This is a genomic window from Brucella sp. TWI559 (assembly GCF_039674265.1).
In the GTDB taxonomy this organism is placed as follows: Bacteria; Pseudomonadota; Alphaproteobacteria; order Rhizobiales; family Rhizobiaceae; genus Brucella; species Brucella chromiisoli.
Genome location: NZ_JBDJNE010000014.1, coordinates 1 through 57,671, shown reverse-complemented (window position 1 = coordinate 57,671; position 57,671 = coordinate 1). Strand labels below are relative to the sequence as shown.

Here is a 57,671-nt window from a genome sequence, read left to right as displayed (position 1 = left end):
GAATAAGTGCGGTAAAGCGTGGCCACCAGACCGCTTCGATCTCAATGGGCAGATCCATATCTGCAAAGAAATGCCGGCCAAAGTCTTCAAGCTGTTCGCTCGCATCAGCTGCCAGCGGATCGATGCCTTCTTCTGTAAAATGTCCGAGAATATCGTGAAACAGCGTTCCACGTTCTGCGGCTGCCGGATCACGGATCAATGGTTCCAACGGACGCAGCTTCAGAATTTTCTTGGCGAAGATCGCATAGGGATCACGGCGCAGGGTTTCAATTTCGGTCACCGAAAAATGCTTGGGCCGCGCGCTCACAGGCGGCTTTGGTTCCGGGCGTTTGACGAACGGCACATCGGGTGCCTGATCAATCTCCCGCGCCCAATGGATGAAGCGCTGACCACGCGAGCGCATATCCTTTGTCACGTCAGCACCCAACACCGTTTCAAGCCGCTGCAACCAGCGCGACGGAATGGTCGGTGCATTGTCTGAGCGCTGCGAGCGTGACAGCACCACATGATCCATGCCGAGCGCCATCTGAAAATCGTGTGCGGCAAGGCCGGTACGGCGCTCAGGCGGATCAAGCGCGATCATCGCCTTCATCGGGCGCGACATGAATGGATCATTGCGCGTCTTGGCAGGCCATGTGCCTTCGTTCAAACCACCGATCACCAGCGTATCCATGGTCTGCAAACGCGCTTCCAGCGCACCCCAGATGAAGACACGCGGATGGCCACCCGGATGTGGCTTGACCGTTTCGCCCGACATCAGGGCTTCAAGAATTGCCGGCCATTCAATGGCCTCAAAATCAAGTCCCGCTTCGCTCGATACGAGCTGACGCAAAAACGAAGCCAGCTTCTCGCCATGCTCGCCGGAATAATAGCGTGTGACACTGCCACTTTCGTCACGCGCCAGATTTTCAAGCGCTTCCACAGTTGCATGGCTGATCTCGCCGATATCTGTTCGCCGGTTAATGGTGGCAAATGGTGCCAGTGGCGCAACAGCCTCTGACAGGCTCACGCAAAGCGCGCGCGCCGCTTCAATCATGTCGGGCGTGACGGTTGCGTGCCATGCCGGTCGCCATGACTGGCTGGCACTCTCTTCCATGCGGCGGTCGAAAAATGAAGGCAGATCGATGATCGATGCCCTGCCCGTGCCGCCGCGAAATGCCACCAGTTCGAGCGTTTCCGCAGCCAGTCGCCGCTCGATACGCTTGCCACCAAGCCGTAACATCGGGTGCTTGACCAGTGCCAAGAGTGCCACCGGATCACCGGGATTGAACACGGTTTCGACCATGAGACGCATCAGCGTTGCGGTTTCAATATCCCGCAAATGCCGACCGCCGGAATCATCGGCATCAATGCCAAAGCGCGCGAGTTCGCCCACCACGCGGCGCGCAAGATTTCGATCCGCGGTGACGAGCGCCGCCGTCTTGTTTTCATCGCTGATCGCATCACGCAACGCCAGAGCCACGGCCAGCGCTTCCTCACGCTCATTGGCGGTTTCAATCAGATCGATCTTCTGTGCTGATTGCAGCAATGCTTGCGGGCGCATATCCGCATCGCGGTTAAGCAGGCTCCATGCATCGGTGGTCTCCGCCGGGCGCAATGCTTCGCTGACCACACGCTCCAGCACGCGCTTCTCTTTCGGCATATCTTCGATATGCTCGACATCGTCGCGTGAAATTCCGATGGCTTGCAACAGCTTGTGCAGACCATATTGCGGGTGGCCAAAGGTGGAGGGATTATCATCCGATGCCCCCAGCAACTTCCACGCGCCTTCATCAAGATCACGGTCCAGCCCCGGCAGAACCACAGCCCCTTGCGGCAGTCGGGCGATGACTGAAACAAGCTCGGCGGTCGCAGGAATGGAACCCGTGGAACCGGCCGCGATCACAGGACCTTGAGGCGGATGATCCTGCAAACGCCGCACCTCGCCCCAGATCAGCGCGTTGCGGTGCGCTGCCGGATTGGACAGCTTGCGCTCGTCCAGAATTTCCGGCCAGAGTTTCGTGACAATATCGAGAAAGCCAAGCGTGACCTGCCACCAGTCGGCCAGATCATCGGGTGCAATGCTTGCAAGCTCACTCCATGTGGCGTTGTCGGTTTCGACCTGATCCATCAGACCTGCGAGATCACGCGCCAGCCAGATCGCGTCGGAAGTGGTGGCTGGAACCGACACATCCTCAACACCAAAAAGCGCCCGCACATGTTCAGGCAGCGATTCACGCCATGGACGAATGAGCCGTGCCAGCAGCAACAGCCGCTCGGCCTTGCCGATTGGTGGATTGAGATCGAAGGCGCCGCTTGTGGCTGCGTTGAAAAAAGCCGCATCCTCGTCCACGTCACCCAACGGGCGGATGGTGGGCAGGATCGCTGATTTAGCCGGATTCATATCGACCAGAATGGAACGGAGCGCACGCGCTGCACGCCGCGTCGGCACATAGATGGTCGCGTTGGCAAGCGCCAGCGGATCAGCGGCATCACCCGGAAAACCTTCCACCAGACGGCCTTCCAGAAGCGCTTTGGCAAAGGCTGGCAGAAATGCGGTGCCGGATGGAATGGAAAACAGTTTTGGTGCTCTCAAATCAGTTCTCCATTCAGAGCGCATCCCGAAAAATGTGAGACTGTTTTCGGACAAAGATGCGCGTCAAGAAATACGTAAAGCGGAAAGTGCTGCCTCCGCCTCGCCGATGGCTTCCGGTGTTCCCACCGTGAGCCAGTGCCCAGTCATGGGCATACCATATAAGCGCCCGGCTGCAATGGCGTCATCAAAATAGCGATTGAGCGATGAAACACCCGGCTCAGCATTTGCAAAAATACGCGGATGCAGGATTGCAGCACCGGCATAGATGACGGGATCACCCGCGACATCCCGCAGACGGCGCAAGCGGCCCTCATCATCGGCAACGAAATCGCCCTTGCCTTCAAAGCCGGTTGCCTGATCAAGCCGCGCGGTCATGAGAAGAATGTCCATGCGCGCATCGTCCCAGACATGCGCCAGCGCCGAAATATTCGGCTGTGCTTCATCACCCACCCAGAACGTATCGGCATTGAGCACGTAGAACGGCTTACCCCCAAGCTGTGGCAGCACATTGATGATGCCGCCAGCAGAATCAAGCAGCAAATCGCGCTCGTCGGAGATCGCGATTTTCGGCTTTGTGCGGTTGCCAAGATAGGCAATCAGTTGCTCGGCTAAATAATGAACATTGACGATTGTATTCTCAACGCCTGCTATTGCCAGCGCATCTAGACCCCAGTCGATCAGCGGCTTGCCCGAAACCTTAACCAAGGGCTTGGGCATGGTTTCGGTGATCGGGCGCATGCGCTTGCCAAGACCGGCTGCAAGCATAATTGCTGTGTCAGGACGTGTCATTGTTTCTCCAGCAATGCGAGATCATCAAACCATTTGGCGACCGGCGCCATGACCGGATGCTGTAACACGCGGCCAAGATAATCGTGAATGCGCGGCAGATGCGCGAGATAATGTGGTTTACCATCGCGCTCATCGAGCCGCACGAAGAGACCCAGAAGCTTCGAATTGCGCTGTGCGCCCATAACGGCATAGGCCTTGCGGAAAGCCGTTTCGTCGAGCACATGGCCAAGCTTGCGGCGTTCATCCAAATAGGCTTCCACCACTGCCTTTTCGAGCTCCGGTGTAACCGTCACACGGGCATCAAGCGCCAGTGAAGCCACGTCATAGGCGGCAGGGCCGATCATCGCGTCCTGAAAATCGATTGTGCCGATTTTGTTTGCGCCTTGCGCAGTCTCAAACCAGAACAGGTTTGGCGAATGATAATCGCGCAGCAGCAGACTTTTCTCGCAATCGGCAATAGCGTCGAGAACTGTGTTCCATGCCGCTTCATAAGCCTGCGCTTCTGCATCAGTCAGCTTGCGGCCCACCATGCGTGGTGCATACCACTGCCCGACAAGGCTCACTTCCATGAGCATCGCGTCGCGATCAAAAGGTGCAATGATGTGATCTGGATAGCCTGCAACCGGCGCATGATCAGGCCACTTGACCCCATGAAGATGTGCGAGAAACCGTCCCGCCGCTTCATAGCGTTCAGCCACGGGCTCACCCGATGAAGCGCGAATGCCTTCAAGCCCAAGATTTTCGAGGATCAGCAGTCCCGCATCAATATCAACGGCGCGCATTTGCGGCACGCGCAGGCCATGACTGGCAAGAAGACCGTCAATCGCAACAAAGGCCTGAATATTCTCTGCAATATGCGCAAGCTGTCGATAGGATTTTCCATCACGCAATGGCGGATCATAGGGCATCGCGGGCGCGTTCATCAGAATTTCCACACCGTGCTTGCTTGTGATGATCTCATATTTGCGTGGTGAAGCATCGCCCTGCAAATAGCGGCGTATGGCCCCCACCCGGTCATTCTTTTCAAGAAAGTCGCGGATTTTCAGCGTGCGCTCTAGACGCGCAATCGCAGCTTCCGGTCCGCTGATTGCAAGGCGCCGCCCTGCCCCTTCATGGGTGAGTGTCACGGCAAAGCTTGGCTCCGGCAAAAAGCCTTCTGCCTGCTCCGGCCATTCCGACAGCACAACACCATCGTCGAGAAATTCGACAAGCCCCAGCTCATCCAGCTCTTCGCCATGCGAAATCCGGTAAAGATCGGCGTGGGCGACAGGCAAGCGCAGCCCCTCATAGCTTTGAACAAGGGTAAATGTCGGGCTTGGAACTTCAAGCCCCTCATCATCAGCAATCGCGCGAATGATCGCGCGTGCGAGCGAAGATTTACCCGCGCCCAGATCGCCCGATAAAGTCACAAGATCGCCCTTGACCAGCGCCAAAGCGAAATCTTCGCCAAAGCGCCTGGTGGCGGCCTCATCGGGCAGGAAACATTCAAAGTTAAAGACGGGGGTGCTCATAAAGCCCCATTTACCCTATTCGGCAGCAACACGGAAGCTGCGTGCTTCTGATGGGAAGCGGCAAATCACAGTCGTGCCAATATCTGCGCCGGTTTCGATTTCCACGCGACCGCCATGCAGTTCGACAAAACTTTTCACAATCGAAAGGCCAAGCCCTACGCCGCGTCTGCGACCACCATTCTGATACGCCTGGAAACGCTTGAAAACCGTATCCAGCACATCATTTGGCATGCCGGGGCCATCATCATGCACGGCAAACAGGATCTCCGTGCCATCACGTCTGACCTCAAGTGAAACGGTCGAACCTTCCGGTGCATAATTGGAGGCGTTGGACAGGAGATTAAACAGCACCTGACGCACGCGGTTGGCATCAGCACGGAACGTTTCGACATCATCGGCAATATCGATGCTCAGCCCGATGTCATGCTCCTGCAGGCGCTCGCTGACCCGCTTCGCGGCAGCTGAAATCTCGGTCATAACGGCGACATCATCAATATCGAGCTGCATGATACCGGCATCCACCGTTGCAAGATCAAGAATGTCGTTGACGATGGTCAGAAGCACTGCGGATGATGTGCTGATGTGATCCAGATATTCAAGCTGGCGCTCATTGAGCGAGCCGAAGGCAGGCGTTTGCAGCAGTTCGGTAAAGCCGATAATATTGGTCAGCGGTGAGCGAAGCTCATAGGATACATGCTGCACGAAATCATTCTTGATCTGATGGGCAAGTGAGAGCGCTTCGTTCTTTTCCTTAAGCGCGCGCTCAACGCGCACGGTATCGCTGACATCGATAAAGGTCAGCATGGTCTGGCCTTTCGGCAGCGGCACCACAGCATAGGACAGGATAATGCCATCATCCAGCTCCACCTGCCCCATGCGTCCGTTGCGCTCGTCCAGAAAGCCGGTGACAGAAGAAACAAAATCGTCCCAGATGCCGTCGCCGCCGCGCTGGCCGCAAAGCTTGGAAATGGTCGAGATATGTGTGCCTTCAACGGCAATGGCCGCTGGCAGCGCCCAGAGGTCGGCAAAAGACGGATTGGAAAGGCGCAGACGGCCATCGGAACCGAACACCGCAACCGCTTCCGCCAGATGATCGAGCGTTTCGCCCTGCACTTTAATGAGCGTGTTGTAACGACCTTCAAGCTCGAACTTCTCAGTCATGTTCTCGAAGAACCACGTCACACCGCCTTGCGGATGCGGATTGGCAACCACACGCAGGATACGGGTGTCTGGCAAATGCCACATATGTTCTTCCGGCTCGACAGCACGATAGGCTGCGAGCAGAGAATCCTTCCATTTGCGCCATTCCGGCTGCTCGGGAAGCTTGCCTTCGGAACGGAGCCGATCAAGAAACAGCGTGTTGCTTGGGTGGGTTTCGAGCCAGGCCGTATCAAGCGACCACAGCGAAACGAAAGCCTGATTGAAGAATTGCAGCTTCATATCAGGATCAAAAATGGCAACTGCCGTTGAAAGCTGATCGAGCGTCTCAGCGTGGCTTTTCAGCGTGCGGCTCAATTCTTCGCGAACCTGCTCGATTTCGCTCAGATCAAAGCCAAGACCGGCGGAGCCTGCATCCGTGCTCACATCCGTCACATCGTAGATGCGGCGGTCGCCCCGCACCACGGCAGGCAGTTTTTCATAAAGATCCGGCTCGGCAAAACGATCACGCTCCAGACGCTGGCGCGCCTGAACGCCAAACAATTCGCGCCCTTCCGAACTTGCCTGCGTGCCATCTGCTGCATCGACCGCGCGCGCATAGGCTCCATTGACCCATTCGATATGCCCGTCCGAGCCACGCACCCAGACCGGCTGTTCAATGCGATCAAGCAGATGACGCAGAAGTGCAAGCTTCTCGGAGAATTCGCGATTTTGCGACTGAAGGGCGGCACGTTCGGCCTGTACTCCCTCAAGGCTCAGAAAACGCACCACAGCAAAGCTGCCCGACGTGCGTCCATAAACATCAAGCAGCGTGCCATTAACAGTTTCGACCGTCAGATCGAAGGCATGGGCCTGCTCGCGCAAGGCTGAAACCGCACGTTCAAGCTCGGTGACGGCCTGCGGGCGCAACCAGCGTCCAAAAGCCAGAAAGGTTGAACGATCCTGCGGTGCGCCGCAATCAAAGGGCAGTTGGCCGACAACATCGGCCCGCGTGCCCTGGGCGTCCCAGACAACAATACGCTGATCTTTGAGGTTGAGCAGGGCGTCATTGCGCTGCGCAATCAACCCCATATCAGAGAGACGCGAGCGCAAATCATTGTTTTCTTGGGCAATTTTTGCCCGATCGCGAATGAGCCAGCCAGCCGACAAAAGGGCTGCACCCATTGCGCCCAGAAAGATGGAAAACTGGATGACTTCGAAAGCGCCGACGCTGCCGCCAAAGGGCAGCGCGATACGGGCGGAATGCTCCGCATCCTGCGCAAAAGCCGGCGCTGCCGCAACCAGTGCGGCAAAGGAAACCGTTGCCTTGAGGATGACCCGTTTGAGAGGGCGAAATCCAAGCGAAGGCGAGCCTTTCAGATCTCTGCCTGCGCTGAATGCGGATTTGCTCCGCAAGCTCCCCGTTGAGCCGACTTCTGGCATGTTTCCCTTGTCTCCGCCGCCCGGAAGCACCCTCAAAAAGAGGGCCCCCGTATTTCAAAATTCTTTATTCCGGCTCTCTCACATCGCCACAATGCTGAAAGCCAGAGCCGTTTTGAGGATAAATAAGTCGACCGTCTTTCGTCTTTGCAGACAAAACACGCCCAACGCAAACACCCGTCAAAACACATTGATTCGTCTTCACAATACCCTCCCCGTGAATCCACGTGAAGCGTGTTCGGTGTAAAAATAAAGGCCGGGCAACTTTATGATGCCCGGCCTACAAGATGTAGCAGTATGGTTAACAGATACTTAATACCTGTAGTGTTCTGACTTGAATGGGCCCTGTGGAGTGACGCCAATATAAGCAGCCTGTTCCTCGGAAAGAACCGTCAGCTTGGCACCAAGCTTGTCGAGATGCAGACGCGCGACCTTCTCATCAAGATGTTTCGGCAGAACATAGACTTCGTTCTTATACGCATCGGTGCGCGTGAAGAGTTCGATCTGACCCAGCACCTGATTGGTGAAAGAGGCTGACATAACAAAGCTCGGATGACCGGTTGCATTGCCAAGGTTCAGCAGACGACCTTCCGACAGAAGAATGATGCGCTTGCCGTCCGGGAATTCAACCAGATCAACCTGTGGCTTCACATTGGTCCATTTGAGATTGCGCAGGCCTGCAACCTGAATCTCATTGTCAAAGTGACCGATATTGCCAACAATCGCCATATCTTTGAGCTTGCGCATATGATCAAGCGTGATGACATCCTTGTTGCCGGTCGTCGAAATCACGATATCGGCAGTCGAAGCCGCATCATCAAGCGTTACGACTTCAAAGCCGTCCATAGCAGCCTGTAGTGCGCAGATCGGATCAACTTCCGTGACCTTCACGCGTGCACCGGCACCGGCGAGCGATGCTGCCGAGCCTTTGCCAACATCGCCATAACCGCAGACAACAGCAACCTTGCCAGCCATCATGACGTCTGTGCCGCGACGAATGCCGTCAACCAGCGATTCCTTACAGCCATATTTGTTATCGAATTTCGACTTGGTCACGCTGTCATTGACGTTGATTGCCGGGAAGGGCAGGAGGCCCTTTTTCTGCAACTGGTAAAGACGGTTGACGCCGGTGGTGGTTTCTTCGGTCACACCCTTGATCGCATCACGCTGGCGCGTGAAGAAGCCCGGTGTTTCAGCCATACGCTTCTTGATCTGCGCGAAGAGAACTTCTTCTTCTTCGCTTTCCGGCTTGGAAAGAACGTCTTCACCAGCCTCAGCGCGCGCACCGATCAGGATATACATGGTGGCATCGCCACCATCATCGAGGATCATGTTGGATGGTTCGCCATCCGGCCATTGGAAGATCTTGTCGGTATAGGTCCAGTATTCTTCAAGCGTTTCGCCCTTGATGGCGAAAACCGGCGTGCCGGTGGCCGCAATTGCTGCGGCTGCATGGTCCTGTGTCGAGAAAATGTTGCACGAAGCCCAGCGGACATCCGCGCCCAACGCCTTCAGCGTTTCGATCAGCACGGCGGTCTGGATCGTCATGTGCAGCGAGCCGGAAATACGCGCGCCCTTGAGCGGCTGTGTCGGACCGAATTCTTCACGCGCAGCCATCAGGCCCGGCATTTCGGTTTCAGCAATATCAAGTTCCTTGCGGCCCCAATCGGCGAGGCTGAGATCCTTGACGACAAAATCCTGACTTGCGGTCATCATCTGCTCCAATCAAATTTGCTTAGAGCGTGTCGCGCATAATCGTAGCCGATACGCTCGCTCTATCTTCTTGCTTTTGCGCATGTCGTTCTCGGAAAACCGGTTGCCCCTGTTCCCAAACATGCTTGAGAAGCCCGGATCCGGAAAAGGGAACGGGCCTCGGCTGGCGACCTGATTAGCAGATCAGCATGCGCAGCACAATGCCACATAAAGAGTTCTTTATGTGTGCATATCAACTTATCGCGGAGATTGGTCTTTCAGGCCTCTTCGCCGAACTTATCGGCAATCAGGCCGCCAAGCGCATCAAGCACGGCCTCAGCCTGTTCACCCGATGCGCTGACATCGATGCAGCAACCGGGCGAGGCTGCAAGCATCATCAGGCCCATGATGGAGGTTCCCCCCACAGTCATGCCGTCCTTGCTGACGCGTACATGTGCATTAAAACTATCGACAAGCTGCACAAATTTTGCAGATGCGCGCGCATGAAGTCCGCGCTTGTTGACGATCTCAAAAGACCGGAACACAGCGCTTTCCGCATCATATTCGCCAGTCACGGCCACAGTGGGATGCATGAATTATTTTCCTGTCAGCACCTGGCTTGCAACATTGATATATTTGCGCCCCGCATCCTGCGCTTCGCGCAAGGCCGCTTTAATATCGCCACCAATGCGCACACTGGAAAGCTTGATCAGCATCGGCAGATTCACACCTGCGATCACTTCGATCTTGCCTTCTTCCATCACTGAAATTGCCAGATTGGACGGTGTACCGCCAAACATATCGGTGAGAACGATAACACCACTGCCCGTATCGGCACGTTCCACCGCATCAACAATGTCACGGCGACGCTGTTCCATGTCATCTTCGGCACCGATACATACGGTCTCGAAATTGTCTTGCGGGCCGACCACATGCTCAACAGCATGGAGAAACTCTTCGGCCAGCCTTCCGTGCGTAACAAGCACGAGTCCGATCATACTTTCAAAGCTCCTGTCGTGTGCCCGCCGCTTCACCCCGCTGCCGGGTGCAAATGACACAAAAACCCTACCGGACATCGCCGGTGAGTTGTGCATCTTGGCAGGGCAAATCCTGATAGCAAGTGAAAAATCTCAGCGATGCCTTGAAAAAAGCAAAATGCCGCAGCGTTAGGCAGATTTTTTAGCAAGAGCGTTAAAAATCAGTGCCGAATATTCTCACGGCCATGGTTTGGAGAACAAAGTGGCCTCTATTGCGCGCGAAAGCGCGTTAGAATCACCATTCGACGACAGGGCGGGCAGCAACAGGCGCTTGAGCCCGATCCCCTCAAAATGCCATTTTTTATCGCCCGGATAGCGTTCTGCCTCGTCCGGGCCGACAAGCATCACCACCAGATCAAGAGATGTGTGTTTCACATAAGCAACCGTGAAAAGCCCCGCACCGCGAATCTCGACACCACCGGCAAGCGCTTCGGGAACGCTGGCGATCAGTCTGCCGTCTTCAACATGCAGCAAGGTTCGGTCATCGGCAACAAGCGCGGCCTGCTCACCACGCAGCGTGGCGCGTTCGATAAGCGTGAGGGCCAGTTCCGTCTTGCCTGCACCAGACTTTCCCATCAGCATGACACCGCGGCCACGCAACTGAACCGTTGTTGCATGAAGGCCGCTTTTTTCCTGTTCGGGCGTCATGTCGGCATCACGAAATCGCTGGCAGATCGATGATGAAGCGCGCACCCTTCATTTCAGATCGATCATCCAAATCCATGATGTTTTCTGCGCTCAGCGTACCGCCATGGGCTTCAATAATCTGGCGACTGATCGACAGCCCCAGGCCGGAATTCTGGCCGAACGCTTCTGAAGCCGGGCGATCAGTATAGAAACGCTCAAAAATACGTTCAATGTTTTCAATCGGAATGCCGGGACCGTTATCTTCGACCAAGACTTGCAAGCGATTGCCTTCCCTCCTCAGGGTGACGACAATACGTCCGGTATCTTCCGGCACGAAAGACCGTGCATTTTCAATAAGATTGCTGACCACCTGCCCCAGACGCAAATCATGCCCGGCCACGAAAAAGCCTTTCTTGCCAGCGGGTAATTTGCCGGTATTGAGCACGATCTCTGTGCCAACCTTGTTGCGGCGGACTTCACGCGCAGCGGTCACGATGTTGTTGAGCAGTGATTGCATATCAACACGGTCGGAATGTTCGCGCGCCAGCTCCGCATCCAGACGCGATGCGTCCGAAATATCGGTGATCAGGCGGTCAAGGCGGCGCACGTCATGCTGAATGACGTCGAGCAGGCGTTTGCGCGAATCATCATTCTTGGCCAGTGGCAGCGTTTCAACCGCACTACGAAGCGAGGTGAGGGGGTTTTTCAGCTCATGGCTGACGTCGGCTGCAAAACTCTCAATCGCTTCAATGCGCGTATAAAGCGCATCGGTCATCGCGCGAATGGAGGTCGACAAATGACCGACTTCATCCTGACGTTCGGAGAAATCGGGAATTTCCTCACGGCTTTTCACGCCAAGGCGCACGCGGTCAGCCGCCGCGGCGAGCTTTCTCAACGGGCTTGCAATGGTTGAGGCCAGAAACAGCGACAGAATCACCATGACAGCTGCGACAACGCCGAACACACGGAACACGGCCATGCGCTCGCCCTGCACGATCTTATCAATATCGTCGCCCTCTGTGGAAAGCAGCAGAACACCAAGGATGGCACGTGATTGCTGGATGGGAACGGCCACCGAAACAACCAGCTCGCCTTGCTGATTGCGCCGCTGTGCGGTTTGCGGTGAGCCGCTCAATGCGCGCACGATTTCCTGATAGGCGAGGCCGTTGCCACCCGGCTGCTCCTGATAGAGCGGCAGACCGCCCCCATAGAAAAGGCGTGAAAACCAGCCGGTAAAGCGTTCCCATACACTGGGCGTATCTTCCTCAATCGCCGGAAGATCATAACGGAAAACCGGGCCGCCCGATGCAAAAGCCGGCGCGTAGAGCGAACGGGAATCCAGCAGCAGATTGGCGTAATGATCATAGATGCGCGCGCGGGTGCTGGTGGGCGAAATCAACTGACGCAGCAGCGGCGACACTTTTTCCGGATTGATCGGGAATTCCCAGTTATCCGGCGAATCGGGTGAGGGCGTGATGCTCTGCCCCGCCTGCAATTCCAGCAGTTTTTCCGGGTCAATCATCAGTGAATTGGTATCAACAGTTGCTGATGACGAAATGGCGGCGGCAATAATCTTGCCTTGCGTGAGCAGGCTTTCAATCTTGGCGTCGATCAGCCCCTCACGGAACTGGTTCATATAAAGAATGCCGGAGACCAGAACGGCCAGCGCTGCAAGATTGAGAAACAGGATGCGGCGCGTCAGGCTCGAAAACAGAAACTGACCGAGAAACCGGCTCAAAGGCGCAAAAAGCCTGCGCAGAAAAAGCGAGCGTTGCCGCCGCGCCCTGCGCTCTCTCATGCTAATCGCACTGTCTTTGCGGGTTTCGGCGACCATGTCGCTTCAATCTAACTTTCTCAATAGTAGCTTTGTCAAAAGTTGCCGGGTCTTTGAGACAGGCCCGGCAACCTCGTAAACTATATTATGCTTCGCGGAAACGATAACCAACGCCATAAAGCGTTTCGATCATTTCGAAATCATCGTCTGTCGCCTTAAACTTCTTGCGCAGACGCTTGATGTGGCTGTCGATGGTGCGGTCATCAACATAGACCTGCTCATCATAGGCCGCATCCATCAGCGCGTCACGGCTTTTCACAACACCTGGACGCTGGGCAAGCGAATGCAGGATGAGAAACTCGGTGACAGTGAGCGTGACCGGCTCGCCCTTCCAGGTGCAGGTGTGGCGTTCCTGATCCATGACCAGCTGGCCACGTTCCAGCGACTTGGCCTGCTGACCGGATGGCTTTGCAGTGCCGTCACGCGCCGCAACACGGCGCAGAACAGCCTTTACACGCTCGACCAGAAGACGCTGCGAGAACGGCTTGGTAATAAAATCATCCGCGCCCATCTTCAGGCCGAACAATTCATCGATCTCATCGTCCTTAGACGTCAGGAAGATGACGGGGAGGTCAGACTTCTGGCGCAGGCGACGCAGCAGTTCCATGCCATCCATACGCGGCATCTTGATATCAAAGATTGCAAGGTTGGGCGGACGCGTCATCAAACCATCGAGAGCGGACGCTCCATCGGTATAGGTCTCCACGCGATAGCCTTCCGACTCCAGAGCAATGGAAACGGAGGTCAGAATGTTGCGGTCATCGTCGACCAGCGCGATTGTCTGCGTTGCCGAAGCTTCCTTCATGCGGACCTTCTCCTTTTTTAAACCGCCCCGATCACGGTGGCGGTAGAAATTACAAACGCCTGTCAGCGTTGATCTTATTATAGTCACGCCGCTTTTGCAGTACAAATTAGGTACAAAATGTGGCAGCCGCTTAACTTCACAGAAATGCGATCTTTCGAATCGTGTGGCTTGGTTCATGCTGAGGCGAACATTTTCAGACTGGAGATCGTCATCGTAACCGGAAAATTAAACGATTTAAAAAATTTTCAATTTTTTTAAATCGATTAAATATTTGATTTAATTTAATTAATCTGCTTCTGACTGCCATCCCGATGACAAAGGGGCCAACCAACTTTCGAACCAGATGGCGGAGAGACCATGAAAGAGACCGGCATTCACAACACTGCCGCTTCCATTGCGACTTCAGGATTGAAGGAACTGTCCGCAGTCTTTTATAATTTTGGACCCGCACGGCTTTATGAAGAAACCATTCGCCGTGGCGAAGCAGAGCTTTCTGCGCAGGGTGCGCTTGTTGCACGCACCGGCCAGCACACAGGCCGCTCGCCAAAAGACAAATTCGTGGTTCGCGATGCCAACACCGATGATCAGGTCTGGTGGGACAACAACAAGCCGATGTCGCCGGAAGCTTTTGAGCTTCTTCATGCCGATTTCATCGAACATGCGAAGGGCAAGGAGCTTTTCGTACAGGATTTGATTGGCGGCGCTGACAAAGACAACAAGATCAATGCCCGTGTTGTCACCGAATATGCATGGCACTCGCTGTTCATCCGCAATCTGCTGATCCGCCCGGAAGAAGCAGAGCTTGCATCTTACGTGCCTGAACTGACCATCATTGATCTGCCTTCCTTCAAGGCTGATCCTGCCCGCTATGGTGTACGTACCGAAACGGTGATTGCGGTCGATCTTACCCGCAAGATCGTTCTGATCGGCGGCACGTCTTATGCCGGTGAAATGAAGAAATCCGTCTTCACCGTTCTCAACTATCTTCTGCCCGCCAAGGGCGTCATGCCGATGCATTGCTCGGCCAATGAAGGCCCGAACGGCGACACGGCTGTGTTCTTCGGCCTGTCGGGCACCGGCAAGACCACGCTTTCGGCCGATCCAAGCCGCACGCTGATCGGCGATGACGAACATGGCTGGGGCGAGCATGGCGTCTTCAATTTCGAAGGCGGCTGCTATGCAAAAACGATTCGTCTTTCGGCAGAAGCCGAGCCGGAAATTTATGCGACCACGCAGCGATTCGGCACGGTTCTGGAAAATGTTGTGCTGGATGAAAATCGCCAGCCGGATTTCAATGACGGCTCACTCACCGAAAACACCCGTTGCGCCTATCCGCTTCCCTTCATCCCGAATGCCTCTGCGAGCGGCAAGGGCGGTCAGCCGAAGAACATCATCATGCTCACCGCTGATGCTTTCGGCGTGATGCCTCCGATTGCCAAGCTGACGCCAGCACAGGCCATGTATCACTTCCTGTCAGGCTATACCGCCAAGGTTGCCGGTACTGAGAAGGGTGTGACCGAGCCGGAAGCAACATTCTCGACCTGCTTTGGTGCGCCGTTCATGCCGCGCCATCCATCGGAATACGGCAATCTGCTGCGCAAGCTGATCGCCGAACACAAGGTCGATTGCTGGCTGGTCAATACCGGCTGGACCGGTGGCGCTTATGGCACCGGCAAGCGTATGCCAATCAAGGCAACCCGCGCACTTCTTGCGGCAGCGCTTGACGGTTCGCTTAACAATGCGGAGTTCCGTACCGATCCGAATTTCGGCTTTGCGGTTCCGGTTGAAGTGCCAGGCGTGGATACATCCATTCTCAATCCACGTTCTACCTGGGCCGACAAAACCGCTTATGATGCACAGGCCCAAAAGCTTGTCGATATGTTCGTAGCCAATTTTGAGAAATTCGAAAGCCATGTCGATCACGACGTGCGGGATGCAGCGCCTGCAACCCAGATTGCTGCTGAATAAGCATATTCATCCTGAGGAGGAGGGAAAGCCCGGCCGAAAGGCCGGGTTTTTCTTTTGTCTAACGGATAAAAAGCGGTGTATCACTTTTAGCATGGAAGAAAGCCGCAACATCATTCGCATCACCAACCGCCTGACGATCCACGAGGACGATCTGGAGGAGAGCTTTATTCGCTCATCCGGTCCGGGCGGTCAAAACGTCAACAAGGTTTCCACCGCCGTACAGCTGCGCTTTCATGCGGCACGCTCCGGCCTGCCCGAAGATGTGCTTTCGCGACTTTTCAAGCTTGCCGGTCAGAAAGGCACCAAGGATGGGGACGTTCTGATTGAGGCCAATCGTTTTCGCACGCAGGAACGCAACCGGGAAGATGCGCGCGAGCGGATGATTGCGCTCATCAAAGAAGCAGCCGTTCCGCCACCGCCGCCGCGCAGAAAAACAAAACCAACCAAAGGCTCGGTTGAACGCCGCCTCAAAGCCAAATCCGGGCGCGCGGATATCAAAAAAGGCCGTGGCAAGGTTTCCTTTGACTAAAATTTCCAGACTGTGGGAACAGACAACATGACAATCAATTATCACGAGCTTGAAACCAGCCATGGCCGCATTGCTGTGCGTGAAAGTGAAGGCGAGGGCGCGCCCCTCCTGATGATCCATGGCAATTCAAGTTCGGGCGCGATTTTTGCACCACAGCTTGAAGGTGAAATTGGCAAAAAATGGCGTGTCATTGCGCCTGATCTTCCGGGCCATGGCAAATCCGCAGATGCGATTGATCCTGATCGCAGCTATTCGATGGATGGCTATGCAGATGCAATGACGGAGGTCATGCAACAGCTCGGCATTGCCGATGCCGTTGTTTTCGGCTGGTCGCTTGGCGGCCATATCGGTATCGAGATGATTGCCCGTTATCCCGACATGCGCGGCCTGATGATTACCGGAACACCGCCTGTGGCGCGTGAGGAAGTGGGGCAGGGGTTCAAGAGCGGGCCTGATATGGCGCTTGCCGGGCAGGAGGTGTTTTCCGAGCGTGACGTGGAATCTTATGCACGCAGCACCTGCGGCGAGCCATTCGATGCATCACTTCTTGATATTGTTGCCCGCACTGACGGACGCGCACGCCGCATCATGTTTGAAAAATTTGCCGCTGGATCTGGTGGCAACCAGCGCGACATCGTCGCCAGCGCAAAGCTTCCCATTGCAGTCGTCAATGGTCGCGACGAACCTTTTGTCGAACTCGCTTTTGTCTCAAAAGTGAAATTCGGCAATCTCTGGGACGGAAAAGCCCACGTGATTGACAATGCAGGGCATGCGCCATTCCGCGAGCAGCCAGCGGAATTTGACGCCTATCTTGCGCGTTTTATTCGCGACTGCACGACATAACAATTCTGCTGCTGCACATCAAAAGAAGTTGATTCTTTCCTGTTCGCCAAAGCGCACTAGATAGTGCGTGAGATTGCGAAAAAGGTGAAATGATCATGGGCATGACTGTTGCGGATCTTCTGGCTCAAACCTTGGCCGAAGCGGGCGTTAAGCGTATCTGGGGTGTCACCGGTGACAGCCTCAACGGATTAAATGACAGCCTGCGACGGCTCGGTAAAATCGACTGGATGCATGTCCGGCACGAGGAAACCGCAGCCTTTGCCGCCGGCGCGGAAGCGGCTGTCACCGGCGAACTGGCCGTTTGTGCCGGTAGCTGCGGTCCCGGCAATCTGCACCTCATCAACGGGTTGTTTGATTGCCACCGCAACCGCGAACCCGTGCTGGCGATTGCAGCGCATATTCCTTCGTCGGAAATTGGCCTGGATTATTTCCAGGAAACCCATCCGCAAGAACTGTTTCGTGAATGCAGCCATTTTGTCGAGCTGGTTTCCAATCCCGCACAAATGCCGGAAGTGTTGAACCGCGCGATGCGTGCCGCCATTGGCAAGCGCGGCGTCGCCGTAATCGTCATTCCGGGCGATGTGGCGCTCAAGCAAGCCCCCGAAGGGATCAAGCAAAACTGGACGCCGATCTCGCTTCCCCGGATGGTTCCGTCTGATCAGGATGTCGCAAAACTCGCAGACATTCTCAACGGGTCTGAGAAAATCACCATTCTGGCAGGCAGCGGCTGTGCTGGCGCCCATGATGCGGTGGTCTCATTGGCCGAACAGCTTGAAGCCCCCGTTGTCCATGCGCTGCGCGGCAAGGAACATGTCGAATGGGACAATCCGTTTGATGTCGGCATGACCGGATTGATCGGCTTTTCATCCGGCTATCACGCCATGCTCAACTGCGACACGCTGCTGATGCTTGGCACCAGTTTTCCGTATCGCAATTTCTATCCCGACAAGGCCAAGATCGTTCAGATCGACAATGATCCATCACAGCTTGGTCGGCGGGCGCCGCTGACATTGGGTGTGACGGGCGATGTGGCGGAAACAATCGCAACCCTTCTGCCGAAGCTTAAATCCGCTCGCAGCACGAAATTCCTCGATGCCGCCAAGACGCATTATACCAAGGCGCGCGAAGCACTGGATGATCTGGCCGTACCGTCAAAACCGGGACAGCCGATCCATCCGCAATATCTGACCCGCCTCGTCAATGAGATTGCGGATGACGATGCGATCTTCACAGCCGATGTCGGCACGCCAACCGTCTGGGCGGCGCGCTATCTCACCATGAATGGCAAGCGTCGTCTGCTTGGTTCTTTCAATCATGGCTCAATGGCCAATGCCATGCTTCAGGCGCTGGGCGCCAAGGGTGCAGCACCGGAACGACAAGTCGTTTCGCTGTCCGGCGATGGCGGTTTCACCATGATGATGGGCGATTTCCTGTCGCTGAAACAGCTCAATCTGCCCGCCAAGATCATTGTCTATAACAATGGCTCGCTTGGCTTCGTGGCCATGGAAATGAAAGCTGGCGGCTATCTGACGTCGGGAACGGATCTCGACAATCCGAATTTTGCAGCCATGGCCGAAGCCATTGGTATCAAGGGGTTCCGGGTGGAGGATTCCGCTGATCTGCCGGAGGCCTTAAAGCAAGCTTTTGCCCATGATGGTCCGGTTCTGGTTGATGTGGTGACAGCCAAGCAGGAGCTTGTCATGCCCCCCAAAATCAAGGCCGAGCAGGCGAAAGGCTTCAGCCTTTATATGCTCAAGGCCATCATCAGCGGTCGTGGCGATGAAATCGTCGAGCTGGCGAAGACCAATCTGGGCCGGTAGAGCTTGTTAAATTGCTAATTAAGTGCCCGAACTCATTGAACAATCCGGGAACAATCCGGACTTGACCAATTTGTTGGGCGCTGTACCTTACTGGCTATTGACGAACCGGAAGCCGCACGGGTTGCGATGACGGGTTTGATTGAAAGATACGGTCTTAACAACAAGGAGATTTGCCCATGGGAATTTTCGATTTCGTGAAATCGGTCGGAACCAAGCTTGGTTTCGGTGAAAATGAGCCCAAAGCCGAGGATCTGAAGAAGGAACTCGATTCGCATAATCTCGGCACCGATGGTGTGCAGGTAAGCGTGCAGGGCGACAAAGCCGTCCTGAGCGGCAATGTGAAGGATCAGTCAGCTTTTGAAAAAGCGATCATCGCCGTCGGCAACTCACTGGGCGTTTCCAAGGTCGAAGCTTCAGAGCTGAAAGTTGATGGCACAGGCACGGGCGCCGAGCCGGTCTTCTACACGGTTAAGAAGGGCGACAATCTCTGGAAAATCGCCGAAGCCCAATATGGCAAAGGCAAGGGCGCAAAGAACGACATTATCTTTGAAGCCAACAAGCCAATGCTGACGCATCCGGACAAAATCTATCCAGGCCAGGTGCTGCGCATTCCACCTCTGGAAGGCTGATATTGAAACAGGGCCGGTTCAACCGGCCCTTTTTATATCGGTTTTGTTGCAAACTTTTCATCAATGGAGATCAAAGGATCTGATAGGCCAGAGCTTTCCTCAATGTGGATTACATAAACCCGGGATCATTAATCGGTCTATATGTCACCGGCCTCACCTTGAGTGTTTGTCCATCGGGACGGCGAGTAACTGGGTGGGCATCTTGATACGCTAAGGCTTTGCGTGCTCCATCACTAAATGCGACTTCTCCATATCTGCCGTAGGCAACTATCGGCCTTTGCAGGCTATCTGCCAACGTCTTCGCAGCCTGAATATTCTTTCCAAAATCACAGCTAAAAACGTGAAGACGTATATCTGTTGGGCCAACCAGATTTAAACTGTGATGATCATTCATTAAGCGTATTATGTCTTCAGGCGTTCCTGATACACTTTGACCAGAAATCCGGACAATCATGTGACCAGGCTCATGACCATCTGCATGAATAATTATTCCTGGTTCGCCTGTTCCGTTAAAATTGGTCGTAAAGCCCGTTGGGCTTTTTTCTAATTCGGTTAAATATTTACGGTCTGGATCATTGGGATCGCTGAAAGGTTCAAATAGTTTGTGGTAATCAAACATTCTGTCCTGTTTTGAGTTTACGCGGAGGTTGCTGAGTGCAGATCCCATCTTTTGAGAACTCGGAAATCGGGCTGAACTGCGCGCAATATCATCCTCAAACAGTGCTGTAGGATCCTCCGTTTCTTCAATTGCTACATTGAATAAGCGTGCCGCGCGCTGAAACATTTTACCAAAATTCATGATTTGCCTCCAAGCGTCTTTGTAATAAAAAAGTAAGTTGGAGGTCAGATCAACGTCTAGAATTAACAGGATTGATGATATGCGGAGGTCGGAATGCGTGTTCTGACTAGAAAATAGGGCAAAAGTGCTTCGGTTAGAATTCCAACTGCGATCATGGAAGCAGCTAAACTGGAGTTCGATGCGCCTGTTGAAGTCCGTGAAGAAGGTGGTCGGTTTTGTTACAAACTTTTCGTCAATGGATGAACTGATAGTATCTTGGCTTTTAAAGAGCTGAGTATTTTCGCTGTTCAAAGGCCACCATTTTGATCAATCCGTTATCCTTCTGTGTGTTCGGTGGTACCTTGCTTATAATCTAAGCCTGCGCAATCTGAAGGAAATGATGGCGGAACGCGGTATCGATCTGGACCATTCCACGGTGCATCGCTGGGTTTTGTATTTCAGTCCGAAACTGCTTGAGCGCTTCAATCGGAAGAAGTGTCAGGTCACGCGCAACTGGAATTTTTATATCTTCCGCATTTAAATCTTTCGAAGCGCCACTTCTTCGATCAGATGATCGCTGCCTTTGCGCAGGATAAGATCGGCGCGAGGGCGGGTGGGAAGAATGTTTTCGCGCAGGTTCTTCATGTTGATATTGTTCCAGAGGCCTTCGCCGATAGAACGGGCCGCATCTTGGGAAAGCTGCGAATAGCGATGGAAGAACGACTGCGGATTGACGAAAGCCGTCTCACGCAGACGCATGAAACGGTCGATATACCATTTGTGGATCAGCTCCGACTCCGCATCGATATAAATCGAGAAATCGAAAAAATCGGAGACAAAGGGCACCATTTTGCCGTCTTCCGGCAGATCGCGGACCTGCAAAACATTGATGCCTTCAAAGATCAGAATGTCGGGCTTGTCGACAATCTGATATTCGCCCGGCAGCACGTCATAACTTAAATGCGAATAAAGCGGTGCACGCACACGGCTCATGCCTGCCTTGATCGCCGACAGGAAACGCAAAAGCGCACCCACATCATAGCTTTCGGGAAAACCCTTGCGCTCCATCATGTTCTGATCGCGCAGAATCGCGTTGGGATAGAGGAAGCCATCCGTCGTCACCAGATCGACCTTCGGGCTTGAAGGCCAGCGCGCAAGCAGTTCTTTGAGAATACGCGCAGTCGTGGATTTCCCCACAGCCACAGAGCCTGCAATGCCAATGATGAAGGGCGTCTTGAAACTGTCCTCCATATTGAGAAACTGCTGGCGCTGGCGGAACAGAAGCTGGCTGGCTTCCACATGCGCATAGAGCAGGCGCGACAGCGACAGATAAATGCGCCGCACTTCATCCAGATCAATCGGATCGCCCAGCGAGCGCAGCCGTTTGACTTCTTCATAGGTAAGGGTGAGGGGGGTATCAGCGCGAAAGCCTGCCCACTCTTGCGCCGAAAAAAAACGGTAAGGCGAGTAACGCGACGGCGTTAGCTGGTCTATTTTTTCCCACATATTGTCGCTGCTCTCCCTCAACGCCAATTCAAGCACTTCGTGTTTGATCTGCATTTACACCTTCGAACGACCGGCCTTTTCCTCAAGGCCCGTCTGTGCCGTGCGGCGCTGCAACTCTGCAAGAACCTCATTGAGCGGGACGTCTGCAATCTTCAGAACCACCAGCAGATGATAAAGCAGGTCGGCGCTTTCCGTGACCACTTCCGCGCGGTTTCCCTCAACGGCTGCAATCACCGTTTCAACGGCCTCTTCGCCAAGCTTTTTGGCAGCGCGCGTCTGGCCCTTGGCCACAAGACTTGCCGTATAGGATGATCCATCCGTTGAATTTGCACGCTCTGCGACGATGCGTTCAAGGTCGGAAAGGGTGAACTCGCTCATCGGATTTCCTTTAGGCTTTTGCGCATGGCGTTATCGGAAAACCGGTTCCCACGTTTCCGCGACATGCTGTATAATCAACGGACCGGATCGAGCCGCATCGGAATGCCAGCCTCGGCCATATAGCGCTTGGCTTCGCCAATCGTATAGGTGCCGAAATGGAAGATGGATGCTGCAAGAACCGCGGTTGCATGACCATCACGGATGCCTGCCACCAAGTGATCCAGATTGCCAACGCCGCCCGAAGCGATCACCGGAACGCGCACGCTGTCTGCAACAGCCCGCGTCAGTGCCACGTCATAGCCGGCCTTGGTGCCATCACGGTCCATCGAAGTCAGCAGGATTTCACCGGCACCCAGGCTCACCACCTTCTGCGCAAATTCCACCGCATCAATGCCGGTCGTCTGGCGGCCGCCATGGGTAAAGATTTCCCAGCGATCGCTCTCGCCTTCACCCGAAACCTTTTTGGCATCAATGGCCACAACGATGCATTGATTGCCAAACTTATCAGCGGCTTCCGCAACAAATTCCGGGTTCTTGACCGCAGCCGTGTTGATCGAAACCTTGTCGGCTCCGGCAAGCAGCAGCTTGCGAATATCAGCCACCTGACGCACGCCGCCGCCAACGGTGAGCGGCATAAAGCACTGTTCGGCTGTACGGGCGATGACATCGAAAATTGTCTCGCGATTGTCCGAAGACGCCGTGATGTCGAGGAAGCACAATTCGTCCGCGCCCGCCGCATCATAGGCGCGCGCTGCTTCCACCGGATCACCGGCATCGATCAGATCGACAAAGTTGACGCCCTTAACGACACGGCCGTCTTTTACATCGAGGCAGGGTATCACGCGTGCTTTCAGCATTTTTGTCCTCGATCTGCCGTGTCTCTTTTTAGCTTTGCCTGTCCTCGCGGTCCGGCCTGCGCCGGACTATTCGCTGCGGGCAGCCGGTGGCGCCCGTCTTTCACGTCGAGACAAGGGATTACGCGTGCTTTGAGTGTCATGCTGCGGCCCTCAACAGGGATAGTGCTTCTGCCGGATTGATACGGCCATCATAAAGCGCGCGACCAGAAATTGCGCCTTCAAGCTTACGGGCATCGGGTGCGGCGAGGCGTTTGATGTCCTCCATGGAGGCAAGACCGCCCGAAGCGATCACCGGAATGGAAACGCTGTCTGCAAGACCAAGCGTTGAATCCCAGTTGATGCCAGCCAGAACGCCGTCACGGTCGATGTCGGTATAGATGATCGCTGCAACACCTGCACCTTCAAATTTTTTCGCCAGTTCCACCACCCCAAGCTCAGAGGCTTCCGCCCAGCCTTCAACCGCGACATAGCCGCCCTTGGCGTCAATGCCGACGGCAACCTGACCCGGAAATTCCTTGCAGGCCTCAATCACCAGCGCCGGATCGCGCACGGCGACTGTGCCGAGAATGACGCGGCGCAGCCCCTTGGAAAGCCAGCTTTCGATATGCTTGAGTGTGCGGATGCCGCCGCCAAGCTGAACCGGATTTTTGGTGGCTTTGAGAATGGCTTCAACAGCCTTGCCGTTGACGCTTTCGCCAGCAAAGGCACCGTTGAGATCGACCACATGCAGCCATTCAAAGCCCTGATCCTCAAAAGCTTTGGCCTGTGCGCCAGGGTCTTCATTGTAAACGGTCGCCTGATCCATGTCGCCAAGCTTGAGGCGCACGCATTGACCGTCTTTCAAATCGATAGCGGGGAAAAGGATCATATCTTCAAGGCTTCCATTTCAGGAAATTGGCAATGAGCGAGAGACCGAGCAACTGGCTCTTCTCAGGATGGAACTGCGTGCCGATCATGTTGTCGCGGCCCACCGTTGCAGTCACATCACCACCGTAATCGGTGACGGCCAGCACGTCGGCTTTGTTCTTCGCGTCGAACATATAGGAATGCACGAAATAGGCATGCAAGCCGTCCTCGCCGGTGTGGATACCATCAAAGACCGGGTGCGAATGTTTCACGTGAATCCTGTTCCAGCCGATCTGCGGAATTTTGAGCGTTGGGTCGGATGGCGTCATTTCACGCACATCGCCGGCAATCCAGCCGAGACCTTCGCTCACTTCCTTTTCAAGGCCGCGTTCGGACATCAATTGCATGCCCACACAGATGCCAAGAAACGGATGCGCCTTTTTCAGAACCACATCGTCCAGCGCCTCCACCATGCCAGGAACCGCATGAAGGCCACGGCGGCAATCGGCATAGGCACCGACACCCGGCAGCACGATGCGATCGGCACTCGCCACACGATCCGCATCCGCTGTGAGTTCGATGTCCGCTTTCACACCGCTTTCATGGGCTGCACGCTCAAAGGCCTTGGTGGCCGAGCGAAGATTGCCGGAACCATAATCGATAATTGCAACACGCATTTTCAGTTTTCTCCGCGATGACCGACAAATCCGATCGTCGAGCCAAATGAGGAATAGGTGGGACGAGGGGCCTCTTGCGCCCATTTAGGTTGGGGCGTTTCGTTGAGAGCCGTGGTTGGCTGCGCCGCATCTTCGAGACCGTAGAAATAGCGCATTTCCGCTTCTTCCAGATCAGCCGCATCGATGACTGCTTTCTCGCCAAACCCCTGCCGCTTGAGTTTTGCAATCTTCCAGTTGGCGCCTTCCAGCGCCACAAAGAGCGAAAACACCAAGGTGATCAGGGGAACCGCATTGGAGATGCCAAGCATGGCACCGGCAAATCCAAGCAGGATCGTTAGACCCAAAACCGCAAAAGCCTCAAACCACAGTCGCTGCAACAACAGCCAGACAACAGGCAGGATCAGCGCCAAAGTATAGAATCCGTCGCGCACAAAGACAGAGTTTTCAGCGCCGTCAGCGCCTTCTTTCTCCAGAACGACGAATTGCGCCATTGGCTTATCCCTTCAGCGACCCCTTGGTCGAAGGAATTGCATCCTTCTGACGCGGATCGGTTTCCAGTGCCGTGCGCAAAACCCTTGCGACAGCCTTGAAGATCGATTCTGCAATATGATGATTGTTGGCACCATAGTGATTGTTGATATGCAGCGTAATGCCTGCATTCATCGCAAAAGCCTGGAAGAACTCGCGCACCAGCTCGGTGTCGAAAGTGCCGATCTTGGCTGTTGTGAAAGTCACGTTCCAGACCAGAAAGGCACGGCCCGAAACATCGACCGCAGCACCCGTCAACGTATCGTCCATAGCAAGATCCATCGATGCATAACGCACAATGCCGCGACGCTCACCCAGCGCCTTTGCCAAAGCCTGACCAAGCGCAATGCCCGTATCTTCCACCGTGTGGTGATCATCGATATGCAGATCGCCTTTGGCCATGACGCGCATGTCGATGAGCGAATGTCGCGAAAGCTGCTCCAGCATATGATCGAAGAAGCCGACACCGGTTGTAATGTCGAACTTGCCGTTGCCGTCCAGATCGACAGAAACGGCAATGCTCGTTTCTTTTGTTGAACGTTCGATACTTGCTTTGCGGGCGCTTTCAGCCGTCATAGCATTTCCTCTGTTGAAATCTTTTGGCGTTCTAGAACAGCTGGCCGCTTTTGCCAATGCTTTTAGAACTGCTCGCAACATTCTGAATTTTATTCACGCACATTTTATCCAAAAACCGGCTCCCGCTTTTTGGAATGCGGTCTCCCCAGCAGCGCATTTTACCCAAAAACCGGTTCCCACTTTTTGGAATGCGGTTTCCCCAGCAGCGCATTTTACCCAAAAACCGGTTCCCACTTTTTGGAATGCGGTTTTCCCAGCAGCGCATTTTACCCAAAAACCGGTTCCCACTTTTTGGAATGCGCTGTTAGCCATTTGCATTTTGCCAGATGGTTCTTAAATATTCACAACGAAACCCGATTCCGTTCGCGCTTGAGCCAAAGGAAAGAGGCTTCCCCATATCAGGGGTTTATGCGTTTGCCAGATGGAAACCTGTAAGCCGCCAAAGGAGTGATCCATGATCGAACACAATCCCACGACAATTTACGGCACGACCATTGTTACCGTTCGCAAGGGTAACAAGGTGGTCATCGCCGGTGACGGGCAGGTCTCGCTCGGCAACACCGTGATGAAGGGCAATGCGCGCAAAGTGCGCCGCATCGGCAAAGGCAATGTCATTGCCGGTTTTGCAGGCGCAACCGCAGATGCCTTCACACTGCTTGAGCGCCTTGAAGCCAAGCTCGAACAATATCCTGACCAGCTGATGCGCGCTTCTGTCGAGCTTGCCAAAGACTGGCGTACCGACCGCTATCTGCGCAAGCTCGAAGCCATGATGCTGGTTGCCGACAGCAAGGTGACGCTGGCATTGACCGGGACGGGCGATGTGCTTGAACCCGAACATGGCGTCATGGCCATTGGATCGGGCGGCAATTATGCGCTGGCGGCAGCGCGCGCGCTGATCGACACCGACAGGAATGCCGAAGAAATCGCCCGTAAAGCAATGGAAATTGCCGCCGATATCTGCATCTACACCAATCACAGCATTCTGGTTGAAAGCCTCGACGCCGAATGACCGCACCCGTGCAAGCCTCAACCTCTGGCAAACAGCGTTGGGCTTGGGTGCTTTGATCGTCATCGGCTGCAACCTTCCGCTCAACGTGATCATGCCGCTGCATCCGTTCGAGTTCATTAAGCAGTGGCAAAGTGGAATTTAATCATGACCAATTTCTCCCCCCGCGAGATCGTCTCCGAGCTTGACCGCTTCATCATCGGCCAGAACGATGCCAAGCGCGCCGTGGCCATTGCTTTGCGCAATCGCTGGCGCCGGCAGCAGCTGGAAGGCCAGATGCGCGAAGAGGTCATGCCAAAAAACATTCTGATGATTGGACCGACCGGTGTTGGCAAGACGGAAATTTCGCGTCGTCTCGCCAAGCTTGCCGGTGCGCCTTTCATCAAGGTCGAGGCCACCAAATTTACCGAAGTCGGCTATGTGGGCCGCGATGTCGAACAGATCATCCGTGATCTGGTTGAAGCAGCGATTGGTCTCGTGCGTGAAAAGAAACGCGAAGATGTGAAGGCCAAGGCCCATATCAATGCTGAAGAGCGCGTGCTTGACGGTCTTGTCGGCAAAACGGCAAGCCCCGCCACCCGCGAAAGCTTCCGCAAGAAGCTGCGTGATGGCGAGCTGGACGACAAGGAAATCGAAATCGAAGTGGCCGATACGGGGTCAGGCCAGAATTTCGAAATTCCGGGTATGCCCGGTGCCAATATCGGTATGATCAATATTGGCGATATTTTCGGTAAGGCGATGGGTGGGCGCACCAAGACGCGCAAGACCACAGTCAAGGATTCCTATGCCATCCTGATTAATGACGAGTCCGACAAGCTGCTTGATCAGGATCAGCTTATTCAGGAAGCCCTGCGTTCGACTGAAAATGACGGCATCGTCTTCCTTGACGAAATCGACAAGATCGCAGCGCGCGAAGGCGGCATGGGAGCGGGTGTGTCACGCGAAGGCGTGCAGCGCGATCTGCTGCCGCTTGTTGAAGGCACCACTGTTGCAACAAAATATGGTCCGGTGAAAACCGACCATATCCTGTTCATCGCATCGGGCGCGTTCCATGTCTCAAAACCGTCTGACCTTTTGCCGGAATTGCAGGGACGTCTGCCGATCCGCGTGGAACTGAGTGCACTGACGCGCGAAGATTTCCGCCGGATTCTGACGGAAACCGAAGTCAGCCTGATCAAGCAATATATTGCGCTGATGGCAACGGAAGAAGTGAAGCTCGATATTACCGACGATGCGATTGATGCTCTGGCCGATATTGCGGTTGATCTCAACTCAACGGTCGAAAATATCGGTGCGCGCCGCTTGCAGACGGTGATGGAGCGCGTTCTGGACGATATTTCCTATAACGCCCCCGACAAGGCCGGTTCGGAATTCAAGGTGGATGGGGATTATGTCCGCGAAACCGTTGGCGATCTTGCCAAGAATACCGATCTTTCGCGCTTCATTCTGTAAAACTAAAAAGTGACCGGAAAGCCACGCTGCGGTGGCTTTCGCCTCAAAGACAAGAAACCCCTCGACTTCATCGAGGGGGTTTTTTAATTTGCCGCCAAATTTACATATCATTTACCCTGTTGAGGCCGTTTTCCCGCAATGACCCGTCGACTGAACCGTATTGCAGGCATCTGCCTCGCCATCGCTTTCTCCTGCCAGAGCGCCCTTGCAGCCGTAAGCGTGCCACCCGGCAACCGCAACGCCGAACAGCCGCCCATTCCCGGCGCTTCCGCCAAGCGCACCAAGGAATTAAGCACCACCTATGAAGCCAAATATCGCAAGATTTATAATCTTCTGAAAAAGGATGCTTCGCTGCGCTCAAAGATCAAGTCGACGGCTTCGGCTTACGGCATTGATCCGATCCATATTGTCGGCGCGATTGTTGGCGAACACACCTATAATGTCGATGTCTATGACCGCTTGCAGACCTATTACGTCAAGGCGATGTCCTATGTGAACCAGGGCGTGAGCTTTGGCTATAATGGCGAAAGCATCGGCCAGTTCGTCAAGCGCCCGGAATTTTCCGAGTGCCTCAGATTCAAGGACAGCTATTCGCTGTGGGGCTGCCGCGAAACAGTCTGGAACAAGCAGTTCCGCGGCAAATCCGTGGGCGGCAAAAGCTATCCGAACAACCGCTTCAGTGCCGTGTTCTTTCAGCCCTTCTATGCTGGCCAGACTTTCGGCTTAGGCCAGATGAACCCGCTGACGGCCTTGCAGATGTCGGACATGGTGAACCGCGTTTCCGGCCTGCCAAAGCTTGATGCCGATAATGGCAACGCGGTCTATAAAACCATCATGGACCCGGATCTGACGCTGCCCTATATCGCAGCGACGCTCAAACAGTCGATCACCGCCTATCGTCAGATTGCCGATTTCGACATTTCAAAAAACCCCGGCATTACCGCCACGCTTTACAATACGGGTGGGGCCGATGCGCGCGCCCGCGCGCTCGCCAATGAAAATGCAAAGCGCAAGGCCTCGGGTCAGCCGCCCCTGATGCCGCAGGAAAATTATTATGGCTGGCTGGTCAATACCAAGCAGGATGAGCTGAAAGCGCTATTTTAAGCCACGGCGGCGCTTACGCGCCGCCTCAATTTCTTCGCTAAGATGTTTGATCGTTTCCCGATCAATGACACGGATATTGCGCGCCAGAAGATTGGCAAGCTCGGTTGCCTGTGGCGACAGACCGGATGTGTCAATCACCACCCGCGGATGCGAAATCGTTGCAAGATCCTGAAGCTCTTCCGCTTCATCCCAGATAATATTGAAATAGGTGATGATGCGTTGCAGCATATCCCAGGTTGGCTGGCCACGCCGCCCATGTTCCAATGCTGACAAATAGGCCGGGGACACACGCAGCGCTGCTGCCATTTCCTTCTGGGTAACATTGCGCTCTTCCCGCAATTCCCGCAATCGCTTGCCGAACGGCGTCATCGCAGCAGCCCCCCATTCTGCGTTTGCTTGCGCAGCCGCACATAAAGCGCACCATGACCACCATGATGATGCGCTGCATCTTCATAGGCGCTGACCAGAAGCCGGAACAAGGGCGTTGAGAACCAGTGCGGCACGGCCTGTTTGAGCACGCCCTCACTGCCGAATGATCGGCCTTTTCCGGTAATCACCATCACATGCTTGAGCCCACGCGCGTGGGCGCTGAGCAGAGAGCCGTAAAGCAGCTCATAAGCATCGTTCTGTGTCAGCCCGTGCAGATCGATACGCGCTTCAATATCCACACGCCCTTTGGAAATTTTGCGATGGGTGGGCCGATCAAAGGCATGGATCGGCATTTCCTTAAGCGAGCTGACCTTCTTTTTTGGTGGCTGCGTCTCAGCCACAGGCGAGGGCGCTTTTTTCACAGGCTTCTTCTCTGCCTCCTGCGCAATCAGTTCGCTAAAAACCGAAAGCTCTTCAGCCTGAAGCTTTTTGCCAGCCAGTGGCTTGGCTGTCTTTGCAACCGTTTCCCAGAGAATGCGATCCTCGGGCTTGAGATAATCTTTTGCGGGTTTTTCGTTGTTGGAGGTCATCGATTAATTCCGCAAACTGCGCGCGGGACGAGCGCATAAAAATCAGCTTTGTCTTTTATGCCGCCTGCAATTTCACCGGCTTCATCCCCGGACCCTGCAAAGAGATCGCCGCGGGCCGGGCCAACAATTGCCGTGCCGGTATCCTGCGCAATCATCAGCCGGGAGAAGGGCGCGTTGTCAAATTTGGTCACAGTCGGCGCATCAACATAAAATGGCGTTCCGAAAGTATGCAAAAACCTGTCCACGGCGATAGAGCGTCCGGCGGTCAACGGAACCTTGGCGGCCGCAATCTGCCCAAGATGCGGATCATCAACGGCTGCTTCGCGGAAAAAGATATAGGAACGGTTCTGCCAAATGAGGTCATCCGCCTTTTCGGGATGATCTTTGAGCCATTGGCGGATTGTCTGCATAGAAATCTGATCAGCCGGAATTTCGCCTTCCGCTACCAGAATACGCCCGATCCCCGTAAATGGATGGCCGGTTTTGGCAGCGAAGGTAATCCGCATAAAACTGCCATCGGTCAGCTTGAGCCGTGCCGCACCCTGAACATGCGCAAAGAACGCATCGACCCGATCGGCAACATAAGCAAGCTCCAGCCCACGACCTCTGAGGCTGCCTTGCTCGATTGTGCGGCGGTCATCATATTCTAAAAGACCATCGGGCGTTTGGCGCGCAAAAGCATATGACGCATCAAGTCCCAAAGGACGGTTTTCGTCCGTGACTTTCACAAGATCATCGGGCTTTTTTAAAAATGGCACCGTAAAATGCGCGTCTGGTGTGCGTGATGCTTCGATCTCCGGCTCGTAAAAAGCGGTGACAAAGCCTTGGGCATCAATGCGGCACGGAACAAAATGCGCTTCGAAAAAACCACGCGCCTGCGCTGTGTTTGGGTTATCAAGCAATCGTGCAGCAGCAAAAGCCGGTTCAAGCGCCTTAAAAGAAATACCGAGACTGCCGCTGTTATAGCGGTTGTGTTGCGCATAATCGGCCGAACGGCGAAAGGCCGAAAAGGCGTGTGCCTGATCGTCCCGATCCCAGCCCGGGCAATCGGAAAAGCCCAGCGGGTGGAATAGTTTCGACAATTGGTTCACAGCCGGATCCGTAAAACGCGCTATTTAAAAGGGCCACTCAATTAGCGGCCCTTGGTCTTCACTCTCTTAATCTTCTGCTTCGGTCGCCACAAGCTTCCAGTTTGGATCGCGCAAACGGGTGTCGCGGACAAAGGTCCACAGATCGCGGATTTCAACCACATTTTCCTGATCGCCTTCAACCACATTACCGTTCTTGTCGAGTGTGGACGAAATCATCTGGCTGACAATGTTCAGCGTCACATGCGCCTCCGATCCCTTCATTTCGGCATTGGCGATTTCCGCCTTATCGATGCCAACAAAGGTGGAACGTATGGTTTCACCGCGTGCTTCGCGCTCATCAATCGCCGAAACAAATCCTTCATAGACTTCCCTGGACAAAAGATTTTGCAGAACATTGCGATCGCCATCGGCAAAAGACATGACGATCATTTCGTAAGCGATCTTCACGCCATCCACAAAACTCACCGGATCAAAAGATGGATCGGCGGCCTTGATGGAACGCAGCCCATCATTGACCGGTGTGCCGACCGGCGCAATTTTATCGATTGCGCTATAATCTTTTTCGCCGGAACGCTGCGGCAGGGAAACAACATTATCCGTTTCGCCGCCACTGGTCTGTGTGTCGGAATTACGGGCAGATGTATAGGGATCAACCGGCGGCTTTTCATTTCCAGTACGACGACCGAGAACATTGCGCAGCTGGAGAAATATCACCACCGCTGCGATGAAGAAAAATATCGTACCAAAATCAAAAAATTCCATACCGCCTGCCACCATTTAACGGATAACGATCACGAATCCCGCTCCCGCCATCAATTTCTTTCAATATACATATAGATCGCCTTGATTGATCATTCAAATCCCGATCACGCATACCTATTTGTTTTTAGGCGTATCTTATTGCGAAAACCGCTTTTCACTTTTCGGAATGCGCTCTATCTGCAAATTCATGATAGACTGAAGATCTTTGATGAAAACATCAATAAACATAGGATCATAACTGCCGTGTCCTTTTCCTTTGCCCCTCTGCTCATGCTGGCAATGCCGTTCATCGAAATTGCCGGCTTTGTGATTGTCGGCAGTAAAATCGGTGTTCTGGCAACGCTGGGTCTTGTCGTTCTAAGCACGATGCTCGGTTTTTTCCTGCTGCGCGTGCAGGGTTTCGGGCTGTTGCAGCGCATCCGCGCGGAAAGTGCTGCGGGGCGCGTGCCGGATCGCGAAATGATGCATGGCGCCATGATCGTGGTTGCTGCCATCATGCTGATCGTGCCCGGCTTTGTCACAAGCGCCATTGGCCTGCTGCTTTTCGTGCCCTTCATTCGCGATCTTGTCTGGAACCGATTTGTGCGCAATCGTCTCGTCGTTGCCACAGCGTCCACCCGCTATTCGGAAGCCTATCGTCCTTATGAGCGCAAAGAGAATAACGTGATCGACCTCGACCCGGAAGATTATACAGCAAAGCCGGACGAAAATTCACCGTGGAATCCTGACCCCAAGGATCGTTGATTGCGCAATTACTAACCTAAAAACGGTTTCTTGCCTCATCTACCCACACATGCTAGCCAAGCATCGCTGCTTTACAGGCAATCAGATTAATCACAATAAAAGAAGGCATTCCGATAATGGCAAAAACGCCGAGCGATAAGCCCGTAGCGGACGAAGCAAAGAACGGCAATGGCGCAGCCACCCAGCCGTCCCTCAACATTCTGGCCCAGTATATCAAGGATCTTTCCTTTGAAAGCCCCGGCGCGCCTCTGTCGCTGCGCCCACGCGACAAAGCGCCTTCGATCAACATCAATGTCAATGTAAACGCCAACCCGCTTTCCGAAACGGATTTCGACGTTGTTCTGACACTCGAAGCCAAGGCTGTGGACGGCAAGGATGTTCTGTTCAACACCGAGCTGACTTATGGCGGCGTATTCCGCATTCAGGGCATTGCGCAGGAACATATGCTTCCGCTGCTGTTTATCGAATGCCCACGTCTGCTGTTCCCATTTGCCCGTCAGATCGTTGCTGATGCAACGCGCAATGGTGGCTACCCACCACTGATGATCGATCCAATCGATTTTGCACAGATGTTCCAGAGCCGTATAGCTGAAGAAGAAGCCAAGAACGCTGTAAAGAGCTGATCTTGCGTTGATATCAAAAGAAAACCCCGCTTTTTGCGGGGTTTTTTTATGAAGAATACTTCTTCCAGATCGCCTTATCACCCATTTTGGCAACAAGGGCATCATGCGCGGCACGCTCTTTTTCACTGATGCGGGGTGCAAGCGGCACAGGGCGCTGACGCAGCGCAATTCGGCTGGCATGATCAGCGCGATCATCATTGCCGGAATTGTCAGAGGAGCTCAGACCGAGAGCTGTCTGCTTTCCGCCAATCAGTTCGATGTAAACTTCAGCCAGAATTTCAGAATCGAGCAATGCGCCGTGCAATGTGCGGTGTGAATTGTCGATGCCATAACGCTTGCAAAGTGCATCCAGCGAATTTGGCCCCATCGGATTTCGACGGCGCGCAAGCGCAAGCGTATCGACAATGCGATCAACGTCTATTTCCGGCTTACCCAGGCGGCTCAATTCGGCATTGATGAAACCAAGATCGAACATGGCATTATGCGCGACAAGCTTTGCGCCATCGAAAAATTCCATGAATTCATCGAGAATATCGGCAAAAGTCGGCTTGTCGAGTAATTGCTCATCGGTGATCCCATGAACCGCGAGCGCATCCGGATGAACCTTGCGCCCCTGTGGGTTGATGAATTTATGAAAGGTTCGGCCCGTGGGAAAGCGGTTGATCATTTCCACGCCACCGATTTCGATCACCCGATCCTCAAGCCGTTCAAGGCCAGTGGTTTCCGTATCGAAAACGATCTCACGCATTGAAAAACCTCTTAAATGATTGTTCGTTATAGCACAGGCGAAACTGCGCTCACGATTAAATTGCCGGCTTTCCCCGCAATTGCGCAAGGATGGCGTTAATCTGCTGTCTCATGTCCTCAAAGCCGCCTGAAGAATCGATAATGAAATCGGCGCGCGACCGCTTTTCAGCGTCCGGTGTCTGCCGGGCAAGAATGGCCTCCAGCTTCTCTTCCATCATGCCTTCGCGCGAAAGAACCCGCTTTCGCTGAATGTGGGCAGGGGCTGAGACAACCGCCACCTTGTGCACGCGGTTCTGGCCCTCCGTTTCAAACAGCAGCGGAATATCAAGCAATGCAATATCAGCCCCATCCGCACGCGCGCGCGCAAGAAAGGCGGCTTCCTCTTCATGCACAAGCGGATGAATGATGGATTCAAGCTTTTTGAGTGCTTCCGGTTTGCCGAGGACAGCGCTCGAAAGCCTGGTCCGGTCAACCGTGCCATTGACAACTGTTCCGGGGAAGGCGGCTTCGATCAGGGGGGCGGCGCGGCCTGCATAAAGCTGATGCACCGCATCGTCGGCGCTATAAACCGGCACGCCCGCATCTGCAAACATGCTTGCGGCGGTGGATTTTCCCATGCCGATCGAGCCGGTCAGTCCGAGGATGATCATAAAGCGCCAGCCTTTTTCATATCATCCAGAATATGCGCGCGCAGCGCATCTGTCACTTGCGGTTTTTTGCCAAACCAGCGTTCAAAGCCGGGAACCGCCTGATGCAGCAACATGCCAAGTCCATCGACCGTTTTGAGCCCCGCGCTTTCAGCCTTTACCAGAAAGGGCGTTTTCAAAGGAACATAGACAATATCCGTGGCAACCGCTGATTTTTGCGCTTCGCTCAGATCAAGGGGAAAAACGTGTGTTTCTTCTCCATGCCCGCTCATGCCGAGCGCGGTCGTGTTGACGATCAATCCCGCTTCTTTGACAAAATGCTGCGCGGCATCCCATCCATGGGCAAAAACCCCATCGCCAAAATGGCTGGCTAGGTCCTGCGCTCGGCTTAAGGTCCGGTTGGCGATGGCAATGTGGGAGAAACCACGTGTCTGCAAGGCGTGCACAATCGCGCGACCCGCACCACCTGCACCCAGAACCAGAGCCGTATCGGCATTGTCCCAACCCGGTGCAAGCGCATCAAGATTGGCGGCAAAGCCATAGGCATCGGTATTGCCACCGCAAAGCCTGCCCTTTTCAAACCAGAGCGTGTTCACCGCACCTATAGCCAGCGCTGCTTCATCATGGCTTTCCACGCTCTCAAAAGCTGCTTCTTTATGCGGAATCGTGACATTGCCACCGGCATAGCCATTTTGCGCCAATGAAGCAGCAAATTCGGCAAAATTTTCCGGCGCCACTTCAATGGCTTCATAAGAGCCGTCAAGACCGTGCTCTTTGAGCCAGAAGCGATGAATGAGCGGCGAGCGCGAATGTTTAATCGGAAATCCGGTGACAAATGCCTTTTTAGCCATCGATCAGATTTTCTTTCCTTAATTCAGCCAGAAGCGGCAGCAGCGGCAATCCGACAATGGTGAAATAATCGCCGTCGATTTTTTCAAAAAGCTGAATGCCCGGACCTTCGACCTGATAGGCGCCGACGCTGGAAAGGGCAATATCGCCAACGCGACCCAGATAACGGCCAATAAACCCGGGATCAAGATCGCGCATGGTCATGCGCGCCACCGAGACATGCCGCCAGAAGGGCTTGCCGTTTTTCACCAGAACCACGCCGCTGTTCAACTGATGGGTTTTTCCCGAAAACTGCAAAAGCTGGCGGCGCGCCGCGTCCATATCCACAGGTTTGTGGAAAATCTGATCTTCCAGCGAAAGCGTCTGATCACAGCCAATCACCACAGCATCGGGATTGCTTTCACTGACCGATAAGGCTTTGGCTTCCGCCAGAACCTGCGCCACTTCTTCCGGTGTTGCGCCGGTCTTATAAAGCGGCGCTTCAACGGCGCGCTCGTCAATATCAGCGCTTTCGCTTGAAAATTCGATACCAGCATTTTTCAGAAGTGCTGAACGAAAGGGGCTTTTGGAGGCGAGAATAAGTTTTGCGGTCATACCTGATCTTCCTTCTTGCCATCACGCAGCAAAGACTGGATCGCTGCGGCTGTTTCTTCAATTGACCGGCGCGACACATCAATGAGCGGCCAGCCGTTGCGGTTGCAGAGATTGCGGGCATAAGCCAGTTCTTCGGAAATTGAAACGCGGTCTGTATAAAGTCCGGTATTGAGCGAAGGCGCATTGCCAAGCGGGCGGTTCTGCCTGATTTGCGAAATCCGTTCCGCCGTTGCGACAAGCCCGACAATCAGCGGACGTTTTGCAGTAAAAAGCACATCGGGAAGCGGGATGCCCGGCACAATCGGCACATTGGTTGCCTTGATACCGCGATTGGCAAGATAGATGCTTGTGGGCGTTTTCGAGGTTCGTGAAATCCCCACCAGAATGACATCTGCTTCTTCGATATCGAGCGGCAATTGTCCGTCATCATGCTCCATGGTGAAATTGAGCGCGTCAATCCGGCGAAAATAATCGGCATTGAGCACATGTTGCGCGCTGGCTCGGCGATGCGCCGGTGCGCCAAGATAAGATTGAAACGTGTTGAGCACGGGTTCGAGCACCGAAACACTTGGTACACCCATTTCCGCACAGGTTTCATCAATCATGGCCGCAAGCTTCTGATCAACAATTGTATAGAGGACGATGCCCGGCTCAGCATCGATATCTTCCAGAACTTTGCGCAACTGTTTCTCGGTGCGAATAAGCGGATAGATGTGCTCAATGGCGCGCGCATTGGCATATTGCGCTGAAGCTGCACGCCCTGCAGCAAGGAGAGTCTCTCCTGTCGCATCAGAAATCAGATGAAGATGAAAGTAAGAAAGCGGTCTGGTCACAGTTTTCTCCCGCCCCTGTTGACGAGTGTGCGTAAAACGCAGGTTTCATCCACAAGCCATGGCAGGCGGTGGGAAACTTGGCAAGTCATCCACAGCCAGCCAACATGTGGGCCGCTTTTGAAAGTCACTGTGGACAAGACTCGTAACATTTGGAAAACTCATCGATATACCCAGCTTGTCCACAAATAGTGCAAAACTGCGGCAATTGGTAACTCCTTATATTCAATGAAAGAATTTAGTTTTCATTGCATTTGGCAGAATGATCGGTGAATGTTCGCACAGGCTTTGATGGCCAGAGCGGAACTGTGGGGAAAAAGCGGACAAAGCTTAATCCCCGATTCCAACAGACTCTAAGAATCAAAAGATTCCTGAATCATCCTTTCTTTATGAAAGCCGGACGGGAAAACTTTCACACGAGATAACGAAAATCAGACAGGGTGGAATGCAATGAAGCGCAAAGTCTTGAAAGTCATAGACGGTGAGACAGTCTTTCCACCTCCGATCTGGATGATGCGCCAGGCAGGGCGATACCTTCCTGAATATCGCGAAGTCCGCAAACAGGCCGGAAGCTTTCTCGACCTTTGCTATTCGCCCGATCTGGCTGTCGAAGTCACACTTCAGCCTATCCGCCGTTTTGGCTTTGATGCAGCCATTCTGTTTTCCGATATTCTGGTTGTCCCTCATGCCCTTGGGCGTGACCTTCGCTTTGAAGAAGGAAGAGGGCCTTTGATGACACCGATTGATGCGGATGAAATCTTCTGGCTTGAAACCGAAGGTGTCGCAAAACGCCTGGAGCCGGTCTATGAGACGGTTCGGCTGCTTCGCGAGCAGTTACCCGACGAAACAACGCTGTTGGGCTTCTGTGGCGCTCCCTGGACCGTTGCGACCTACATGATCGCCGGTCATGGTACCCCGGATCAGGCTCCCGCGCGTTTGTTTGCCTATCGCTTCCCGGAAGCTTTCGAAAAGCTTTTGAATGATCTGGCGGATGTTTCGGCTGAATATCTGATCGAACAGCTTGATGCAGGCGCGGATGCGGTTCAGATTTTTGATTCCTGGTCCGGCGTTCTGGATGAAGATTGCTTTGAGCGTTTCTGCATTCGTCCTGTTGCGCGTATCGTGCAAAAGGTGAGGGCCGTATATCCTGACGCGCGCATTATCGGTTTCCCGAAAGGTGCGGCAATGCTTTATGCAGGCTATCGTGAAAAAACCGGTGTCGATGTACTGGGGCTTGACTGGTCGGTGCCGGTTTCTTTTGCGCAGGAATTGCAAAAGGAAGGCGCCATTCAGGGTAATCTTGATCCGCTGCGGGTTGTTGCTGGTGGAGCGGCGCTTGATGAAGGCGTTGATGCGATCCTCAAAAATCTTGGCAACGGTCCGCTGATTTTCAATCTCGGCCATGGAATTACGCCACAGGCACCGATTGAAAATGTTCAGCGTATGATTGATCGGGTTCGTGGAGGGTACTGATTGTGGCCTCTGACAACACAAACAGCGGCAAAGCCGCTCTGATCCGCATCATTGCCGCTTTGGTGATTGTGCTACTCGGTTTATGGGGATTGTTTCACGTGAATCCAGCTGATGCTTATCTTTGGGTCAAGTCTATCCACGTTATTGCTGTGATCGCCTGGATGGCGGGCATGCTCTATCTGCCGCGACTTTTCGTTTATCATTGTGCGGCAACGCCCGGCTCTGAAACCTCTGAAACCTTCAAGGTTATGGAGCGGAGGTTGCTGCGGTTTATTATAAATCCCGCTATGATTGTAACGTGGATTGCCGGTCTGTGGATGGCCTGGGAGATATTTGATTTTCAGGGCGGCTGGCTGCACGCAAAAATTCTTCTCGTGGTGCTATTGTCGGGCGTACACGGCTATCTGTCGAAGGCGACACGGCTTTTTGCTCAGGACAAGAACACCAAATCTGCAAAACACTGGCGTGTCATCAATGAAGTTCCAACCATTTTGATGATCTTGATCGTCATTCTGGTGATCGTGAAACCATTCTGATTTTTATATTTTTGCAAGATAGCCCGGATTTTTTTCCGGGCTTCTACCTTTTTCCTATTGCACAAATTTCCAGCAGTCCTTAACTGAGACTTGCTCTTCATGCCGCAAACCGGTATGAGTGAGTCCTCTTCCCACCATGACAGCAGGCCTTCGATGCCGGTCGCGTTCCAAGTGGCCCACCTTTCCGAACAACTGCATTTTTCTCCTTATATTTCAAAAGAGTTCCTCACCCATGCAGGAAATGAAACTACAAGAACTTAAAAACAAAACTCCGGTTGAGCTGCTGGCATTTGCCGATACGCTTGAGGTCGAAAATGCAAGCGCCATGCGCAAGCAGGAACTGATGTTCGCGATCCTCAAAAGCCTCGCTGCTCAGGACGTCGAAATTATCGGCGAAGGCGTGGTCGAAGTGTTGCAGGACGGATTTGGCTTCCTGCGCTCGGCTGACGCCAATTATCTGCCGGGTCCGGACGATATTTATATTTCACCTTCCCAGCTTCGCCGCTTCTCGTTGAAGACCGGTGATACGGTTGAAGGTCCGATCCGCGGTCCCAAGGAAGGCGAACGGTATTTTGCGCTTCTCAAGGTCAACACCATCAATTTTGAAGATCCTGAAAAGATCCGCCATAAGGTTCACTTCGACAATCTGACGCCGCTCTATCCAAATGAGCGCTTCAAGATGGAACTGGAAGTTCCAACATCGAAAGATCTTTCGTCGCGTGTGATTGATCTTGTTGCACCGCTCGGCAAGGGCCAGCGCGGTCTGATTGTTGCGCCGCCACGCACCGGTAAAACGGTTCTGTTGCAGAATATCGCGCATTCGATCACCGCAAATCATCCTGAATGCTATCTGATCGTGCTTCTGATTGATGAACGCCCGGAAGAAGTGACGGACATGCAGCGTTCGGTGAAGGGTGAAGTTGTTTCTTCGACCTTCGATGAGCCGGCAACGCGTCACGTGCAGGTTGCTGAAATGGTCATCGAGAAGGCCAAGCGGCTTGTTGAACACGGCCGCGATGTTGTGATCCTTCTTGATTCCATCACTCGCCTTGGCCGCGCCTACAACACGGTTGTGCCGTCATCGGGCAAGGTTCTGACCGGTGGTGTGGATGCGAATGCTCTGCAACGTCCAAAGCGCTTCTTTGGTGCAGCCCGTAACATTGAAGAAGGTGGCTCGCTCACCATCATTGCAACGGCGCTGATCGACACGGGTTCGCGCATGGACGAAGTGATCTTTGAAGAATTTAAGGGCACGGGCAACTCTGAAATCGTTCTCGACCGCAAGGTTGCCGACAAGCGTATCTTCCCGGCCATGGACATTCTCAAGTCCGGCACCCGTAAGGAAGATCTGCTTGTTCCACGCGCCGATCTTCAGAAGATTTTCGTGCTGCGCCGTATCCTTGCTCCAATGGGAACGACCGATGCGATTGAATTCCTTATCGACAAGCTCAAGCAGACGAAGAGCAACAGCGAGTTCTTCGATTCGATGAACACGTAATTTCTCGACTTCGTTGTTATGAAAAACGCCGCGTTGAGCAATCAGCGCGGCGTTTTGTTTGGCTGTGAAAAGTCGTCATGGATGCTCGCTGAGAAGGATTCTAAGCGCTGCCGCTGTCTCTACCGGTGCGAGGCAGACCTGCCCCTTACAGAGCCAGGCTGAAGGTTTATCGGCCTGTGCAATGCCACCTGTTGGAAGCGCGATAGCTTTACCTGCTTCAAAACGGACAATCTTGTCGACACGCCGTGGATCAGGAATTTCCCGAGCCACTGCGGTTAAGTCTCCCTCAGCGCTGTCATCGGCAATAACAAGCGATAGTGGTTCGGCTGCAAATCGGCTCGCATTCAATATGCCGATCTGTCCATATTGTTGCGCAAGCGCGCGGCCCATGGCCTGTTCGACCAGTCGCTCATTCTGATGATAGAGATGCAGATCGCCGGTTATGAGAAACAAGCGGGTGCATGCTTCGATAATCTGACCGGTGGCGCTGGGGATTGCCTCGTCATAATCGCCATAACTATGAAGGATGACATCTTCGGCGTTGATTGCGGAGAGCCTGTAATTGCCTGACGCATCGCGATTGTTTTTATCAAGCGCCTCTTTGAGCGCCAGCGCGTCCTGAATGAATGTTGGGTTTGATGTTGCTTCAAACAGCGAAATTGCAGCGTTGATCATTGCTGCATAATCGGTTGCAAGGGCAGGGTAGAGCAGCGTGTCATCCATCCGGCAATGCGCCATGCGGCCATCGTGAAAGGATGACCCTGTTGAACGGTAAGCGGTCAGCGCATGGTCAATCCAGTCCTGTCTCTGGAAGCAGCGTCCTGCTTCTGCCAGCGCGCGAATTACCAGTGCATTCCAGTCTGTCAGCGCTTTTTCGTCACGTCCGGGACGCACACGTTTGGAGCGATAATCGAGCAGCTTTTTCCTTGATGCCTCTATATCAGCAGGATGCACCGCTGCTTCATCAACAGCATGAAGGCGGTTGAGAATATTTTTTCCCTCAAAATTGCCTTCCGGTTTGACGCCATAGAAGGCTTTGAAGGCTGACGCCTGTTCTCCGAGAACCTGATCAATCTCAGTGTCAGTAAAAATATAGAACTTTCCTTCTTCGCCTTCGCTGTCGGCATCGAGGCTTGATGCAAAACTTCCGTCTGGCAAACGCATTTCCCGGATCAGCCAGTCAATGATCTCTTCGATTCGGATACGGAACAAATCATTTTGCGTTTCAGCATAGGCATAGGTTGCATGCCGAATGAGTTGTGCATTGTCATAGAGCATCTTTTCGAAATGCGGCATGAGCCAGTCTGCATCGACGCTGTAGCGACAAAGGCCGCCACCCAAATGATCATAGATGCCACCTTGAAGCATTGTTTTCAGCGACAACAGGAATGTATCGCGATGATGGGTTTGGCGGTTATAGAGCCAGGACAACCACAAAGCATCCATAAAGGGTGCGCTGGGGAATTTGGGTGCATTCTCAAGGCCGCCGCGAACGGGATCGAACATCGCATATATGCGATCAGTGACCCGATCAAAATGCGCAATTTCATTGGCGCTGGCCACTGTTTGCGCGGCAAGGCGGCTTTCGAGATGGCTGAAGACCGCATCGGCATTATGGTTAATTCTTTCTTGATCTTCCCGCCAGAGATTATCAACTGCTTTGAGGACATCAACGAAGCCGGGCAGATTGTGCCTTGCTTTTGGTGGAAAATAGGTGCCACCCCAGAACGGTTTCCCATCCGGGCGCAGAAACATTGTGAGCGGCCATCCGCCCTGTTGGCCCATGGCGCCAAGCGCAGCCATATAAATCTGGTCAATATCCGGACGTTCTTCGCGATCGACCTTCACATTTACGAAAAGCGCGTTCATGACTTTTGCCACTTCCGGGTCTTCAAAAGACTCGTGCGCCATCACATGGCACCAGTGACAAGCGGCATATCCAATGGAAAGCAGGATAGGGCGGTTGAGGGCGCGGGCAGCATCCAGCGCTTGCCTGCTCCAGGGCTGCCAGTGCACCGGATTATCGGCGTGCTGACGAAGATAAGCGCTTGGCTCCTTGCCGAGCCGGTTGCTGCTGATATCAGTCATAAGCCTTTTCTTTCCTCACACGAATGAATATCACGTAACAATCTATATAGAACGGGAAATCAAATGAGCGAGCCGCAACATCTTCACGACACTATTTTTGCCTTGTCGAGCGGACGCCTGCCGTCGGGCGTGGCAGTGGTTCGCATATCTGGCCCGCAAGTTCGATTCGTTATCGAAACGGTTTTGGGTCAGACTATCGAACCGCGATATGCCGCCTACAAAACCTTTCGCACGCGCAATGGTGAAGCGATCGATAGGGGATTGGCGCTGTTCTTTGCCGGACCAAACAGCTTTACCGGTGAAGATTGCGCGGAGTTCCACCTTCACGGTGGCATTGCTGTTGTTGAAAAACTGTTGGAAGAATTTGCCCATTTTCCTCATTGTCGGATTGCGGAAGCGGGCGAATTTACGCGACGCGCTTTCACCAATGGCAAGATGGACCTGACGATTGCCGAAGGTCTGGCTGATTTGATTGCTGCTGAAACTGAAGGCCAGCGTCGTCTGGCTCTTCAGGTCGCATCGGGCGCGCAGCGTCAGCTCTATACAGAATGGCGTCAAAGACTGATCCGCGCACGGGCATTGATTGAGGCGGAGTTGGATTTTGCCGATGAGGGAGATGTTCCCGGTTCGGTTTCCGGACAGGTTTGGAATGCGCTCAAATCTTTGCGCGGTGAAATTGTGCGCCATATAGAGAGTGGCAAACGGGCCGCGATGCTGCGCGATGGTTTGCACGTCGTTATCGCGGGTGCGCCCAATGCGGGAAAGTCCAGTCTGCTTAATTTTCTTGCCGGGCGCGAGATCGCGATTATTTCTGAAGAGGCGGGTACGACGCGTGATCTTCTTGAGGTTAAACTTAATCTCGGTGGAATACCGGTTTATGTGACCGACACGGCTGGCTTGCGGGAGACGACAAGTCAGGTTGAACGCATCGGGATTGAACGTGCGCGCGAACGTGCGGCTGAGGCGGATCTGGTTCTGTTGCTGGAAGATATGCAGGAGCCGATTTCCGTTACGCTTGACGAGGGCGCTGCTGACATTTGGACAGTTGGTACCAAAACCGATCTTGAAGGTTTGACCGAGCGCAATTGGGACTATCGCATTTCCACGCGGACCTCTGAGGGGCTTGATGCTTTGCTGGCAGCCTTACAGGGCTTTGCTGAAAAGCGCATCGGGTTGATCAATGATGCCGTGCCAACCCGGCAGCGGCACATCAATCTGCTGCAATCGACAATTTCGGAAATAGACATCGCGATTGAGCGCGATGACCTTCCTTTGGAATTGCGTGCAGAGAATATGCGCCGCGCATCGCAACATCTCGGACGCATCACCGGGGATGTTGATGTTGAAGAAATATTGGATGTGATTTTCTCGCAATTCTGCATCGGAAAATGAGTGATTCACGTGAAACCCCATCGCGGGGTGACTGCGTTGATGTGATTGTTTCACGTGAAACATCTGTGGAATCTGCCTATCCTTCTTGACTCCAGAACGGAAGCGTGAGTCGCATTTCGTATCAATTTTAGCAAAGAGTTGATGACGCTTTGCCCGACTTCCCCCTTCCGTTCAACGTTGAAACATGTCAAAGAGACTGCTTTCTCGAATTGATTTGGGTGCATCAGGATGAACATTTCAGGTTCTGCCGAAGCGACAGCTTTTGACGTCATTGTCATTGGTGGCGGACATGCGGGCTGCGAAGCGGCCGCAGCTTCTGCACGCACGGGCGCTCGTACAGCACTTGTCACGCATCGCTTTGATACGATTGGCGTTATGTCATGCAATCCCGCTATCGGCGGACTGGGCAAAGGTCATCTTGTGCGTGAGATCGATGCGCTGGATGGATTGATGGGACGTGTTGCCGACAAGGCAGGCATTCAGTTTCGTCTGCTTAATCGTCGCAAAGGTCCGGCTGTTCGCGGTCCTCGTACCCAGGCGGACCGCAAGCTTTATCGCCTTGCCATGCAAGAGCTGATTTCGGCGCAGGATAATCTGACTGTCGTTGAAGGCGGTGCATCGGATATTTGCGTGACTGACGGCGTGATTACCGGCGTTGTTCTGGGGGATGGGCGCAGGCTTGCCTGTGATGCGGTCGTCCTGACCACAGGAACTTTCCTCAACGGTTTGATCCATATCGGTGAGAAGAAGATACCGGCTGGCCGCATGGGTGAGAAGCCGGCGCTTGGCCTGTCAGATACATTGCGCGGCTTGGGTTTTGCCGTTGGGCGTCTTAAGACCGGCACGCCGCCGCGCCTTGATGGCCGCACCATTGATTGGCAAAGCCTTGATATGCAGTCCGCAGATGAGGATCCGGTTCCATTCTCACTGATGACGGATAGGATCACCACGCCACAGATCGATTGCGGCATCACGCGCACAACACCTGAGACCCATGCTATCATTCGCGCTAACCTGCATCGTTCCGCGATGTATTCCGGTTCGATTGAGGGGATTGGTCCGCGTTACTGCCCATCGGTCGAAGACAAGATCGTCAAATTTGGTGATCGTGATGGGCACCAGATTTTTCTTGAGCCGGAAGGACTGGATGATCACACGGTCTATCCGAATGGCATTTCCACATCATTGCCGGAAGAAGTGCAGCTTGCTTATCTCAAGACCATTCCTGGTCTTGAGAAGACGATTATGCTCCAGCCGGGCTATGCTATTGAATATGATTTCATCGATCCGCGCGAGTTGAAGCGCAGTCTTGAAACCCGCCGGGTGACTGGTTTGTTTCTGGCCGGTCAGATCAATGGCACGACCGGCTATGAAGAAGCCGGTGCGCAGGGATTGCTGGCAGGCCTGAATGCCGCAAGACGGGCAGGGGGCAGTGACCCTGTTATCATCCAGCGGACCGAAGCCTATATCGGCGTGATGGTGGATGATCTGACATCGCGCGGAGTGAGTGAGCCTTATCGCATGTTCACATCGCGCGCCGAGTTTCGCCTGTCATTGCGTGCGGACAATGCCGATCAGCGTCTGACGCCGCTGGCTGATCGGCTTGGCATTCTCAGTCAGGAACGGCGCGAGAGGTTTGTGGCGCGTGAAGAGGCATTGTCCGCTGCGCGCGACATGACAAAGCAACTGATGATCACGCCCAATCAGGCGAGCCGCTATGCGTTGCATCTCAATCAGGACGGTGTGCGTCGCTCAGCCTATGATCTTTTGTCCTATCCTGATATTGATCTGGAGAAGCTGAAGGCTATCTGGCCAGAACTCGATGGCATTGCATCTGTGACCCGCGAAGCTTTGGAGATTGAAGCGCAATATGCGGTTTATATGGATCGGCAGCAAAGTGATATAGCGGTGATGGAGCGTGAGGAACGGCTTTTCATTCCGGCATCGCTGGATTTTGATTCGATTTCCGGCCTGTCGAATGAGCTGAAAGCCAAGCTTAAACAGCGTATGCCGGAAACGATTGCCGAGGCGCAGCGTGTGGAAGGCATTACACCGGCGGCTCTTGCTTTGCTGATTACACATATCAAGAAGCATGGCGCGCGGGCGCGGGCGGCAGATGAGTTGGACGCCGAGAAGGGCGCAGCATGACTGTGGATAGCCATTATTCTAGCTTGAAAACGATTGTTCCTGGTGTTTCACGTGAAACAACGGAGCGATTGATTGCCTTTGAAGCGCTGTTTCGCAAATGGTGTTCAGCCATCAATCTGGCCTCTCCATCCACATTGGCGGATCTCTGGAGCCGTCATATTCTTGACAGTGCGCAGGTATTTCCGCTCGCTCCCGATGCAAAGCGATGGCTTGATCTGGGATCGGGCGGGGGTTTCCCCGGCATTGTAACCGCCTGCTTTCTCAAGGAAGTTCCGGGTGCTTCGATTGATCTGGTCGAAAGTGCCGGCAAAAAGGCTGCATTTCTTCGCACTGCTGCTGGCCAACTAACTGTTCCCGCACGCGTTTCCTCCGCCCGTATCGAAGCGATGTGGGACAAAATCGAGGTGCCGGATGTTGTAACGGCCCGCGCACTCGCTTCGCTGAACGATCTTTTCGTGCTCGCGGAACCTTGGCTTACCGGAGGGGCTAAAGCTCTTTTTCAAAAAGGTCGGGATTACCAGCGGGAAATTGATGAAAGCCGTGTCGGCTGGAGCTTTGATCTGATACAACACGAAAGTGCTATCGATAAAGCCTCAGTGATACTCGAGATCAGCAATCTGCGTCGTATCTCCGGTTAATTCATCATCGATAAGACAGAAAGCAGCAGGGCGACGGTAATGAGCAAAAGATCCCGGATCATAACCATTGCAAATCAGAAGGGTGGCGTTGGCAAGACAACGACTGCCATCAATCTCGCCACAGCACTGGCAGCCATTGGCGAAACTGTGCTGATCGTTGATCTCGATCCACAGGGCAATGCCAGTACAGGGCTCGGTATTGATCGCCTTAACCGCCCCTTGTCGTCTTATGATGTATTGACCCAGGCTGCATCTGCCAATGATGCAGCGATGCAGAGCGACGTGCCCAATCTTTACATTGTGCCATCGACGCTGGATCTTCTGGGTATCGAAATGGAGATTGCGCAGGCACCGGATCGAACCCGCCGCTTGCGTGATGCATTGCGTTTCGATTCCGCAGTTGCTGACAAGTTTTCCTATATTCTCGTCGACTGTCCTCCGTCCCTGAATCTGTTGACGTTGAACGCAATGGCTGCTGCGGATTCTGTTATGGTGCCGTTGCAGTGTGAGTTCTTTGCGCTGGAAGGGTTGAGCCAGCTGTTGCAGACGGTTGATCAGGTGCGTTCGACAATCAATTCCGAACTGGCAATTCAGGGAATTGTCCTGACAATGTTTGATAGCCGTAACAATCTTGCATCGCAGGTTGTTGACGATGTGCGCGCATTTATGGGAGAGAAGGTCTATCGCACTGTTATCCCACGCAATGTCCGCGTGTCGGAAGCACCATCGCATGGCAAGCCAGCGATTCTTTATGATCTGAAATGCGCGGGCAGCCAGGCTTATTTGCAGCTTGCATCTGAGGTTATACAGCGCGAGCGGCAGCTTAAAGCTGCATAAGTTAAGTGAGTGTCGCGCAGGCGATGCTTTATAGATTCGACTACGTAACGATTCCGGGGACTGCTGACGATGAACGATGATCCTTCAAAAAAGCGGCTTGGCCGCGGCCTGGCCGCTCTGATTGGTGAAATCGATCGCCCGGCGGAAGAGCGCAAGGTGCCAATCTCCAGCGAGCGCAATGTTCCGATTGAATTCGTAACACGCAATCCACGCAATCCGCGGCGCATGTTCTCGGAAGTCGAACTGGAAGATCTGGCGCAGTCCATCAAGGAACATGGTGTCGTTCAGCCGATTGTGGTTCGTCCGGCACCCGGTGAACCAGACCGGTTTGAGCTGATTGCCGGTGAACGCCGCTGGCGTGCATCACAGCGTGCAGGGGTCGATACGATTCCTGTTATCATCCGCGATGTTGATGATCGCGTGGCGCTTGAGATCGCAATCGTTGAAAACGTACAGCGTGCAGACCTCAATGCAGTTGAAGAAGCAATGGGATATCAACAGCTTATCGATAATCATGACTATACGCAGGCCGATCTTGCGCAGGTTATCGGCAAGAGCCGCAGTCATGTCGCCAATACGCTGCGCCTGTTGAAACTGCCGCAGAGGGTGCAGGATTTTATCTCAGACGGTGCTTTGTCGGCGGGGCATGCGCGTAGCCTGATCACCATGGACGATCCGACTGCTCTTGCGGAACGTGTGGTCAAGGAAGGTCTGTCTGTGCGTCAGGTGGAAGCTTTATCGCAGGCGCGCAATGGTGGCGAGCCAAAGCCGGGCAAGAGTGCCCCTGTGGAGAAAGATGCCGATACCAAAGCGCTCGAAAAGCTGCTTTCTGATGTCACTGGCATGAAGGTCGAAATCAATCATCGCGAACGCGGTGGCGATGTGAAAATTCGCTATAGCTCGCTGGAACAGCTCGATGAGATTTGCCGTCGCCTGCAAAGCTAGAGCGCGTCCTCAAAAGTCGGAGAAGGAAATGCGCTCGGTGTGAATCACTTGCTGAGAAATTGGGGTTTCGATTTTTCACAGCATCCATTATCTAAAGCGATTGGTGATCATTTAAACCGCTGATCGCTTTTCTGTTTGGACTGCTAGGTTTCGAAGTTACCGGTCGCTCAAGGGGAGGGCAATGCTTATGGATATGCTTGTTCAGATTGTCATCCATACGCCGATCTATGTATGGGGATTGCTGGCTTATCTGATCATACAAGGCATCAAGGGGCGTGAAACACAGATTGTTTCCGTCTGGAGAATGCTTTTTGTGCCGATCATATTCATTGGTGTGGGCTTTTTGCATTTCGACGACAGCTCTGAGCTGTTTGGTTCATTTTTGACCGCGTGGTTTATCGCTCTGGTGCTGTTGGCTCCGTTTGGATTGCTCACAGGTCCGAAAATTATTGCCGTTGATCGCCAAAACAAAACCATCGAGCGGGCTGGCGCCACGCTGCCGCTCATCCGCAACCTGATCTTCTTTTGCGCTCAATATGTGCTTGCGGTGTTGAATGTTCTTTATCCAGAAGATCATGCCAATCTCACGCTGATTACAGGTGTTGTATCAGGTGCTTCGGCCGGGTATTTTGGTGGTTGGCTTATCGCGTTGTGGAGAAAATACCAGCAAAGCCCACAGCTTAAGCTCGGATAGAGCGCATCTGCCGTTTTATCTTTTTGTTTTACGTAAAAGTTCATGCACCTTTGCTGGAAATGCTTTGTTTTTTAAGCATTATCCTTACGCAAAACCGCTCCGCACTTTTGCTGGAAATGCTTTGTTTTTTAAGCATTGTCCTTACGCAAAACCGCTCTGCACTTTTGCTGGAAATGCTTTGTTTTTTAAGCATTGTCCTTACGCAAAACCGCTCTGCACTTTTGCTGGAAATGCTTTACCGCCGTGAAAGTTTCACGGCTTCAACGGAAATTGCAAGCAGGCATTGACGGATGATTGGTACCGACAGCGCCGCATTCTGACGGCTTTCGAGAACGGCTCGCTGCACACGTTCCATCACACGCGAAAGACTTTCGGCATTCCATCGGCTAACGGCATTTTCAATCAGTTTCTTGCGGTTGAAGAAGATCGGTGGTCGCGCCGACGCGACAACAACGGACGCGTTTTTGCGTTCGGTGTCCGCGATATGGCGCAGCGTCTGTATCTGTTGAAACTGACGCGCTGCCGTGTTGAGCACCAGAAAGGGTGCTGTGCCCGATTTCACGACACGGTCAAATGTGGCCTCAAAACGCGGCAGATCGCCTGTCAGAACGGCGTCCACCACTTCATCGGTCGAAAGTCCCGCCACATCGCCGACAGCTTCCCGCACATCGTCTATATCGATGCGTTCCTTGCCGCGTGCATAAAGGCAGAGCTTTTCCAACTCACCACGTGTGGCCAGACGATCGCCGCCGAGGCTCGCGCGCAACAGTTGCCGTCCGTCCATGGTGATCTGCATTTTCCATTCGGCCAGCACGTCATCAATCACGCCGTCTATGCCGCGCGCATCGTCTGAATAACACGGCAATGCCATGCCGGCAGAACCGTTTTCCACAGCGCTGCGAAGGCCGGCACCTTTTTTGAGATCGCCCGCTTCGACGAGGATATAGGTTTCACGCGGCGGCTCGCTCACCAGAAGTTTCACGGCTTCCGCCAGCTTCTTTTGTCCGGCGGCATTTTTGATCCAGATCAGCCGCTCACCACCGAACATGGAAATGGTTCGTGCTTCATCGGCAAGCTTTGCCGGATCAGCATCGATCTCATCGGCATCCATGCGAATGACTGCAAATGGATCGTCCAGCGGTAATTTGGTGGCTTTTGCGTACCGATGCGCACGTTCGCTTACCAGCCCCTTATCGGGGCCATAGAGGAGCACAACCGGAAACGAGCTGCTCGGTTTGCCAATAAACTGATCGACTTCATGTGCTTTCTTTTGCGCCATAAGGATTAACTAGCGCAATTTGCCTTCAAACAAAACAGCCATCGGTGGATATAGCGCGGGTTGTGAAGGTTCTGTCGCAATTTTTTGCTGTGCATTCAGAACTCAATAGCGCGCAAGTGACAAAAGAGCGCCGTTATTTGCCTGTACCTGTTCCATTTGTTGCCGTGTCATAACGGTTTAACTCTTTCGTTGCGCCACATGAAATTCCGCTTTTATATAGAATATTAGGAAAATCTGTTATCAAAATATAATTTTATCTTTTCGAAACAATTAGATAAGCCAAGAAGCAATTGATCAAAAAGACTGCACTATATTTAAAAATCTGCTAATATTTGATGCGCTTAGAAAATTGGATTTCAACTTAATGCACATGAATGTTCCACCTAGATCTTTGCTCTCCAGCGTTACGGATTTGGCTGAAGGGAAATCTTTTGCAACCTGGAATGTTCAAGGAGCAGTGAACCTCGAAAATACGTTTCTTCCTGTTCCCCGAGCTCAGATTACCACGGTAACGCGCATGTTTTTAACCACTCTTAAAACGTGGATTGTCGGTTTTCGGCGCGGTCAAACCTTTGCATCCTATCCACAGAGGCCAATGATACAGTTTGTCGGGAATATTGTTGCAGTTATAGGCCCGTGCCGTGTGCTTGCGCGACGCGCTGTCGAGCGGGCTGGAACGGCTGATCGCAAACGCTCACGAGAAACTGGACCCTTGGCGATGTTCTGGAAGAGCTTCGGCAAACATTGGCAATTGGGCAGAGCTGTATCGTAGACTCGGAAAGTTCGAGCCTGAATAATCTGGAATTGCGCCGTCACAACCGCTTTAAATGTATGAACTTCAGGAACATGACAATGTCTGCAATAATGGAATTAAATCAGCAGACACTCTTCACAATCAATGCACTTTGGCTTGTGGTTTTTGCGATTGCCTTCGCATTTGCGGGACTTGAAAGGAGGGACCGTTATTACTGGCTATACATGGTGACATCGAATATTATTTTCGCTGTTGCATTTTTCATCTTCTCAAAGGAAATTGGCGGAAGTACCGCTGATGTTTTTTTTCCTAATTTACTGCTGTTTGTTGGTCTTTGTTTTCGGTGGATTGCCATCCGCGAGTTTTTTCATCATTCGACTTCATTGGTGAAGATGACACTGCTGCCTTTGGCTGCAATTTTCACCTTCATATCCTGGCCGCTGCTGGGCAACAGCACAGTTTTTGGCATCATAAATCTGCTCATATCGATACAGATCCTCGCAATTATATGGTCAATCGCCACCGAACGGGAAGTTTTGAAATCGAAATGGGGGTTGATCGCCAGCTATGCTGTTCTCATAATTTCTTCCTTTTTGCGCGCACTCCAGGGCTGGTTCTTCGAACCATCCATGGAATCGTTGTTGCCTGCCGATATTTTTTTGCAACTCAATCTCATTGCTGCCGCAATCCATATTGGCGCGAGTGGTGCTTTTTCCCTGTTGATCGCTTATGAGCGCAGCATGAACAATCTGCGTGAGATAGCGCTGCGTGATCCCCTGACTGGGCTTCTTAATAGGTGGAGCATTGAGGCGGTCGCCAATCCGGGCGCAGGAAAAACTTATTCCGGTCTGGTTTCCGTTATCATGATCGATATCGATTACTTCAAGCGGATAAACGACACTTATGGCCATGCCGTCGGTGACGCTGCTTTAAAACATTGTGCAGAGCTTATAAAAGATACATTTTCGAACGATAATTTGCTGGCGAGGGTCGGCGGTGAAGAATTCATGATTTTAGCTCCCGGGCAGTCATCGATTTCCAGTGAGCAGCAATGCAAGGAGTTGCGTAAAAAACTTGCCGAAGACCCATTTAGACATCGTGGGCGGGCAGTACCGTTTACAATAAGTATTGGTATTTGCAGCGGGCATGTAAATACACGTGCAGAATTTGATGTCATATGGAATAGCGCCGATAAGGCTCTTTACGATGCAAAATCTTCAGGCCGTGACGTAACCAGGATCGCAGAGCCTGCTGCCGAGCTTAGCTGCAAGGATCAACCTTCAGAGTGCATCCCGAAAAATGTGAAACGGTTTTCGGACGAAGATGCGGGTTAAAACAAACGATCAGAGTACCGGTCTGGTCCGATCAATATCAACCCTCTCTGGCGGCTTGAAATACGTGCCAATAATCCGGCTAACCGTGGAGTGAATGACGCTTGATCTCTGGTTTAAAGCAACAGTGGGAAGAAGTTAATTCTAACTGCTATAGGCACGCATTCGAACTGTGTAATATTGAGTTTTGAATGCGATTGACCTCTCTCTTAAAACACAACGCATGATTTGGATATTGTTAATCATGGATATAATACAAGATTCTTATATTGAATATAAGCAAGGCGATCTCATTTATGGTCTTTGTGAAAAACGGCGTTTATACATGAATTTTTAACCAAATTCATACAAACTGATTCTACTGAAAACTTTAAATAATTTGCTTGATACATATTCACTTACAGCGGGGTTTTGAGTTATTGCTCTTGCCCGATTTTGGTGAAGGCTTGTGTGAAATTACATTTTGATGTGAATTATTTTCGGTAAAAATGCACAAAGGTTTTGTATGGAATAATGCGTAAAAAAGGCAGATAGAGCATTTCCACTGGTTCGTTAAAATGGGAAATGCCCTACGTTAAACCTATAGAAATTTAATTATCAGAATTTAGATATTGGTTTAACCAAAGTCGCCAGGAGCAACTGTGCTTAAGTAAAAGAAATCATTTATTGCAAAGTATTTAAGTGTTGGTGCTACAGACATGAAATTTATCGTATATTCAACGTATAATTTCTGATATCTTCCACTAACCGATTTGGAATACCCGTGAAGTTCTGCGGCCGCCAGTTCATCTATATAGTAGCCTCTTTTGATGTCATCTGTTGTAATAATGTATCCTGGTCTTACAATTTTGTTCATTCTTTTGACTTCGGTTCCAGCCTGGTATCCGTTGAGATAATATGTGGCGGTAAGGATGTCGCCTGCTTTTGGAACCCAGTTCTGGTTGGTGAAGCGGTAATATACCTGTACGCCTCCAATGATGGAATCTGCGGTAATATATGCCCCTAAAACATAGGGAAGGTCGGCAGCAGGGGAGTATCTTGGAATACTGTAATCTGGTTGATTGGGGCCCATATTGCTTCCGATTGCCCTGAATGTATTGTACACCGATGTGCGTACCGTTCCATCATTTGCCGCGATTACAAAAAAGAGTTTATTGAAGGGGCTTGGCGTGGATGATTGCGTTGTATAGAGAGTTGTTTTGGGTAACTTTAAAAGTTTACGGGTTCCGACCAGTTCTTGAAAAGAAGAACTGTCTGTAAGCATACCGTTTGATACCAGATTAACAGTATCAGTTCCCGAGCTTTCATAATAAGAATCTAACGACACTAGCAACGGATCGGACATTGCATCAAGATTAAGGTATTGACCATTATATGAAGGATTTATTATGTATGGGTCTGGGATAAATAACCGAGGATTGTTTGGATCATATATGGTAATTGTTCCTAGTATTTGAGATTCAAAAAGGGATGCAAAATAATATGGCACTCCATTACAAGCTGCATCTTTCGCTGTAACGTATAAAGTAGTCTCGCCGTTTACATCCGTCGTTGTATGATATACAACTGCCCCTGAAGGGCTTATGGCTTTAGGTACATCTAATAATGGGCTTAATATTTTATATGTTTTCTTAGTAGGGTCTGTGGGATCTGGTGTTCCATCAGTATATACATTAGAGCCTTCTAAAACTCCAGTTTTTATTTTGTCGCTCCAAAAGATGTCGTAAAATGCAATAGGGAGGTTGTCTGCGCCTACCACTTTTAAATTATATGTTGCTGTATTGTCTGGATTATTATCTGGGTCTGTAACAGGGTCGTTTGGTTTAACTGTAAAAAGATATTCTGTGGGATTTGTTGATGTTGTATGTGCTAAATCAGCAACCCTATATAAAGCTAAACTAGGTTCGACGCCATAGGTTGCTCTGTATTGAGCAATTGATCCAACAGGGGCAGTGGTTTTTACCGTGGAATAAAAAGTGGCCGTACCTTTCTTGTCATTTTCCGGATCTATGATAACGTCCAGTCTATATATTAATTTCTCATTGTTTACGCTGGGGCTGTATATTTCAAAGTTTATTACATCAGTGAGCGTTACAATTGGATTTTTTGGGAAAGTTCCACTGTCTAAAGTGATTGTAATAATATGTTGAATAGCTCTTCCTAATTGTACAGGAAGGGCTGTTGTTGGAATGAAACTATAATTAGCGGCCATTTAGGTCTCCGATAAATAATTAGGGTATAATAAATAATATGCTGAAGTATTTTCCTCTTGTCGTATTAATTTTGCAACTTGGAACAATTGACAGTCACAGTGACACTCTCCCTGGTGTGAGTGGCCAGGGCTTTTCAGACCCCAAGACAGGTTTGGTGGGTGGAAACGGTGCGACATTTGATAGTGGCGGACTTTCATGGGGAGGCGGCGCGGGCGACAATAAACCGGGATCTGTTGGCGATAGTCATGCCGGAGGGACTGGCGCTGCTGATGGTGATGCGGCCGGCGGAGAAGGGGGCCTTCATCACCTCACAGCGGATAGCCCGGAGTTGAAGGGGGCGTTGCGTGCAGAAGGCTATGTTGGTTTTCCGGGGAAGGGTGGCGGACTGTTATCTCGCGGACAGCATTACGGTCCTGGTGGCCCGGGCGGCGGCAACGGGATTTATTATTATAAGCCCGGTGGAAGCCTTACGCTCTCTATAACTGCCAACAATACTGCTTTTGCGGGGTCGGATGGTATTGCGGGCGGGCCTGACAGCTATGGAAATCTGGGCTCTAGTGCGGGTGGTGGCGGTGGGGCCGGGATTTTCTTTTATGGCGATACACTTTCCTTTTCCACTCACAATACTTACAGATTTGTTATTAGAGGTGGTAACGGGGGTGGGTATTTGAATGGTGCGGGCGGCGGCGGTGGCACGGCCCTCATCTTTTACGGGAAAAAATTGACACTTGAAGGAGATTTTCAGATCAGAGGTGGTGACAATGTTGCACTACCTTATTTGGCAGGAAATCGGGGGAATGCTGGCGCAGGCATGGAGATTGCCAGTGAGGCTGGCCAAATTAACTTTGTACTTGGTTCTACCATGAATAACTTTTATATAATTGGTGGTGCAAGTCATGATACAGGTCAAGCTGGTGATGGCATCACCTTATCTGGAAACAATAATTTTGTGAATAGTGGCGCCCTTGTCTCAGGCGGGACTGCTAAATTATACGATCTGAGCCCCCCTTTAGATCCACCAGCTGATCTAACAGGGCTAGCTGGTGTTGGGCTGCGTATTACAGGCAATCATAATACTTTTATTACTAAAAGTTATCTTGGCGGTGGTTTGCAGGAAGATGGCTCGAAACTACGTGGTTATGCAGCCGTCATAACAGGGAATGACAATACGCTGCAATGGGAGTCAAACGCGACCGGCACATCGACCATCGTGGGCAATGTCTGGTCCACGGGCACTGGCAATGTCATGGTTTTTGCCGGCGATGCGGATTACACACTTGATTTCCAGCTTGATGATCACCTTTTTAATTTCAGTGGCTTTTCCGGCTATCGCAAGCAGGGCGCCTCGGTGTGGACGATTAACCGTCAGATAACCAACGACACTGCCCCATGGTTTATTGATGAGGGCACGCTGAAATTAACAGGCGCAATAGATATTTCGAATTTGGAGAGTGTTTCTGTTGATGGAACACTCGACTTGACTGGTCTGACCGCCAGTCAGCTGAGTCTCAAGCGTCTTACCAGCACCAAGGACGGTGGTGAAGTTTCCATTGCCGATAAGCCGCTTACCATTACCAATGCAACGGTTGGGGATGATTTCCGCGGTGCGATCGTTGGAACAGCCGGTGTGACACTTGCAAAAGGCACGCAAATCTTCTCGGGCGACAACACTTATTCAGGGGTTACAACCCTGGCTCAGGGCACCAGGTTGCAGCTGGGCAACGGCGGCGCAACGGGTAGTCTGGTATCAGATGTGAATACCGGGGAAGATGCAACCCATTACGGTGTGTTGGTCTTTAACCGTAACAATAGCATGACAATGCCCGGTTTGATTTACGGTTTCGGCTCTGTTGAACAGAGCGGCGTCGGCACGACGATGCTGACTGGAAATAATACTTATACAGGCGGCACCACCATTACGGCGGGCATCTTGGAACTTGGCGACGGCGGCACATCGGGCAGTATCGTCGGTGATGTGAATACGGGTACAGATGCAACGCACAACGGTATGCTGGGCTTCAACCGGAGGGACACCATCTCCTTTGACGGTGTTATTTCCGGCACAGGCGGCGTTTTGCAAGCAGGTATCGGGACGACCGTTCTGACTGCGCACAATACCTATACAGGCGGCACCAACCTCAATGCGGGTATATTGTCGGTTTCGTCAGACAGCAATCTTGGCGATGCGTCTGGTGCATTGCGTTTCGATGGTGGCACGCTGCTGGTTACTGCCGATATGACTTCTGCACGTGCGGTGACACTGACCTCTGCCGGTGGCACGGTTTCGGTTGGTGATACCAAGACCGTTACGCTTACACATTTTATTGGGAATGCCGGTCTTGCCAAAGGCGCTTTCACCAAAGCGGGTAATGGTACGCTGATCACAACGGCTTCCAATAGCTATACGGGCGGCACGACGGTTTCCGGCGGCATTCTGCAGCTGGGTGACGGCACCACGGATGGTTCAATCATGGGCGATATTGCGCTTGATGGTGGCAATCTCGTGGTCGACAATACGGGGGCGACCCCGCTTTCCGGCGCCATCACCGGCACGGGCAGTGTCACACAGAACGGAGCTGGTACGCTCACACTTTCGGGCAATAACAGTTACGGCGATACATTTTTCAATGCCGGGGTCATCTCGATTGAGCAGGCCGAGAACCTCGGTTCAGGTGCACTTCATTTTAACAGCGGCACGCTGCGGGTGACCGGGACGCAATCCAGCAGTACCGATGACACCATTGATTGGGGCCATAATGGCGGTGGCTTTGACATTGTCGATCCCACCAACACCTTTACCATTACGTCTGCCTTTACGGGGCCAGGTCAACTGGCCAAACAGGGGGCTGGTACGCTGGCCTTAACGGGTGACAGCAGCGCCTTCCAGGGCAATACGCTTGTGAAGGATGGCACTCTGCGTCTTGATGGCGGCAAGCTCGGTGACGGAACCGGCACGGTCGATGTCGCATCCGGTGCGGCACTGGGTGGCCATGGCAGCATTGGCGGCAATACAACGGTTGAGGGGACTCTTTTTGCTCAGAGCGGACAGGTCCTG

At 52.9% G+C, this 57,671-nt stretch carries 52 protein-coding genes and 2 pseudogenes (1 of these 54 running past the window's edge); 24 read left to right on the top strand and 30 right to left on the bottom strand.

Annotated elements, in window-relative coordinates; all coding sequences use genetic code 11:
* The 10 genes from addB to ABE530_RS15495 all read right to left on the bottom strand — a co-directional run.
* Positions 1–2,599, bottom strand: partial view of a double-strand break repair protein AddB gene (gene addB / locus ABE530_RS15540; protein WP_499695126.1) — the 5' portion only. Its footprint begins 563 nt before the window's first position; 2,599 of the gene's 3,162 nt are visible here — the first part of the coding sequence; its start codon is at positions 2,597–2,599; its stop codon lies beyond the left edge, outside the window.
* 39 nt (positions 2,600–2,638) lie between these two features.
* Positions 2,639–3,364, bottom strand: coding sequence for a nucleotidyltransferase family protein (locus ABE530_RS15535; RefSeq protein ID WP_499695107.1), 726 nt, complete (start codon positions 3,362–3,364; stop codon positions 2,639–2,641).
* Positions 3,361–4,875 (bottom strand): tRNA (adenosine(37)-N6)-threonylcarbamoyltransferase complex ATPase subunit type 1 TsaE, encoded by a 1,515-nt coding sequence (gene tsaE / locus ABE530_RS15530; protein WP_499695106.1) that lies wholly within the window; start codon positions 4,873–4,875, stop codon positions 3,361–3,363. Before tsaE ends, ABE530_RS15535 begins: the two co-directional genes overlap by 4 nt.
* 15 nt (positions 4,876–4,890) lie before the next feature.
* Positions 4,891–7,455 (bottom strand): sensor histidine kinase, encoded by a 2,565-nt coding sequence (locus tag ABE530_RS15525; protein ID WP_265982470.1) that lies wholly within the window; start codon positions 7,453–7,455, stop codon positions 4,891–4,893.
* A gap of 309 nt (positions 7,456–7,764) precedes the next feature.
* On the bottom strand, positions 7,765–9,165 hold the full coding sequence (ahcY, locus tag ABE530_RS15520; RefSeq protein ID WP_265982469.1) for an adenosylhomocysteinase: 1,401 nt from the start codon (positions 9,163–9,165) through the stop codon (positions 7,765–7,767).
* A 257-nt stretch (positions 9,166–9,422) separates the two neighbouring features.
* Positions 9,423–9,737 (bottom strand): HPr family phosphocarrier protein, encoded by a 315-nt coding sequence (locus ABE530_RS15515; protein ID WP_265982468.1) that lies wholly within the window; start codon positions 9,735–9,737, stop codon positions 9,423–9,425.
* A gap of 3 nt (positions 9,738–9,740) precedes the next feature.
* On the bottom strand, positions 9,741–10,142 hold the full coding sequence (locus tag ABE530_RS15510) for a PTS sugar transporter subunit IIA (RefSeq protein ID WP_265982467.1): 402 nt from the start codon (positions 10,140–10,142) through the stop codon (positions 9,741–9,743).
* A 216-nt stretch (positions 10,143–10,358) separates the two neighbouring features.
* Entirely contained in the window at positions 10,359–10,829 is a 471-nt protein-coding gene (locus ABE530_RS15505) for an HPr kinase/phosphorylase (protein ID WP_499695105.1), read from the bottom strand.
* A gap of 7 nt (positions 10,830–10,836) precedes the next feature.
* Positions 10,837–12,642 (bottom strand): sensor histidine kinase, encoded by a 1,806-nt coding sequence (locus tag ABE530_RS15500; protein ID WP_499695104.1) that lies wholly within the window; start codon positions 12,640–12,642, stop codon positions 10,837–10,839.
* An 85-nt stretch (positions 12,643–12,727) separates the two neighbouring features.
* Complete coding sequence (locus tag ABE530_RS15495; protein WP_265982464.1) at positions 12,728–13,447, bottom strand: response regulator transcription factor; 720 nt, start codon at positions 13,445–13,447, stop codon at positions 12,728–12,730.
* Between the two features lie 357 nt (positions 13,448–13,804).
* Between ABE530_RS15495 and ABE530_RS15490 the strand changes: the two genes are divergently transcribed.
* The 5 genes from ABE530_RS15490 to lysM all read left to right on the top strand — a co-directional run bounded on the left by ABE530_RS15490 (position 13,805) and on the right by lysM (position 19,236).
* Positions 13,805–15,415, top strand: coding sequence for a phosphoenolpyruvate carboxykinase (locus ABE530_RS15490; protein ID WP_265982463.1), 1,611 nt, complete (start codon positions 13,805–13,807; stop codon positions 15,413–15,415).
* A 91-nt stretch (positions 15,416–15,506) separates the two neighbouring features.
* Positions 15,507–15,944, top strand: a complete 438-nt coding sequence (gene arfB / locus ABE530_RS15485; RefSeq protein WP_499695103.1) for an alternative ribosome rescue aminoacyl-tRNA hydrolase ArfB — start codon at positions 15,507–15,509, stop codon at positions 15,942–15,944.
* 27 nt (positions 15,945–15,971) lie between these two features.
* A complete protein-coding gene (locus ABE530_RS15480; RefSeq protein ID WP_499695102.1) occupies positions 15,972–16,787 on the top strand; it encodes an alpha/beta fold hydrolase in 816 nt (271 codons plus the stop codon).
* 95 nt (positions 16,788–16,882) lie between these two features.
* On the top strand, positions 16,883–18,607 hold the full coding sequence (gene poxB, locus ABE530_RS15475) for a ubiquinone-dependent pyruvate dehydrogenase (protein WP_499695101.1): 1,725 nt from the start codon (positions 16,883–16,885) through the stop codon (positions 18,605–18,607).
* 176 nt (positions 18,608–18,783) lie between these two features.
* Complete coding sequence (lysM, locus tag ABE530_RS15470; protein WP_499695100.1) at positions 18,784–19,236, top strand: peptidoglycan-binding protein LysM; 453 nt, start codon at positions 18,784–18,786, stop codon at positions 19,234–19,236.
* 109 nt (positions 19,237–19,345) lie between these two features.
* Here the strand turns inward: lysM and ABE530_RS15465 are convergent, their stop codons facing one another.
* A complete protein-coding gene (locus ABE530_RS15465) occupies positions 19,346–20,035 on the bottom strand; it encodes a hypothetical protein (RefSeq protein WP_499695099.1) in 690 nt (229 codons plus the stop codon).
* 283 nt (positions 20,036–20,318) lie between these two features.
* On the opposite strand from ABE530_RS15465, the pseudogene ABE530_RS15460 reads away from it, so the two are divergent.
* Positions 20,319–20,534: pseudogene (locus ABE530_RS15460) on the top strand (IS6 family transposase); the annotation flags it as partial.
* A gap of 17 nt (positions 20,535–20,551) precedes the next feature.
* Here the strand turns inward: ABE530_RS15460 and coaA are convergent.
* The 7 genes from coaA to hisB all read right to left on the bottom strand — a co-directional run bounded on the left by coaA (position 20,552) and on the right by hisB (position 25,382).
* Positions 20,552–21,520 (bottom strand): type I pantothenate kinase, encoded by a 969-nt coding sequence (gene coaA, locus ABE530_RS15455; RefSeq protein ID WP_265983805.1) that lies wholly within the window; start codon positions 21,518–21,520, stop codon positions 20,552–20,554.
* 54 nt (positions 21,521–21,574) lie between these two features.
* Complete coding sequence (locus ABE530_RS15450) at positions 21,575–21,898, bottom strand: phosphoribosyl-ATP diphosphatase (protein ID WP_499695098.1); 324 nt, start codon at positions 21,896–21,898, stop codon at positions 21,575–21,577.
* 74 nt (positions 21,899–21,972) lie between these two features.
* A complete protein-coding gene (gene hisF, locus ABE530_RS15445; protein WP_265982456.1) occupies positions 21,973–22,755 on the bottom strand; it encodes an imidazole glycerol phosphate synthase subunit HisF in 783 nt (260 codons plus the stop codon).
* Positions 22,756–22,891: 136 nt separating this feature from the next.
* Positions 22,892–23,623, bottom strand: a complete 732-nt coding sequence (gene hisA, locus ABE530_RS15440) for a 1-(5-phosphoribosyl)-5-[(5-phosphoribosylamino)methylideneamino]imidazole-4-carboxamide isomerase (protein WP_265982455.1) — start codon at positions 23,621–23,623, stop codon at positions 22,892–22,894.
* A gap of 4 nt (positions 23,624–23,627) precedes the next feature.
* Positions 23,628–24,278: an imidazole glycerol phosphate synthase subunit HisH gene (gene hisH, locus ABE530_RS15435; protein ID WP_265982454.1), complete on the bottom strand. Its 651-nt coding sequence runs from the start codon at positions 24,276–24,278 to the stop codon at positions 23,628–23,630.
* Positions 24,279–24,280: 2 nt separating this feature from the next.
* The gene (locus tag ABE530_RS15430; RefSeq protein ID WP_499695097.1) at positions 24,281–24,769 is read right to left on the bottom strand and encodes a DUF2628 domain-containing protein; all 489 of its coding nucleotides are present in this window, start codon (positions 24,767–24,769) and stop codon (positions 24,281–24,283) included.
* Positions 24,770–24,773: 4 nt separating this feature from the next.
* Positions 24,774–25,382 carry an imidazoleglycerol-phosphate dehydratase HisB gene (gene hisB / locus ABE530_RS15425; protein WP_499695096.1) on the bottom strand — a complete coding sequence of 203 codons (609 nt, stop codon included), beginning with the start codon at positions 25,380–25,382 and terminating at the stop codon, positions 24,774–24,776.
* 13 nt (positions 25,383–25,395) lie between these two features.
* On the opposite strand from hisB, the gene ABE530_RS15420 reads away from it, so the two are divergent.
* The 5 genes and pseudogenes from ABE530_RS15420 to ABE530_RS15400 all read left to right on the top strand — a co-directional run bounded on the left by ABE530_RS15420 (position 25,396) and on the right by ABE530_RS15400 (position 28,944).
* Positions 25,396–25,719 carry a hypothetical protein gene (locus ABE530_RS15420; RefSeq protein WP_499695095.1) on the top strand — a complete coding sequence of 108 codons (324 nt, stop codon included), beginning with the start codon at positions 25,396–25,398 and terminating at the stop codon, positions 25,717–25,719.
* 117 nt (positions 25,720–25,836) lie between these two features.
* Entirely contained in the window at positions 25,837–26,391 is a 555-nt protein-coding gene (gene hslV, locus ABE530_RS15415; RefSeq protein WP_265982450.1) for an ATP-dependent protease subunit HslV, read from the top strand.
* A gap of 61 nt (positions 26,392–26,452) precedes the next feature.
* Positions 26,453–26,533, top strand: a pseudogene (locus tag ABE530_RS15410) (DUF2585 family protein); the annotation flags it as partial.
* Between the two features lie 2 nt (positions 26,534–26,535).
* Positions 26,536–27,840, top strand: a complete 1,305-nt coding sequence (hslU, locus tag ABE530_RS15405; protein WP_265982449.1) for an ATP-dependent protease ATPase subunit HslU — start codon at positions 26,536–26,538, stop codon at positions 27,838–27,840.
* A 138-nt stretch (positions 27,841–27,978) separates the two neighbouring features.
* Positions 27,979–28,944, top strand: a complete 966-nt coding sequence (locus tag ABE530_RS15400) for a DUF1402 family protein (RefSeq protein ID WP_499695094.1) — start codon at positions 27,979–27,981, stop codon at positions 28,942–28,944.
* Here ABE530_RS15400 and ABE530_RS15395 read toward each other — a convergent pair.
* From ABE530_RS15395 to ABE530_RS15380, 4 genes are read right to left on the bottom strand one after another with little or no spacing between them, the layout of a single operon-like run.
* Positions 28,936–29,313, bottom strand: coding sequence for a helix-turn-helix domain-containing protein (locus ABE530_RS15395; protein ID WP_499695093.1), 378 nt, complete (start codon positions 29,311–29,313; stop codon positions 28,936–28,938). The genes ABE530_RS15400 and ABE530_RS15395 overlap by 9 nt on opposite strands.
* Positions 29,310–29,903, bottom strand: a complete 594-nt coding sequence (locus tag ABE530_RS15390) for a Smr/MutS family protein (RefSeq protein ID WP_499695092.1) — start codon at positions 29,901–29,903, stop codon at positions 29,310–29,312. The genes ABE530_RS15395 and ABE530_RS15390 overlap by 4 nt, the downstream gene beginning before the upstream one ends.
* Positions 29,900–31,018: a murein transglycosylase A gene (mltA, locus tag ABE530_RS15385; RefSeq protein ID WP_499695125.1), complete on the bottom strand. Its 1,119-nt coding sequence runs from the start codon at positions 31,016–31,018 to the stop codon at positions 29,900–29,902. The genes ABE530_RS15390 and mltA overlap by 4 nt, the downstream gene beginning before the upstream one ends.
* Positions 31,019–31,060: 42 nt before the next feature.
* Entirely contained in the window at positions 31,061–31,756 is a 696-nt protein-coding gene (locus ABE530_RS15380) for a Tim44/TimA family putative adaptor protein (protein ID WP_499695091.1), read from the bottom strand.
* Positions 31,757–31,999: 243 nt separating this feature from the next.
* Here ABE530_RS15380 and ABE530_RS15375 point away from each other — a divergent pair, with 243 nt between their 5' ends.
* Positions 32,000–32,500 (top strand): FxsA family protein, encoded by a 501-nt coding sequence (locus ABE530_RS15375; RefSeq protein ID WP_499695090.1) that lies wholly within the window; start codon positions 32,000–32,002, stop codon positions 32,498–32,500.
* A 116-nt stretch (positions 32,501–32,616) separates the two neighbouring features.
* Complete coding sequence (gene secB / locus ABE530_RS15370; protein WP_499695089.1) at positions 32,617–33,123, top strand: protein-export chaperone SecB; 507 nt, start codon at positions 32,617–32,619, stop codon at positions 33,121–33,123.
* Between the two features lie 46 nt (positions 33,124–33,169).
* Here secB and dnaQ read toward each other — a convergent pair whose 3' ends face one another.
* Genes dnaQ through ABE530_RS15345 form a run of 5 tightly spaced genes read right to left on the bottom strand, consistent with a single transcriptional unit; the run spans position 33,170 to position 36,793 of the window.
* Positions 33,170–33,871, bottom strand: coding sequence for a DNA polymerase III subunit epsilon (gene dnaQ, locus ABE530_RS15365; RefSeq protein ID WP_265982440.1), 702 nt, complete (start codon positions 33,869–33,871; stop codon positions 33,170–33,172).
* 55 nt (positions 33,872–33,926) lie between these two features.
* Positions 33,927–34,520 (bottom strand): dephospho-CoA kinase, encoded by a 594-nt coding sequence (coaE, locus tag ABE530_RS15360; protein WP_499695088.1) that lies wholly within the window; start codon positions 34,518–34,520, stop codon positions 33,927–33,929.
* Positions 34,517–35,368 carry a shikimate dehydrogenase gene (locus ABE530_RS15355; protein WP_499695087.1) on the bottom strand — a complete coding sequence of 284 codons (852 nt, stop codon included), beginning with the start codon at positions 35,366–35,368 and terminating at the stop codon, positions 34,517–34,519. Before ABE530_RS15355 ends, coaE begins: the two co-directional genes overlap by 4 nt.
* On the bottom strand, positions 35,361–35,960 hold the full coding sequence (locus ABE530_RS15350) for a Maf-like protein (RefSeq protein ID WP_499695086.1): 600 nt from the start codon (positions 35,958–35,960) through the stop codon (positions 35,361–35,363). Before ABE530_RS15350 ends, ABE530_RS15355 begins: the two co-directional genes overlap by 8 nt.
* On the bottom strand, positions 35,957–36,793 hold the full coding sequence (locus ABE530_RS15345; RefSeq protein WP_265982436.1) for a pyruvate, water dikinase regulatory protein: 837 nt from the start codon (positions 36,791–36,793) through the stop codon (positions 35,957–35,959). The genes ABE530_RS15350 and ABE530_RS15345 overlap by 4 nt, the downstream gene beginning before the upstream one ends.
* A 447-nt stretch (positions 36,794–37,240) precedes the next feature.
* Between ABE530_RS15345 and hemE the strand changes: the two genes are divergently transcribed.
* From hemE to rho, 3 genes are all read left to right on the top strand, one after another.
* On the top strand, positions 37,241–38,263 hold the full coding sequence (gene hemE, locus ABE530_RS15340) for a uroporphyrinogen decarboxylase (protein WP_499695085.1): 1,023 nt from the start codon (positions 37,241–37,243) through the stop codon (positions 38,261–38,263).
* Complete coding sequence (gene hemJ, locus ABE530_RS15335; RefSeq protein ID WP_265983804.1) at positions 38,263–38,799, top strand: protoporphyrinogen oxidase HemJ; 537 nt, start codon at positions 38,263–38,265, stop codon at positions 38,797–38,799. Before hemE ends, hemJ begins: the two co-directional genes overlap by 1 nt.
* Positions 38,800–39,031: 232 nt before the next feature.
* Entirely contained in the window at positions 39,032–40,297 is a 1,266-nt protein-coding gene (gene rho / locus ABE530_RS15330; RefSeq protein WP_265982434.1) for a transcription termination factor Rho, read from the top strand.
* Between the two features lie 75 nt (positions 40,298–40,372).
* Here rho and ABE530_RS15325 read toward each other — a convergent pair whose 3' ends face one another.
* On the bottom strand, positions 40,373–42,385 hold the full coding sequence (locus tag ABE530_RS15325; protein WP_499695084.1) for a thioredoxin domain-containing protein: 2,013 nt from the start codon (positions 42,383–42,385) through the stop codon (positions 40,373–40,375).
* Between the two features lie 63 nt (positions 42,386–42,448).
* Here ABE530_RS15325 and mnmE point away from each other — a divergent pair, with 63 nt between their 5' ends.
* The 6 genes from mnmE to ABE530_RS15295 all read left to right on the top strand — a co-directional run bounded on the left by mnmE (position 42,449) and on the right by ABE530_RS15295 (position 49,039).
* The gene (gene mnmE, locus ABE530_RS15320) at positions 42,449–43,777 is read left to right on the top strand and encodes a tRNA uridine-5-carboxymethylaminomethyl(34) synthesis GTPase MnmE (protein WP_499695083.1); all 1,329 of its coding nucleotides are present in this window, start codon (positions 42,449–42,451) and stop codon (positions 43,775–43,777) included.
* Positions 43,778–44,005: 228 nt separating this feature from the next.
* Positions 44,006–45,925: a tRNA uridine-5-carboxymethylaminomethyl(34) synthesis enzyme MnmG gene (gene mnmG, locus ABE530_RS15315; RefSeq protein ID WP_499695082.1), complete on the top strand. Its 1,920-nt coding sequence runs from the start codon at positions 44,006–44,008 to the stop codon at positions 45,923–45,925.
* Positions 45,922–46,563 (top strand): 16S rRNA (guanine(527)-N(7))-methyltransferase RsmG, encoded by a 642-nt coding sequence (rsmG, locus tag ABE530_RS15310; protein ID WP_499695081.1) that lies wholly within the window; start codon positions 45,922–45,924, stop codon positions 46,561–46,563. The genes mnmG and rsmG overlap by 4 nt, the downstream gene beginning before the upstream one ends.
* Positions 46,564–46,602: 39 nt before the next feature.
* Entirely contained in the window at positions 46,603–47,400 is a 798-nt protein-coding gene (locus ABE530_RS15305; protein WP_499695080.1) for a ParA family protein, read from the top strand.
* Between the two features lie 69 nt (positions 47,401–47,469).
* Entirely contained in the window at positions 47,470–48,345 is an 876-nt protein-coding gene (locus tag ABE530_RS15300) for a ParB/RepB/Spo0J family partition protein (RefSeq protein ID WP_265982428.1), read from the top strand.
* A 181-nt stretch (positions 48,346–48,526) separates the two neighbouring features.
* On the top strand, positions 48,527–49,039 hold the full coding sequence (locus ABE530_RS15295; RefSeq protein ID WP_499695079.1) for a DUF6622 family protein: 513 nt from the start codon (positions 48,527–48,529) through the stop codon (positions 49,037–49,039).
* A 235-nt stretch (positions 49,040–49,274) separates the two neighbouring features.
* On the opposite strand, the gene holA is transcribed toward ABE530_RS15295, so the two are convergent.
* Positions 49,275–50,318 (bottom strand): DNA polymerase III subunit delta, encoded by a 1,044-nt coding sequence (gene holA, locus ABE530_RS15290; protein WP_499695078.1) that lies wholly within the window; start codon positions 50,316–50,318, stop codon positions 49,275–49,277.
* 852 nt (positions 50,319–51,170) lie between these two features.
* Between holA and ABE530_RS15285 the strand changes: the two genes are divergently transcribed.
* On the top strand, positions 51,171–52,406 hold the full coding sequence (locus ABE530_RS15285) for a GGDEF domain-containing protein (protein ID WP_499695077.1): 1,236 nt from the start codon (positions 51,171–51,173) through the stop codon (positions 52,404–52,406).
* Positions 52,407–53,019: 613 nt separating this feature from the next.
* On the opposite strand, the gene ABE530_RS15280 is transcribed toward ABE530_RS15285, so the two are convergent.
* The gene (locus ABE530_RS15280; RefSeq protein ID WP_499695076.1) at positions 53,020–54,615 is read right to left on the bottom strand and encodes a hypothetical protein; all 1,596 of its coding nucleotides are present in this window, start codon (positions 54,613–54,615) and stop codon (positions 53,020–53,022) included.
* Positions 54,616–54,770: 155 nt separating this feature from the next.
* On the opposite strand from ABE530_RS15280, the gene ABE530_RS15275 reads away from it, so the two are divergent.
* Positions 54,771–57,671: beta strand repeat-containing protein (locus tag ABE530_RS15275; protein WP_499695075.1), on the top strand; the 2,901-nt coding region annotated here is incomplete at its 3' end.

What these genes read in the sequence shown, in the direction of transcription:
- ABE530_RS15535 (WP_499695107.1), bottom strand. Translation starts at nt 3,364, where the DNA reads ATGACACGTCCTGACACAGCAATTATGCTTGCAGCCGGTCTTGGCAAG.
- tsaE (WP_499695106.1), bottom strand. Translation starts at nt 4,875, where the DNA reads ATGAGCACCCCCGTCTTTAACTTTGAATGTTTCCTGCCCGATGAGGCC.
- ABE530_RS15525 (WP_265982470.1), bottom strand. Translation starts at nt 7,455, where the DNA reads ATGCCAGAAGTCGGCTCAACGGGGAGCTTGCGGAGCAAATCCGCATTC.
- ahcY (WP_265982469.1), bottom strand. Translation starts at nt 9,165, where the DNA reads ATGACCGCAAGTCAGGATTTTGTCGTCAAGGATCTCAGCCTCGCCGAT.
- ABE530_RS15515 (WP_265982468.1), bottom strand. Translation starts at nt 9,737, where the DNA reads ATGCATCCCACTGTGGCCGTGACTGGCGAATATGATGCGGAAAGCGCT.
- ABE530_RS15510 (WP_265982467.1), bottom strand. Translation starts at nt 10,142, where the DNA reads ATGATCGGACTCGTGCTTGTTACGCACGGAAGGCTGGCCGAAGAGTTT.
- ABE530_RS15505 (WP_499695105.1), bottom strand. Translation starts at nt 10,829, where the DNA reads ATGACGCCCGAACAGGAAAAAAGCGGCCTTCATGCAACAACGGTTCAG.
- ABE530_RS15500 (WP_499695104.1), bottom strand. Translation starts at nt 12,642, where the DNA reads ATGGTCGCCGAAACCCGCAAAGACAGTGCGATTAGCATGAGAGAGCGC.
- ABE530_RS15495 (WP_265982464.1), bottom strand. Translation starts at nt 13,447, where the DNA reads ATGAAGGAAGCTTCGGCAACGCAGACAATCGCGCTGGTCGACGATGAC.
- ABE530_RS15490 (WP_265982463.1), top strand. Translation starts at nt 13,805, where the DNA reads ATGAAAGAGACCGGCATTCACAACACTGCCGCTTCCATTGCGACTTCA.
- arfB (WP_499695103.1), top strand. Translation starts at nt 15,507, where the DNA reads ATGGAAGAAAGCCGCAACATCATTCGCATCACCAACCGCCTGACGATC.
- ABE530_RS15480 (WP_499695102.1), top strand. Translation starts at nt 15,972, where the DNA reads ATGACAATCAATTATCACGAGCTTGAAACCAGCCATGGCCGCATTGCT.
- poxB (WP_499695101.1), top strand. Translation starts at nt 16,883, where the DNA reads ATGGGCATGACTGTTGCGGATCTTCTGGCTCAAACCTTGGCCGAAGCG.
- lysM (WP_499695100.1), top strand. Translation starts at nt 18,784, where the DNA reads ATGGGAATTTTCGATTTCGTGAAATCGGTCGGAACCAAGCTTGGTTTC.
- ABE530_RS15465 (WP_499695099.1), bottom strand. Translation starts at nt 20,035, where the DNA reads ATGAATTTTGGTAAAATGTTTCAGCGCGCGGCACGCTTATTCAATGTA.
- coaA (WP_265983805.1), bottom strand. Translation starts at nt 21,520, where the DNA reads ATGTGGGAAAAAATAGACCAGCTAACGCCGTCGCGTTACTCGCCTTAC.
- ABE530_RS15450 (WP_499695098.1), bottom strand. Translation starts at nt 21,898, where the DNA reads ATGAGCGAGTTCACCCTTTCCGACCTTGAACGCATCGTCGCAGAGCGT.
- hisF (WP_265982456.1), bottom strand. Translation starts at nt 22,755, where the DNA reads ATGCTGAAAGCACGCGTGATACCCTGCCTCGATGTAAAAGACGGCCGT.
- hisA (WP_265982455.1), bottom strand. Translation starts at nt 23,623, where the DNA reads ATGATCCTTTTCCCCGCTATCGATTTGAAAGACGGTCAATGCGTGCGC.
- hisH (WP_265982454.1), bottom strand. Translation starts at nt 24,278, where the DNA reads ATGCGTGTTGCAATTATCGATTATGGTTCCGGCAATCTTCGCTCGGCC.
- ABE530_RS15430 (WP_499695097.1), bottom strand. Translation starts at nt 24,769, where the DNA reads ATGGCGCAATTCGTCGTTCTGGAGAAAGAAGGCGCTGACGGCGCTGAA.
- hisB (WP_499695096.1), bottom strand. Translation starts at nt 25,382, where the DNA reads ATGACGGCTGAAAGCGCCCGCAAAGCAAGTATCGAACGTTCAACAAAA.
- hslV (WP_265982450.1), top strand. Translation starts at nt 25,837, where the DNA reads ATGATCGAACACAATCCCACGACAATTTACGGCACGACCATTGTTACC.
- hslU (WP_265982449.1), top strand. Translation starts at nt 26,536, where the DNA reads ATGACCAATTTCTCCCCCCGCGAGATCGTCTCCGAGCTTGACCGCTTC.
- ABE530_RS15400 (WP_499695094.1), top strand. Translation starts at nt 27,979, where the DNA reads ATGACCCGTCGACTGAACCGTATTGCAGGCATCTGCCTCGCCATCGCT.
- ABE530_RS15395 (WP_499695093.1), bottom strand. Translation starts at nt 29,313, where the DNA reads ATGACGCCGTTCGGCAAGCGATTGCGGGAATTGCGGGAAGAGCGCAAT.
- ABE530_RS15390 (WP_499695092.1), bottom strand. Translation starts at nt 29,903, where the DNA reads ATGACCTCCAACAACGAAAAACCCGCAAAAGATTATCTCAAGCCCGAG.
- ABE530_RS15380 (WP_499695091.1), bottom strand. Translation starts at nt 31,756, where the DNA reads ATGGAATTTTTTGATTTTGGTACGATATTTTTCTTCATCGCAGCGGTG.
- secB (WP_499695089.1), top strand. Translation starts at nt 32,617, where the DNA reads ATGGCAAAAACGCCGAGCGATAAGCCCGTAGCGGACGAAGCAAAGAAC.
- dnaQ (WP_265982440.1), bottom strand. Translation starts at nt 33,871, where the DNA reads ATGCGTGAGATCGTTTTCGATACGGAAACCACTGGCCTTGAACGGCTT.
- coaE (WP_499695088.1), bottom strand. Translation starts at nt 34,520, where the DNA reads ATGATCATCCTCGGACTGACCGGCTCGATCGGCATGGGAAAATCCACC.
- ABE530_RS15355 (WP_499695087.1), bottom strand. Translation starts at nt 35,368, where the DNA reads ATGGCTAAAAAGGCATTTGTCACCGGATTTCCGATTAAACATTCGCGC.
- ABE530_RS15350 (WP_499695086.1), bottom strand. Translation starts at nt 35,960, where the DNA reads ATGACCGCAAAACTTATTCTCGCCTCCAAAAGCCCCTTTCGTTCAGCA.
- hemE (WP_499695085.1), top strand. Translation starts at nt 37,241, where the DNA reads ATGAAGCGCAAAGTCTTGAAAGTCATAGACGGTGAGACAGTCTTTCCA.
- rho (WP_265982434.1), top strand. Translation starts at nt 39,032, where the DNA reads ATGCAGGAAATGAAACTACAAGAACTTAAAAACAAAACTCCGGTTGAG.
- ABE530_RS15325 (WP_499695084.1), bottom strand. Translation starts at nt 42,385, where the DNA reads ATGACTGATATCAGCAGCAACCGGCTCGGCAAGGAGCCAAGCGCTTAT.
- mnmE (WP_499695083.1), top strand. Translation starts at nt 42,449, where the DNA reads ATGAGCGAGCCGCAACATCTTCACGACACTATTTTTGCCTTGTCGAGC.
- mnmG (WP_499695082.1), top strand. Translation starts at nt 44,006, where the DNA reads ATGAACATTTCAGGTTCTGCCGAAGCGACAGCTTTTGACGTCATTGTC.
- rsmG (WP_499695081.1), top strand. Translation starts at nt 45,922, where the DNA reads ATGACTGTGGATAGCCATTATTCTAGCTTGAAAACGATTGTTCCTGGT.
- ABE530_RS15305 (WP_499695080.1), top strand. Translation starts at nt 46,603, where the DNA reads ATGAGCAAAAGATCCCGGATCATAACCATTGCAAATCAGAAGGGTGGC.
- ABE530_RS15300 (WP_265982428.1), top strand. Translation starts at nt 47,470, where the DNA reads ATGAACGATGATCCTTCAAAAAAGCGGCTTGGCCGCGGCCTGGCCGCT.
- ABE530_RS15295 (WP_499695079.1), top strand. Translation starts at nt 48,527, where the DNA reads ATGCTTATGGATATGCTTGTTCAGATTGTCATCCATACGCCGATCTAT.
- holA (WP_499695078.1), bottom strand. Translation starts at nt 50,318, where the DNA reads ATGGCGCAAAAGAAAGCACATGAAGTCGATCAGTTTATTGGCAAACCG.
- ABE530_RS15285 (WP_499695077.1), top strand. Translation starts at nt 51,171, where the DNA reads ATGTCTGCAATAATGGAATTAAATCAGCAGACACTCTTCACAATCAAT.
- ABE530_RS15280 (WP_499695076.1), bottom strand. Translation starts at nt 54,615, where the DNA reads ATGGCCGCTAATTATAGTTTCATTCCAACAACAGCCCTTCCTGTACAA.